At 58.9% G+C, this 56491-nt stretch carries 58 protein-coding genes and 1 pseudogene (1 of these 59 cut by a window edge); 47 read left to right on the top strand and 12 right to left on the bottom strand.

All coding sequences use genetic code 11. From position 1 onward, the window contains the following. From fliH to flhB, 15 genes are all read left to right on the top strand, one after another. Positions 1–572, top strand: the 3' portion of a protein-coding gene (gene fliH, locus CJF39_RS04185) for a flagellar assembly protein FliH (protein WP_094992287.1). 202 nt of this gene lie to the left of the window's left edge; only the last 572 of its 774 coding nucleotides appear in the window; its start codon lies off the left edge, out of view; it ends in the stop codon at positions 570–572. Continuing rightward, a complete protein-coding gene (fliI, locus tag CJF39_RS04180; protein ID WP_094992286.1) occupies positions 562–1920 on the top strand; it encodes a flagellar protein export ATPase FliI in 1359 nt (452 codons plus the stop codon). Before fliH ends, fliI begins: the two co-directional genes overlap by 11 nt. A 6-nt stretch (positions 1921–1926) precedes the next feature. Beyond that, positions 1927–2379 (top strand): flagellar export protein FliJ, encoded by a 453-nt coding sequence (gene fliJ / locus CJF39_RS04175; protein WP_094992285.1) that lies wholly within the window; start codon positions 1927–1929, stop codon positions 2377–2379. An 86-nt stretch (positions 2380–2465) separates the two neighbouring features. Then, a complete protein-coding gene (locus CJF39_RS04170; protein WP_094992284.1) occupies positions 2466–2771 on the top strand; it encodes an STAS domain-containing protein in 306 nt (101 codons plus the stop codon). After that, positions 2768–4483, top strand: a complete 1716-nt coding sequence (locus CJF39_RS04165; protein WP_094992283.1) for an ATP-binding SpoIIE family protein phosphatase — start codon at positions 2768–2770, stop codon at positions 4481–4483. The genes CJF39_RS04170 and CJF39_RS04165 overlap by 4 nt, the downstream gene beginning before the upstream one ends. 30 nt (positions 4484–4513) lie before the next feature. Then, a complete protein-coding gene (locus tag CJF39_RS04160; protein ID WP_094992282.1) occupies positions 4514–4876 on the top strand; it encodes an Hpt domain-containing protein in 363 nt (120 codons plus the stop codon). Positions 4877–4953: 77 nt separating this feature from the next. After that, on the top strand, positions 4954–6297 hold the full coding sequence (locus tag CJF39_RS04155; protein WP_094992281.1) for a flagellar hook-length control protein FliK: 1344 nt from the start codon (positions 4954–4956) through the stop codon (positions 6295–6297). Between the two features lie 198 nt (positions 6298–6495). Further along, positions 6496–6987, top strand: coding sequence for a flagellar basal body-associated protein FliL (fliL, locus tag CJF39_RS04150; RefSeq protein WP_094992280.1), 492 nt, complete (start codon positions 6496–6498; stop codon positions 6985–6987). A 9-nt stretch (positions 6988–6996) separates the two neighbouring features. Beyond that, entirely contained in the window at positions 6997–7965 is a 969-nt protein-coding gene (gene fliM / locus CJF39_RS04145) for a flagellar motor switch protein FliM (RefSeq protein WP_047275940.1), read from the top strand. 56 nt (positions 7966–8021) lie between these two features. Then, positions 8022–8489: a flagellar motor switch protein FliN gene (gene fliN / locus CJF39_RS04140; protein ID WP_094992279.1), complete on the top strand. Its 468-nt coding sequence runs from the start codon at positions 8022–8024 to the stop codon at positions 8487–8489. After that, positions 8490–8930 carry a flagellar biosynthetic protein FliO gene (gene fliO, locus CJF39_RS04135; RefSeq protein WP_094992278.1) on the top strand — a complete coding sequence of 147 codons (441 nt, stop codon included), beginning with the start codon at positions 8490–8492 and terminating at the stop codon, positions 8928–8930. It abuts the gene before it with no gap. Continuing rightward, complete coding sequence (fliP, locus tag CJF39_RS04130; protein ID WP_094992277.1) at positions 8930–9673, top strand: flagellar type III secretion system pore protein FliP; 744 nt, start codon at positions 8930–8932, stop codon at positions 9671–9673. The genes fliO and fliP overlap by 1 nt, the downstream gene beginning before the upstream one ends. Positions 9674–9697: 24 nt before the next feature. Then, positions 9698–9967 (top strand): flagellar biosynthesis protein FliQ, encoded by a 270-nt coding sequence (gene fliQ / locus CJF39_RS04125; protein ID WP_094992276.1) that lies wholly within the window; start codon positions 9698–9700, stop codon positions 9965–9967. Further along, positions 9968–10750, top strand: a complete 783-nt coding sequence (fliR, locus tag CJF39_RS04120; protein WP_094992275.1) for a flagellar biosynthetic protein FliR — start codon at positions 9968–9970, stop codon at positions 10748–10750. Positions 10751–10752: 2 nt separating this feature from the next. Next, the gene (gene flhB, locus CJF39_RS04115) at positions 10753–11889 is read left to right on the top strand and encodes a flagellar biosynthesis protein FlhB (protein ID WP_094992274.1); all 1137 of its coding nucleotides are present in this window, start codon (positions 10753–10755) and stop codon (positions 11887–11889) included. Between the two features lie 17 nt (positions 11890–11906). Here the strand turns inward: flhB and CJF39_RS04110 are convergent, their stop codons facing one another. Continuing rightward, a complete protein-coding gene (locus tag CJF39_RS04110; RefSeq protein ID WP_094992273.1) occupies positions 11907–13049 on the bottom strand; it encodes an RHS repeat-associated core domain-containing protein in 1143 nt (380 codons plus the stop codon). 178 nt (positions 13050–13227) lie between these two features. Here CJF39_RS04110 and CJF39_RS04105 point away from each other — a divergent pair, with 178 nt between their 5' ends. The 16 genes from CJF39_RS04105 (at position 13228) to CJF39_RS04030 (ending at position 29003) form a co-directional block, all read left to right on the top strand. After that, complete coding sequence (locus tag CJF39_RS04105) at positions 13228–13797, top strand: hypothetical protein (RefSeq protein WP_094992272.1); 570 nt, start codon at positions 13228–13230, stop codon at positions 13795–13797. Between the two features lie 363 nt (positions 13798–14160). Then, positions 14161–14430 carry a short-chain dehydrogenase gene (locus CJF39_RS04100; protein WP_094992271.1) on the top strand — a complete coding sequence of 90 codons (270 nt, stop codon included), beginning with the start codon at positions 14161–14163 and terminating at the stop codon, positions 14428–14430. Between the two features lie 221 nt (positions 14431–14651). Further along, positions 14652–16781 carry a flagellar biosynthesis protein FlhA gene (flhA, locus tag CJF39_RS04095; RefSeq protein WP_094992387.1) on the top strand — a complete coding sequence of 710 codons (2130 nt, stop codon included), beginning with the start codon at positions 14652–14654 and terminating at the stop codon, positions 16779–16781. 10 nt (positions 16782–16791) lie between these two features. Next, positions 16792–18105, top strand: coding sequence for a flagellar biosynthesis protein FlhF (gene flhF, locus CJF39_RS04090; RefSeq protein WP_094992270.1), 1314 nt, complete (start codon positions 16792–16794; stop codon positions 18103–18105). 119 nt (positions 18106–18224) lie between these two features. After that, positions 18225–19058 carry a flagellar synthesis regulator FleN gene (gene fleN / locus CJF39_RS04085; RefSeq protein WP_094992269.1) on the top strand — a complete coding sequence of 278 codons (834 nt, stop codon included), beginning with the start codon at positions 18225–18227 and terminating at the stop codon, positions 19056–19058. Further along, positions 19055–19795 carry an RNA polymerase sigma factor FliA gene (gene fliA / locus CJF39_RS04080; RefSeq protein ID WP_048366258.1) on the top strand — a complete coding sequence of 247 codons (741 nt, stop codon included), beginning with the start codon at positions 19055–19057 and terminating at the stop codon, positions 19793–19795. The genes fleN and fliA overlap by 4 nt, the downstream gene beginning before the upstream one ends. A 207-nt stretch (positions 19796–20002) precedes the next feature. After that, positions 20003–20374 carry a chemotaxis response regulator CheY gene (locus CJF39_RS04075; RefSeq protein WP_162199707.1) on the top strand — a complete coding sequence of 124 codons (372 nt, stop codon included), beginning with the start codon at positions 20003–20005 and terminating at the stop codon, positions 20372–20374. Positions 20375–20395: 21 nt separating this feature from the next. Beyond that, positions 20396–21184, top strand: a complete 789-nt coding sequence (locus CJF39_RS04070) for a protein phosphatase CheZ (RefSeq protein ID WP_094992268.1) — start codon at positions 20396–20398, stop codon at positions 21182–21184. A gap of 11 nt (positions 21185–21195) precedes the next feature. Continuing rightward, entirely contained in the window at positions 21196–23442 is a 2247-nt protein-coding gene (locus tag CJF39_RS04065) for a chemotaxis protein CheA (RefSeq protein WP_094992267.1), read from the top strand. Positions 23443–23491: 49 nt separating this feature from the next. Continuing rightward, positions 23492–24631 (top strand): protein-glutamate methylesterase/protein-glutamine glutaminase, encoded by a 1140-nt coding sequence (locus CJF39_RS04060; RefSeq protein ID WP_094992266.1) that lies wholly within the window; start codon positions 23492–23494, stop codon positions 24629–24631. Next, positions 24631–25371: a flagellar motor protein gene (locus tag CJF39_RS04055; protein ID WP_094992265.1), complete on the top strand. Its 741-nt coding sequence runs from the start codon at positions 24631–24633 to the stop codon at positions 25369–25371. Before CJF39_RS04060 ends, CJF39_RS04055 begins: the two co-directional genes overlap by 1 nt. 15 nt (positions 25372–25386) lie before the next feature. Then, positions 25387–26277 (top strand): flagellar motor protein MotD, encoded by an 891-nt coding sequence (motD, locus tag CJF39_RS04050; RefSeq protein ID WP_094992264.1) that lies wholly within the window; start codon positions 25387–25389, stop codon positions 26275–26277. 51 nt (positions 26278–26328) lie between these two features. Then, the gene (locus CJF39_RS04045; protein ID WP_094992263.1) at positions 26329–27117 is read left to right on the top strand and encodes a ParA family protein; all 789 of its coding nucleotides are present in this window, start codon (positions 26329–26331) and stop codon (positions 27115–27117) included. Positions 27118–27201: 84 nt separating this feature from the next. Continuing rightward, a complete protein-coding gene (locus CJF39_RS04040; RefSeq protein ID WP_094992262.1) occupies positions 27202–28047 on the top strand; it encodes a CheW domain-containing protein in 846 nt (281 codons plus the stop codon). Positions 28048–28127: 80 nt separating this feature from the next. Next, positions 28128–28610, top strand: coding sequence for a chemotaxis protein CheW (locus tag CJF39_RS04035; RefSeq protein ID WP_094992261.1), 483 nt, complete (start codon positions 28128–28130; stop codon positions 28608–28610). After that, the gene (locus CJF39_RS04030) at positions 28611–29003 is read left to right on the top strand and encodes a DUF2802 domain-containing protein (protein ID WP_094992260.1); all 393 of its coding nucleotides are present in this window, start codon (positions 28611–28613) and stop codon (positions 29001–29003) included. It begins immediately after the preceding gene. Between the two features lie 52 nt (positions 29004–29055). Here CJF39_RS04030 and CJF39_RS04025 read toward each other — a convergent pair whose 3' ends face one another. Together CJF39_RS04025 and CJF39_RS04020 are read right to left on the bottom strand one after the other, a co-directional pair. Continuing rightward, positions 29056–29373: an EscU/YscU/HrcU family type III secretion system export apparatus switch protein gene (locus tag CJF39_RS04025; protein ID WP_094992259.1), complete on the bottom strand. Its 318-nt coding sequence runs from the start codon at positions 29371–29373 to the stop codon at positions 29056–29058. After that, a complete protein-coding gene (locus CJF39_RS04020; RefSeq protein WP_094992258.1) occupies positions 29370–30941 on the bottom strand; it encodes a flagellar hook-length control protein FliK in 1572 nt (523 codons plus the stop codon). Before CJF39_RS04020 ends, CJF39_RS04025 begins: the two co-directional genes overlap by 4 nt. A gap of 245 nt (positions 30942–31186) precedes the next feature. On the opposite strand from CJF39_RS04020, the gene ccmA reads away from it, so the two are divergent. The 10 genes from ccmA (at position 31187) to CJF39_RS03970 (ending at position 38577) form a co-directional block, all read left to right on the top strand. Then, positions 31187–31768, top strand: a complete 582-nt coding sequence (ccmA, locus tag CJF39_RS04015) for a cytochrome c biogenesis heme-transporting ATPase CcmA (protein WP_249275317.1) — start codon at positions 31187–31189, stop codon at positions 31766–31768. Next, complete coding sequence (gene ccmB, locus CJF39_RS04010; protein WP_094992257.1) at positions 31765–32433, top strand: heme exporter protein CcmB; 669 nt, start codon at positions 31765–31767, stop codon at positions 32431–32433. Before ccmA ends, ccmB begins: the two co-directional genes overlap by 4 nt. 85 nt (positions 32434–32518) lie before the next feature. Beyond that, on the top strand, positions 32519–33277 hold the full coding sequence (locus tag CJF39_RS04005) for a heme ABC transporter permease (RefSeq protein ID WP_169963493.1): 759 nt from the start codon (positions 32519–32521) through the stop codon (positions 33275–33277). Continuing rightward, entirely contained in the window at positions 33274–33450 is a 177-nt protein-coding gene (ccmD, locus tag CJF39_RS04000; RefSeq protein ID WP_094992255.1) for a heme exporter protein CcmD, read from the top strand. Before CJF39_RS04005 ends, ccmD begins: the two co-directional genes overlap by 4 nt. Further along, positions 33447–33905 carry a cytochrome c maturation protein CcmE gene (gene ccmE, locus CJF39_RS03995; RefSeq protein WP_094992254.1) on the top strand — a complete coding sequence of 153 codons (459 nt, stop codon included), beginning with the start codon at positions 33447–33449 and terminating at the stop codon, positions 33903–33905. Before ccmD ends, ccmE begins: the two co-directional genes overlap by 4 nt. Beyond that, entirely contained in the window at positions 33905–35893 is a 1989-nt protein-coding gene (locus tag CJF39_RS03990; protein ID WP_094992253.1) for a heme lyase CcmF/NrfE family subunit, read from the top strand. Before ccmE ends, CJF39_RS03990 begins: the two co-directional genes overlap by 1 nt. Further along, positions 35890–36426, top strand: coding sequence for a DsbE family thiol:disulfide interchange protein (locus CJF39_RS03985; protein ID WP_094992252.1), 537 nt, complete (start codon positions 35890–35892; stop codon positions 36424–36426). Before CJF39_RS03990 ends, CJF39_RS03985 begins: the two co-directional genes overlap by 4 nt. Further along, a complete protein-coding gene (locus CJF39_RS03980; protein ID WP_094992251.1) occupies positions 36423–36896 on the top strand; it encodes a cytochrome c-type biogenesis protein in 474 nt (157 codons plus the stop codon). The genes CJF39_RS03985 and CJF39_RS03980 overlap by 4 nt, the downstream gene beginning before the upstream one ends. Further along, positions 36889–38091 (top strand): c-type cytochrome biogenesis protein CcmI, encoded by a 1203-nt coding sequence (gene ccmI / locus CJF39_RS03975; RefSeq protein ID WP_094992250.1) that lies wholly within the window; start codon positions 36889–36891, stop codon positions 38089–38091. Before CJF39_RS03980 ends, ccmI begins: the two co-directional genes overlap by 8 nt. 87 nt (positions 38092–38178) lie before the next feature. After that, entirely contained in the window at positions 38179–38577 is a 399-nt protein-coding gene (locus CJF39_RS03970) for a hypothetical protein (protein ID WP_094992249.1), read from the top strand. Positions 38578–38622: 45 nt separating this feature from the next. Here the strand turns inward: CJF39_RS03970 and CJF39_RS03965 are convergent, their stop codons facing one another. After that, positions 38623–39345, bottom strand: a complete 723-nt coding sequence (locus CJF39_RS03965) for an SDR family oxidoreductase (protein ID WP_094992248.1) — start codon at positions 39343–39345, stop codon at positions 38623–38625. A gap of 133 nt (positions 39346–39478) precedes the next feature. On the opposite strand from CJF39_RS03965, the gene CJF39_RS03960 reads away from it, so the two are divergent. Next, positions 39479–40321 carry a PhzF family phenazine biosynthesis protein gene (locus CJF39_RS03960; RefSeq protein WP_094992247.1) on the top strand — a complete coding sequence of 281 codons (843 nt, stop codon included), beginning with the start codon at positions 39479–39481 and terminating at the stop codon, positions 40319–40321. Between the two features lie 28 nt (positions 40322–40349). Here CJF39_RS03960 and CJF39_RS03955 read toward each other — a convergent pair whose 3' ends face one another. From CJF39_RS03955 to gcl, 7 genes are all read right to left on the bottom strand, one after another. Continuing rightward, positions 40350–42287 carry a DNA topoisomerase III gene (locus CJF39_RS03955; protein WP_094992246.1) on the bottom strand — a complete coding sequence of 646 codons (1938 nt, stop codon included), beginning with the start codon at positions 42285–42287 and terminating at the stop codon, positions 40350–40352. A gap of 186 nt (positions 42288–42473) precedes the next feature. Beyond that, positions 42474–43475, bottom strand: coding sequence for a sulfate ABC transporter substrate-binding protein (locus CJF39_RS03950; protein WP_094992245.1), 1002 nt, complete (start codon positions 43473–43475; stop codon positions 42474–42476). An 83-nt stretch (positions 43476–43558) separates the two neighbouring features. Next, positions 43559–44380, bottom strand: coding sequence for an ion transporter (locus tag CJF39_RS03945; protein WP_094992244.1), 822 nt, complete (start codon positions 44378–44380; stop codon positions 43559–43561). Between the two features lie 39 nt (positions 44381–44419). Further along, positions 44420–45319 carry an urea transporter gene (locus tag CJF39_RS03940; RefSeq protein ID WP_094992243.1) on the bottom strand — a complete coding sequence of 300 codons (900 nt, stop codon included), beginning with the start codon at positions 45317–45319 and terminating at the stop codon, positions 44420–44422. A 74-nt stretch (positions 45320–45393) separates the two neighbouring features. Further along, entirely contained in the window at positions 45394–46284 is an 891-nt protein-coding gene (locus CJF39_RS03935; RefSeq protein ID WP_094992242.1) for a 2-hydroxy-3-oxopropionate reductase, read from the bottom strand. A 90-nt stretch (positions 46285–46374) separates the two neighbouring features. Then, positions 46375–47157 (bottom strand): hydroxypyruvate isomerase, encoded by a 783-nt coding sequence (hyi, locus tag CJF39_RS03930; RefSeq protein WP_094992241.1) that lies wholly within the window; start codon positions 47155–47157, stop codon positions 46375–46377. 59 nt (positions 47158–47216) lie between these two features. Beyond that, positions 47217–48992, bottom strand: coding sequence for a glyoxylate carboligase (gene gcl, locus CJF39_RS03925; RefSeq protein ID WP_094992240.1), 1776 nt, complete (start codon positions 48990–48992; stop codon positions 47217–47219). Between the two features lie 267 nt (positions 48993–49259). On the opposite strand from gcl, the gene CJF39_RS03920 reads away from it, so the two are divergent. Continuing rightward, complete coding sequence (locus tag CJF39_RS03920; RefSeq protein ID WP_094992239.1) at positions 49260–49700, top strand: GlcG/HbpS family heme-binding protein; 441 nt, start codon at positions 49260–49262, stop codon at positions 49698–49700. 56 nt (positions 49701–49756) lie between these two features. Here the strand turns inward: CJF39_RS03920 and CJF39_RS03915 are convergent, their stop codons facing one another. Continuing rightward, the gene (locus CJF39_RS03915; RefSeq protein ID WP_094992238.1) at positions 49757–50362 is read right to left on the bottom strand and encodes a TetR/AcrR family transcriptional regulator; all 606 of its coding nucleotides are present in this window, start codon (positions 50360–50362) and stop codon (positions 49757–49759) included. A 131-nt stretch (positions 50363–50493) separates the two neighbouring features. Here CJF39_RS03915 and CJF39_RS03910 point away from each other — a divergent pair. The 4 genes and pseudogenes from CJF39_RS03910 to CJF39_RS03895 form a co-directional block, all read left to right on the top strand. Continuing rightward, positions 50494–50952 (top strand): annotated as a pseudogene (locus CJF39_RS03910) (DUF808 family protein); the annotation flags it as partial. Between the two features lie 539 nt (positions 50953–51491). Further along, positions 51492–52595, top strand: coding sequence for a tyrosine-type recombinase/integrase (locus CJF39_RS03905; RefSeq protein ID WP_094992237.1), 1104 nt, complete (start codon positions 51492–51494; stop codon positions 52593–52595). Between the two features lie 2 nt (positions 52596–52597). After that, positions 52598–54415, top strand: coding sequence for a site-specific integrase (locus CJF39_RS03900; protein ID WP_094992236.1), 1818 nt, complete (start codon positions 52598–52600; stop codon positions 54413–54415). After that, positions 54402–56285, top strand: coding sequence for a hypothetical protein (locus CJF39_RS03895; RefSeq protein ID WP_094992235.1), 1884 nt, complete (start codon positions 54402–54404; stop codon positions 56283–56285). The genes CJF39_RS03900 and CJF39_RS03895 overlap by 14 nt, the downstream gene beginning before the upstream one ends. Positions 56286–56491 lie beyond the last annotated feature (206 nt).

Raw genomic sequence — 56491 nt, 5'->3', positions numbered from 1 at the left:
GTATCCGTCAGGAGGCCTACAACGAGGGCTTCGCCACGGGCGAAAAAGAAGGGTTTCACAGCACGCAGCTCAAGGTCCGCCAGGAAGCCGAAGTGGCTTTGAATGCCAAGGTTTCAAGCCTTGAGCGTCTGATGGCCAGCCTGTTTGCGCCGCTGGCCGAGCAGGACGTGCAACTTGAAAAGGCCATGGTGGGGCTAGTCGAGCACATGACGCGTCTGGTGATCCAGCGCGAGCTGAAAACCGACTCCAGCCAGATTGAGCAGGTCCTGCGCGAAAGCCTCAAATTGTTGCCAATGGGGGCTGACAACATTCGCCTGTTCATCAACCCGCAGGATTTTGACCAGGTCAAAGCACTGCGCGAGCGGCATGACGCCGCGTGGCGGATCCTCGAAGACGACACCTTGCAGCCGGGCGGTTGCCGCGTCGAAACTGAACACAGCCGGATCGATGCCAGCATCGAAACCCGTATCAAACAGGCCATGAGCCAGTTGTTTGATCAATTGCACGAACAGGCGCTGCACCCGTCTGCGCCGGACATTGACGTCGACCTGGACGCGCCTGATGCACCTTAAACGCACCAGTTTTGCCAAGCGCCTGAGCACGTATTCGCCGGCCATCACCTTGCCCGGCCAGCCGATTGTCGAAGGCCGCTTGCTGCGCATGGTCGGCCTGACCCTTGAGGCCGAAGGCTTGCGCGCCGCCATGGGCAGTCGTTGCCTGGTCATCAACGACGACAGCTTTCATCCGGTGGAAGTCGAAGCCGAAGTGATGGGCTTCTCGGGCAGCAAAATTTTCCTTATGCCGGTGGGCAGCGTTGCGGGCATTGCGCCGGGTGCCCGGGTGGTGCCACTGGCAGACACCGGGCGTTTGCCCATGGGCATGAGCATGCTCGGCCGCGTGCTGGATGGCGCCGGGCGGGCGCTGGACGGCAAAGGCGGGATGAAAGCCGAAGACTGGGTGCCAATGGACGGCCCCACCATCAACCCGCTCAAACGCAACCCGATCAGCGTGCCGCTGGACGTGGGCATCCGCAGCATCAACGGTTTATTGACGGTCGGCCGTGGCCAGCGCCTGGGCCTGTTCGCCGGTACGGGCGTGGGCAAGAGTGTGCTGCTGGGCATGATGACCCGCTTTACCGAGGCCGACATCGTGGTGGTGGGGCTGATCGGGGAGCGGGGCCGCGAAGTAAAGGAGTTCATTGAGCACATCCTCGGTGAAGAAGGCCTCAAGCGCTCGGTGGTGGTTGCATCCCCGGCGGATGACGCGCCCTTGATGCGGATGCGCGCCGCCATGTATTGCACGCGGATTGCCGAATACTTTCGCGACAAAGGTAAAAACGTCCTCTTACTGATGGATTCGCTGACCCGTTTCGCCCAGGCGCAACGGGAAATCGCCTTGGCGATCGGCGAGCCGCCCGCGACCAAGGGCTATCCGCCTTCGGTGTTCGCCAAACTTCCAAAGCTGGTGGAACGGGCGGGTAACGCCGAAGCGGGCGGCGGGTCGATCACTGCGTTCTACACGGTGCTGTCCGAGGGGGATGACCAGCAAGACCCGATTGCCGACTCGGCGCGGGGTGTGCTCGACGGCCACATCGTATTGTCCCGGCGGCTGGCCGAAGAGGGCCATTACCCGGCCATCGATATTGAGGCGTCCATCAGCCGGGTCATGCCTTCGGTGGTCAGTGAAGAACACATGCGCCGTGCGCAGCAATTCAAGCAGCTGTGGTCGCGCTTCCAGCAGGCGCGGGACTTGATCAGCGTTGGCGCCTACGTGCCGGGCGGTGATCGCGAAACCGACACCGCGATTGCCCTGCAACCGGCGATGGTGGCGTACCTGCGCCAGGGGTTGAACGACAACATCAGCCTGGGCGAAAGCAGTGGCCATCTGGGGACCATTTTTGCCCCGGCGCCGGGCGGCTAATCCCCTATGGCCAGCGGTGGAAGAGCGGCGCGTCTGGCGCCAGTGGTGGACATGGCCGAAAGCGCTGAAAAAGCCGCGGCGCAGCGCCTCGGTCATTTTCAGGGGCAGGTGAACCTGGCCAACAGCAAGTTGGGCGACTTGGAAAACTTCCGCGCCGAATACCAGTCGCAATGGGTCGACCGTGGCAGTCAGGGTGTTTCGGGCCAATGGCTGCGCAGTTACCAATACTTTCTCAACCAGCTTGAAACCGCCGTTTCCCAGCAGCGCCAGAGTTTGGTCTGGCACGAAAACAACCTCAATAAAGCCCGCGAAACCTGGCAGCAGGCCTACGCGCGGGTCGAAGGTTTGCGCAAACTGGTGCAGCGCTACGCCGACGAAGCGCGGCAGCTGGAAGACAAGCGCGAACAAAAGCTGATGGACGAACTGTCCCAGCGCCTGCCGCGCCGCGACACGCTTTAAGCCCGCCGGATTCCCGTCAGGGGATGTGAAATTGTCATCGACGTCTATAGTTCTGGGCACTTGACCTCAGATAAGGATGCGTGCGCATGGCTGTGACAGCTGAACTCACTCCGGATGGTAAAAAACTGACGTTAGCGATCAAGGGTCGTTTTGATTTCGGCAGGCATCATGATTTCAGGGATGCCTACGAACGGCTGGAGCACACGCCTGATCAGTACGTGGTTGACCTCAAAGACACGACTTACGTCGACAGTTCCGCGCTGGGCATGCTGTTGCTGTTGCGTGACCATGCGGGGGGCGATGAGTCGGATGTGCGTATCGTCAATTGCAATCCTGACGTGCGCAAAATTTTCGCCATCTCCAACTTTGACAAGCTGTTTGATATCAGTTGAAAGGGCCAGAATCTGATCTCCAGCCGCTCACCCTGCTGATCGCAGAAGACAGTGCGGTCGACCGGTTGCTGCTTTCGCGCATTGTCGGCAAACAGGGGCATCGCGTGCTGCTGGCAGCCAATGGCGCCGAAGCCGTGACGCTGTTTGCCGAGCAGCGCCCGCAAATGGTGCTGATGGACGCGCTGATGCCGGTCATGGACGGCTTTGAAGCCACCCGGCAGATTAAGGCGCTAGCGGGTGAGACGCTGGTACCGATCATTTTCCTGACCTCGCTTGAGCACACCGACGCGTTGACCCGGGCGCTGGAAGCGGGGGGCGACGATGTGCTGATCAAGCCTTATAACCCGCAGGTGCTGGCCGCCAAAATCATCGTCATGGACCGTATGCGGCGTTTGCAGGACACCGTGTTGCAGCAACGCAACCTGATCGCTCGGCACAACACATACCTGCTCAACGAACAGCGGGTGGCCAAGGCGGTGTTTGATCGGGTGGCGCACTCTGGCTGTTTAAAGGCACCGAACATTCAGTATTTGCAGTCGCCGTATGCCTTGTTCAACGGCGATTTATTACTTGCAGCCTACACCCCGACCGGCGATATCCACGTGTTGCTGGGCGACTTCACTGGCCACGGGTTGCCTGCCGCAATCGGCGCCATGCCGCTGGCGGAGGTGTTCTACAGCATGACGGCCAAAGGCTATGGCCTGGCGGAAATCCTGCGCGAGATGAATGCCAAGCTCAAACGCATCCTGCCCGTGGACATGTTCTGCTGCGCCACACTGGCCTGCGTGAGTGCCCAGCGGCGCATTGTCGAACTCTGGAATGGCGGCATGCCGGACGGTTATCTGCAGGTCCGGGCGACCGGCGAACGCACCCCGTTGCCCTCCCGGCATTTGCCGCTGGGCGTGCTCACGTCCGACGCCTTTGATGACGCCACCGATGTGCTGCCCATGGCGCCGGGCGACCAGCTGTTTTTACTCTCGGACGGCGTTATCGACACCCCGGGGCCTGATGATCAACTGTTTGGCGTGCAAGGGCTGGAGCGCGTGTTTGCCCGTAATCAGGACCCGGCGCGGTTGATCGATGAGGTGGTACAGGCGCTGCGCGATTTTCAGGGGCACAAGCGCGATGACGTGAGCCTGGTGCACATCACGTCGCAACTGCCGCAACCCTGGAACATACCGCCGATTCTCTATGCCGACAGCGGACGTTGCAGCCCGCTGGACTGGTCGGCCAGCTTTGAGTTTAGGGCCCAATCCCTGCAACAGTTCAACCCGTTGCCCTACCTGCTGCAGTTGCTGATGGAGGTCCATGGGCTGCGTGTGCAGGGGGCAGTGATCCATGCGGTTCTGGCCGAACTGTACGCCAATGCCCTGGAGCATGGCGTTTTGGGCCTTGACTCTCGAATCAAGCGCAACGCCGCCGGGTTCGCGCAGTATTACCTGAGCCGGGAAGCGCGGCTGGAAGCGCTCAAGGAAGGATTTGTCCGGCTGCATCTGCGGGTTGAGCCTATGCTCAATGGTGGACGTTTAGTGATACAGGTTGAAGACAGCGGAAAAGGATTCGATGTCAGCAAGGTATTGGCGCGTCCACTGGACAAAGGGCGCCTGTCAGGGCGCGGCGTGAGTCTGGTGCGTCAATTGTGCCCCGCGGCGCGTTGGTCAGACGATGGTCGCAGCGCGTACGTGGAGTTTTCGTGGGAGGCTCTGGCATAATCCGCCCATTCTTGATCAAGGAGTGAACAAGTGTCTGACTTACATATGGACCCAGCCGTAGTGAACGCGTTACGCGACGTGATGGAGGGTGGGTTTGCCGACCTGCTGGACACCTTTATCGCTGACTCGGACGAACGTCTGCAACACTTGCATCTGGCGCGCGGTCCTACAGAGCTGATGGGGGTTGCCCACAGCTTCAAAGGTAGCAGCTGCAACATGGGTGCCATTCGTTTGGCGCGGTTGTGCGGCGAACTTGAAGCCCGGGTGCAAAAAATGCCTTTGGTCGGCATCGAAGAGCTGGTGCTGAAAATCGACCATGAATATCAAACCGTGCGCCGGCTGTATTGCGCCGAACGCAAGCGCTGCGGGGCTGTGCACGTGGTTTCCCACTGATGCTGGCAAAGCTGGCCCGAACCTTGCTCTGAATCTCTCACCTGTACCTACGCCAGCCCGTACAGTGGAGACCTGACATGCCGCTTGCCGCCAACCCGCTTCTTCAGACACCTGCCGCCGCTGCGTCCAAAGCCGCGGCGGGCAATGCGTCCCAGACTGCCGTTGAGCCCAATAAAAACGGGGCTCAGCCCTTCTCGAAGGTGTACGCCAAGGCGTCGCAAGGCACGGCCTTCAATGCAGCCGATAAAGTGGCAAAACCGACCCGGGACAACCCTGCGCACGCGCCTGCCAAGCCAGACCTGCGCACTGACAAAGATGGCGTAAAACCTGCGAACGTTGCCGATAGCGGCAAACCCTTGCCTGGCGGCAAGCGCACGGACAACGCCGCTGCTGATCAGGACGACAGCGTGGCGAAACCGGTCGACGACGCGGCATCGACCGATCCCTCAGCACTGACGCCGGTCGCGCCGACGTTGCCCGTTACGCCGCCGGTGGTAGACATGCCGGTTGAAACAGTGCCGCAACAGCCACCAGCCGATGCGTCGCAACTGGCAGCGGCCGCCACTGCGGCGGCTGCGGTTCAGCCTCAACCGGTGGCCGATGACAATTTCGACCCCGAGGCTGATCCCCTCGACGACCTGCCTGCTGTGCGCCTGGCCATGGAGCAGGGCGGGCACGTGTCCGCCAGCAGTCAGGCACCCGCCAAAAGTGCTCCCGCCGAGAACACCGTCCCGACTGCCCAAACCCAGGGGCAGGCCAGCGGCACTGCCATGCTGATCGAGCCGAAGACCGATTCACACACCTCGGGCGAGGGCGGCGAAAAAGCCTTCAAGGGGTTGGTGGACGATGGCCTCAAAGACCTGAAAAGCGCTTCCAGCGACACCCGTGTCGATGACTTCGCCAATCGGCTGGCGGCATTGACCCAAGCGGCGGTGCCTAAAACGGCCAATGCCTTGCCGGTCAACCAGCCCTTGGCCATGCACCAGAACGGCTGGTCTGAAGAAGTGGTCAACCGGGTGATGTACCTGTCCAGCGCCAACCTCAAATCGGCTGACATTCAACTGGAGCCCGCCGAGCTTGGGCGACTGGACATTCGCGTCAACATTGCCGCCGACCAGCCGGCGCAGGTCAACTTCATGAGCGGTCACGCGGGCGTGCGTGAGGCGCTGGAGGGGCAAATGCACCGTTTGCGTGAGATGTTTGCCCAACAGGGCATGGGCCAAGTTGACGTTAACGTGTCGGATCAATCGCGTAATTGGCAGGGACAAGGTCAGGAGCAGCAGGGCCAGAACCGCGCCAACGGCACTGCCAACGGTGGGCGAGCGGACGGCGTTGAGCAGGACGAGCTGTCCGTGGCGGGCGTTGAAGCGGCTGCGCCCAGTGTGATTCTGGGCTCCAGTGCGGTGGATTATTACGCCTGATAACCAGGTTCGCAGCCTTGAGCGATGGCGACAGGTAAACGCGGTCGTCGCTGTCGCCCACAGCGCGGTTATCGCCGCGTTATCGCCCTCCAGCACCGCTGAAGCTAAACAATGCCCGTCCGACCCTCACTTCTGGCATAACACTTGCTCTTGCCTAGCCATGCACCTGTGAAAACCGAATAGTGACGGATTATTGGCATGGCGAAGAGCGACGCAGTGAAAGACCCCGCCCAGAAAGGCAAACTCAAGCTGATTATCCTGATCGTCGTGGCGTTGCTGCTGGCGATTGGTCTGTCGGTAGGCGCTACCTGGTATTTCATGCACAGCGCCCAGAGCACGCCTGAAGCAGTGGTCGACCCGAACGTTAAAGTCGCGGCGATCTACGAGCCGATGGCGCCTGCGTTCGTGCTCAACTACAACGCCAATGGTCGCCAGCGCTATATGCAAGTGAGCATGACCCTGCAAGCCCGTAACCAGGCCGACCTGGACGCGCTCAAGGTGCACATGCCCATGATCCGCAACAACCTTGTGATGCTGTTTTCCGGGGAAACCTTCGACAGCATCGCCACGCCGGTGGGTCAGGAAATGTTGCGTCAGAAAGCCACTGCCAGTGTGCAGGCCGTTGCGCAAAAAGAGCTCGGCAAAGTGGTGATCGATCAGGTGCTCTTTACTAACTTCGTATTGCAGTAGGATCACGACATGGCCGTGCAAGACCTGCTGTCCCAGGATGAGATCGATGCGCTGTTGCATGGCGTCGATGACGGTCTGGTACAGACCGAAATGGCTGCCGAACCCGGCAGCGTCAAAAGTTACGACCTGACCAGTCAGGACCGTATCGTTCGCGGGCGCATGCCGACCCTCGAAATGATCAACGAGCGTTTCGCGCGCTATACCCGCATCAGCATGTTCAACATGCTGCGTCGCTCTGCCGACGTGGCAGTGGGCGGGGTGCAGGTGATGAAGTTCGGTGAGTACGTGCATTCGCTGTACGTGCCGACCAGCTTGAACCTGGTCAAGATCAAGCCGCTGCGCGGCACGGCGCTGTTCATCCTGGATGCCAAGTTGGTGTTCAAGCTGGTGGACAACTTCTTCGGCGGTGACGGACGTCACGCCAAGATCGAAGGCCGTGAGTTCACGCCGACCGAGTTGCGCGTGGTGCGCATGGTGCTGGAGCAGGCCTTCATCGACTTGAAAGAAGCCTGGCAGGCGATCATGGAAGTCAATTTCGAGTACATCAACTCGGAAGTGAACCCGGCCATGGCCAACATCGTCGGCCCGAGCGAGGCGATTGTGGTCTCCACCTTCCACATCGAGCTGGACGGCGGTGGCGGCGATCTGCACGTGACCATGCCGTACTCGATGATCGAACCGGTGCGCGAGATGCTCGACGCCGGTTTCCAGTCCGACCTCGACGATCAGGACGAGCGCTGGAGCAAGGCGCTGCGTGAAGACGTGCTCGACGTCAGTGTGCCCCTCAGCGCCACGGTGGCCCGTCGTCAGTTGCGTCTGCGGGACATTCTGCACATGCAGCCCGGCGACGTGATCCCCATCGAGCTGCAGGACGAACTGGTCATGCGTGCCAATGGCGTGCCGTCGTTCAAGGTCAAACTGGGTTCGCACAAGGGCAATCTCGCCCTGCAAGTGGTTGAACCCATCGACCGGCGCTAAGCGCCGGTTTCAAGAATTCGCTCTGTAACTGATTGACTGCCCGCCGAGGACAAATGATGGCTGACGAACACGAAATGACTTCCGCCGAAGATCAGGCTCTGGCCGATGAATGGGCGGCTGCGCTGGAAGAAACCGGCGATGTGGGCCAACACGACATTGACGCGTTGCTGGCGGCCGATGCGGCCAAGGCCCCGTCGTCCAACCGCGTGCCCATGGAAGAATTCGGCAGCGTGCCGCGCAACAATGAGCCGGTTACGCTGGACGGCCCCAACCTGGACGTGATTCTGGACATTCCGGTGTCGATCTCCATGGAAGTGGGCAGCACCGACATCAACATCCGTAACTTGCTGCAACTCAACCAGGGGTCGGTGATCGAGCTGGACCGTCTGGCGGGTGAGCCGCTGGACGTGCTGGTCAATGGCACGCTGATTGCGCACGGCGAAGTGGTGGTGGTGAACGAAAAGTTCGGCATTCGCCTCACGGACGTGATCAGCCCAAGCGAACGCATCAAGAAGCTGCGCTAAGTGAAGCGGCTACTCGGCGGTTTACTGGCGTTACCGTTCAGCGTGCTGGCGGCCGAGCCGCTGGCCACTGCGACTGCGGCGGCTGCGCCAGTGGTCGGTAGCGGCATTGGCGGTCAATTGACCCAACTGGTGCTGGGCCTGCTGCTGGTGCTAGGCCTGATTTTCGGCCTGGCCTGGCTGTTGCGTCGGGTTCAGCACGCCGGGCCGCGCCAGGGGCAGGTGATTGAACTCATCAGTTCGCGTGCGCTGGGTGCACGTGATCGCCTGGTGCTGGTGCAGGTGGGCAATGAGCAGATCCTGCTGGGCCTGACGCCCGGTCGCATCACGCCATTGCATGTGCTCAAGGAGCCGGTGACGTTGCCGCCCACCCCGCAACCCGCCACGCCGGAATTTGCCAAGCGCCTGATGGAACTGATGGGCAATCAGAAGGACAAGCCGTAATGCGTTTAGTCGTTGCGCTGTTGTTGGCGCTGGCCGCGCCGTTGGCGTTCGGTGCCGATCCGTTGTCGATCCCGGCCATCACGTTGGGCACGGGTGCCGACGGCCAGCAAGAGTATTCGGTCAGCCTGCAAATCCTGTTGATCATGACGGCGCTGAGCTTTATCCCGGCGTTCGTCATGCTGATGACCAGTTTCACGCGGATCATCATTGTGTTTTCCATCCTGCGTCAGGCGTTGGGGCTGCAACAAACCCCGTCCAACCAGATCCTGACCGGCATGGCGTTGTTTCTGACCCTGTTCATCATGGCGCCGGTGTTCGACAAAATTAACGAAAACGCCTTGCAGCCGTACCTTGCTGAAAAGCTTTCGGCGCAGGACGCGATTCTCAAGGCCGAAGGCCCGATCAAGGACTTCATGCTGGCGCAGACCCGCACCAGCGACCTTGAGCTGTTCATGCGCCTGTCCAAGCGGACCGACATCGCCACCCCGGATGCCGCACCGCTGACCATCCTGGTGCCTGCATTTGTTACCTCGGAACTGAAAACCGCGTTCCAGATCGGCTTCATGATCTTCATTCCGTTCCTGATCATCGACCTGGTGGTGGCCAGTGTGCTGATGGCCATGGGCATGATGATGCTGTCGCCGCTGATTATTTCGTTGCCGTTCAAAATCATGCTGTTTGTACTGGTGGATGGCTGGGCGCTGATTATCGGCACGCTGGCCAGCAGTTTTGGCGGTGTGTAACGCCATGTCCGGGAGTAAGGCGCAATGACCCCAGAAGTCGCGGTTGACCTGTTTCGCAGCGCGTTGTGGCTCACCACCATCATGGTGGCGGTGCTGGTGGTGCCCAGCTTGCTGGTGGGCCTGATGGTCGCCATGTTTCAGGCCGCTACGCAAATCAACGAACAGACCCTGAGCTTCCTGCCGCGCTTGCTGGTTATGCTCGTGACCCTGATCGTGGCCGGGCCGTGGCTGGTACAGACGTTTATGGAATACATCCTGTCGTTGTACGGCAGCATTCCGCAGTTGATCGGCTAAATGTCGCTGCTGGCCCTGACGGACGCGCAGATCAGTACCTGGGTCGCCAGCTTTATGCTGCCGCTGTTCCGGGTTGGCGCGCTGTTGACCACCATGCCGATCATTGGCACGACGCTGGTGCCCAAGCGCATCAAGCTGTTTTTGTCGCTTGCCATTACGTTGGCCATCATGCCCAGCCTGCCGCCGTTGCCCACCGTCAACCCGCTGGACCTGAGCGGGCTGATGCTGATTGCCGAGCAAATCATCATCGGCGCGTTAATGGGTTTTTCGTTGCAGCTGTTTTTTCAGGCGTTCGTGGTGGCCGGGCAGATCGTCGCCATCCAGATGGGCATGGGCTTTGCGTCCATGGTCGACCCGGCCAACGGGGTCAATGTGGCGGTGATCGGGCAGTTTTTCACCATGCTGGTGACGTTGCTGTTCCTGTCCATGAACGGGCATCTGGTGGTGTTCGAAGTGCTCACCGAAAGCTTTACCACGTTGCCGGTCGGTGGCGGTTTATTGACCCTGCATTTTTGGGAAGTGGTCGGCAAACTGGGCTGGGTGTTGGGCGCCGCCCTGATGCTGGTGCTGCCGGCGATTACCGCGCTGCTGGTGGTCAACATTGCCTTTGGCGTCATGACCCGGGCGGCACCGCAGTTGAACATCTTCGCCATCGGCTTTCCGCTGACGCTGGTGCTGGGCATGGTGATCCTGTGGATCAGCCTGGCGGACATTCTCAATCAGTATCAACCGCTGGCCAGCGAGGCCTTGCAGTTCTTACGTGATCTGGCACAGGCGAAATAGCCATGGCCGAAAGCGAGAGTGGCGCCGACAAAACAGAAGACCCCACGGAGAAACGAAAAAAGGACTCCAGGGAAAAGGGCGAAATCGCACGCTCCAAAGAGCTGAATACGCTGGCCATCATGCTCGCCGGTTCAATCGGTCTGATCATCTTTGGTGGCGCGCTGGCGCAGGACATGATGGAAATCATGCGCTACAACTTCAGCATCAGCCGCGAAGTGTTGCTCAACCCGGACTCCATGGGCGCCTTCCTGCTGCATTCGGGCAAGATCGCGCTGATTGCGCTGCAACCTGTGCTTATCACCCTGCTGATTGCCGCGCTGGTGGGGCCGATTGCGCTGGGGGGCTGGTTATTCGCGGCGGGCAGCCTGGCGCCCAAATTCAGCCGTATGAACCCCGCAGCGGGGATCAAACGCATGTTCTCGGCCAAGGCGCTGGTTGAACTGCTCAAAGCGCTGGCCAAATTCTTCATCATTCTGATCGTGGCCTTGTTGGTGCTTAAGGCCGACATCGACGACTTGCAGCGCATCGCCCATGAACCGCTGGAACTGGCGGTGATCCACAGCCTGCAAGTGGTGGCGTGGAGTGCGTTGTGGATGGCCTGCGGGTTAATCCTGATTGCCGCCGTGGACGTGCCCGTGCAGCTGTGGGAAAGCCACAAAAAATTGCTCATGACCAAGCAGGAAGTGCGCGACGAACACAAGGACCAGGAAGGGCGCCCGGAAGTCAAACAACGGATCCGCCAGACCCAGCGCGAGATGAGCCAGCGGCGCATGATGAGCGCCATCCCGGATGCGGATGTGATCATCACCAACCCGACCCACTTCGCCGTTGCCCTCAAATACGACCCCGAGAAAGGCGCTGCGCCGATGCTATTGGCCAAAGGCAGCGACTTTCTGGCGCTAAAAATCCGTGAAATCGGCGCCAAGCACGACATTCTGCTGCTCGAGTCCCCGGCGCTGGCGCGTTCGATCTACTACTCCACCGAGCTGGACCAGGAAATCCCCGCCGGCTTGTACCTGGCCGTGGCCCAAGTGCTGGCGTACGTCTACCAGATCCGCCAGCATCAGGCGGGCAAGGGCAAGCGGCCTGATCCGCTCAACGACCTGCCCATCCCGCCGGATTTACGGCGCGATGAGTGACGTGTTTTTCTGCGGGTCTAGAGTTGAGTCTCTCTAATCCTCGCGCCGGTCTCCGCAACTTCCGTGTATCTATGGACTTCAGGTAAGTTATTTATTCTGACTGTCACTTTTCGAGGTGTTGTCACTTCCTGTGCCTGGCTGATGGGGGTGTACTCAGGGACTTTGCCACGAGGCCCGCGCTGTATTTCAAGCGGCAAACTCTCAAACGTAGGAAGCGATGATTGTCGACTGTGTTGGGACGAAAATTGAAAGCCAGGGCGGGGGGGTAGATAGGGCGGAGAAGGTTCGAAATTGCGGTTAGGTATAAATCTGCTTGAATCATTTAAGGCCCCTTCCATTTCGTCCAGTGAGCTGAGTGAGGCCCGACTTGACAGCCCACGAAAACCTTGGCGGCTCGCACGTGCACCCGTCGTCATGGAGATAGCACCGAGCGTCGCGCTGGTGCCAGCCATGATTGCGCCAAATCGTGTTCCCGGCAATCTGGCTGCAACGCCGCCATACAGCACCCCAAGCGCCCCGCTAAAATAAGCGGCCAGCGCTGGGCCGCTTGTGCGGGCAGGGCTACTGAGAGCAAGGGCTATGCCTCCCATCGATGAAGAAATACCCTGGACAGCCAAGAGGGTATTCCCGGAGGCAATAAAGTGCCCTGACGGGTCTCGATAGTTGATCGGATTATTCAAGCAGTAGCTGTAGCAATTGATCCCGCCCTTACCAAACGGACTCCAACTGTCGGGGCTGTTAAAGCGCATCAACACGGGATTAAACGCCCGATACCCGTTGCCCAATAAATAATTCCCGGTCACAGGGTCTGCGCATTCACCGTTAAATGCCAATAGATGCTCATTGGCGCCTGCTGTTGGATGGTGACCATAGGGTGAATAAGCCATTGCCCGTTGTTCTGAACTGCCCACCGTATGCAGCACGGAGTGCTGCGTGTCGGTGGCGAGCAGGGTGCTGGCGGTTGATGTTGAATCACTGCGCTGTTGCGCAAGCAACTGGTCGCCGTGCTGCAGGATGGCGTGCCGCACGTCGCCCTGGATCTGCGTGGCGAGCCGGTTTTGCCGATAAAAGCGTTGGCGTGTCGCCTGTGGATGGGGCAGTAGCCCCGTCAGCCGATCAAGCGGGTCGTAGTGATAACTGCACAGCAGTGACTTTTTCATTGAAGTGCTCGCGCGCGTTGAGGAATGCTTGATGATGAGCGCGAGCAGGCGTCACGGGTACTGGCAGTTCTATCAGGTGGTCACCCTGTCAATGTTGCCAGTAGTCGGTTTGCCCAAACCTGCTTAACTAGGGATAGAGCGCGCCCTGGCGTTTGTTGACCGGCAATGGAGATGCGCGATGCCTATTGAGTTAACCCTGATTCCTGATGCGTCTGTCAAAACCTATGCGTTGAGTGATGCCCACGGTTTGGCCATGGCCGAGCTGGAGGGGTTGTTTCCGGCGTTCCCCGCGCTGGAGGGCACGTTTGCGATTTTTTGGCTGGATCAGGCGCTCGATCAACATGTGGTGGGGTTCAGCACCGAGGGCGCCAACCTGCTGGCGGTGATTTCGCTGCCGACCGTGCCGCAGGGTTGTGGCCACGAGGCGTATTACGCCGCCGTGCTGGAGCGGTGCGAGAAAGAGCGCGAAACGATTTTGCGATTTTTGCGCAAGTCATTGAGTTCGGAAGGGATCAATGGGATCTGTGCACGCAGTTTTATCCTGTGCAACCTGGTGCGCCCGTTGAAGCTCGACAGTGTGCCGGTGTGGAAGGATCGGCCGCACACGCGGGACGGGCGCTGCGGGGATATTCTGATTGGCGGGCGCGGGTCGGAGCGCTATCAGCCCAACCGCAAGATTGATGTGGTGTTCGGGGCCAGCAGCAGTGCGTGCCTGGTTATTGATTTGGGGGAGTGGCGCTGGAATTGAACCCTGCGTGAGTGTGCGGGGTCGGGTGTCTGGCGTGTGCATGCGGTCGCGTCGGCCCGCAGCATTATCAGCCCCTTCAGACAGGTTTGCTGCTTGCCGCGCCTCTGCGCAGGCGCTTATAGTCCGCGCTCGCCCACATGGCGACCGGGTTTGGCGACTCGGAACTTAACCGTAGATGCAGAAGCGTCATGAGTCTTTGCGCGTACAATCCGTGCCCTGTAGGACTTTATGGCGGTTGTGCGTGGGAGACTTTCGAGTCTGCCGGGTTTCTATGGTTAACCGGTTCGCCAACCCGCGCACAGCTGCCACCCCTTTGTTTGGCGACGAAAGGTGGCTTATGCATCTAACCATTGGACTTTCCTCATGCCGAACGCTCCCTATATCCCGCTGACTGCCATCGATTGCACCATCCCCGCCTTACTGATTGACCGCAATGCTCCGCTGGACGTGCTTCATGCCAACGCCGCTGCACGCGTATTGGCCGTCACGCAGTTGATGGAAACCTTCGCCGCTCGCGATGTGGAAAACGCAGACGCGGTGGATCTCAAGCACCTGGCCACCACGGCCATGCTATTGCTGCGCGATGGGTGTGACCTGCTGGATGTGCTGGGGTGGCGGCTCAGGCCGGCGTAACGGCCCACCCCAGGCCCATGCGCGGGTGAGCGGCTATTTCACCCGCGCACGCCCGGTGCCTGCACCGGTCGTCAGTGGATCAGGGAGCAAGCGCGGGCGCTGGAATTCAGGGCTTTTTCATTCTGATGTGGCCATTTGCCAAAGTTGGAAGGGTTCTTGCAAAGGCAGGCTCCACGGCGCACATGGCGTCAAAAGTTTGCTAAAGGTTTCCCGCAATGTCATTGGATCGCTCTCAGTTAATCAACACCGCACGCAACGGTCTGACCGGTTTGGGTCAGGGGCAATTGGGCGTGCCGTTGTTGTTGCTGGTGATGCTGGCCATGATGATGTTGCCTATTCCGGCATTCCTGCTGGATGTGTTCTTTACCTTCAACATTGCCCTGTCGATTGTGGTGCTGCTGGTCTGTGTGTACGCCTTGCGTCCGCTGGATTTCGCGGTATTCCCGACCATTCTGCTGGTGGCGACACTGATGCGCCTGGCGCTCAACGTGGCGTCGACCCGGGTGGTGATGCTCCACGGTCAAGAGGGGCACGGCGCCGCCGGTAAGGTGATTCAGGCCTTCGGTGAAGTGGTGATCGGCGGCAATTACGTGGTCGGTATCGTGGTGTTCGCGATTTTGATGATCATCAACTTCGTGGTGGTCACCAAGGGCGCCGGGCGTATCTCGGAGGTCAGCGCACGTTTTACCCTCGATGCCATGCCCGGTAAGCAAATGGCCATTGACGCCGACCTCAACGCCGGTTTGATCGATCAGAACCAGGCCAAGGCCCGCCGTCAGGAAGTCGCGCAAGAGGCTGAGTTTTACGGCTCGATGGACGGTGCCAGCAAATTCGTACGCGGCGACGCCATCGCCGGTCTGTTGATTCTGTTCATCAACTTGATCGGTGGCATGGCCGTCGGCATGTTCCAGCACGGCATGTCGTTTGGCGAGGCCGGTAAGGTCTATGCGCTGTTGACCATCGGTGACGGTTTGGTGGCGCAACTGCCTTCGCTGTTGCTGTCCACGGCCGCCGCGATCATGGTGACCCGTGCGTCGGGCTCCGAAGAGATGGGCAAGCAGATCAGCCGCCAGATGTTCGCCTCGCCCAAGGCGCTGGCGGTGTCCGCCGGGTTGATGGCCGTGATGGGCGCCGTGCCCGGCATGCCGCACTTCGCGTTCTTGAGCCTGGCCGCCGTCTCCGGTGGCGTGGCGTATTTGATGTGGAAGAAGCAAAACGTGGTCAAGGCTCAGGCGCTGCAAGAAGTTCAGCGCCAACAGGAACTGCTGCCGTCGCCTGCCCGTGCGCAAGACACCAAAGAGCTGGGCTGGGATGACGTAACCCCCATCGACATGATCGGTCTGGAAGTGGGCTACCGCTTGATCCCGCTGGTGGACCGCAACCAGGGTGGCCAATTGCTGGCGCGGATCAAGGGCGTGCGCAAGAAGCTGTCCCAGGATCTGGGCTTTCTGATGCCGACCGTGCACATCCGCGACAACCTCGACCTGGCGCCCAGCGCCTACCGCTTGACCCTGATGGGGGTGATTCTGGCCGAGGCTGAGATCTACCCCGACCGCGAGCTCGCGATCAACCCCGGTCAGGTGTTCGGCACGTTGAACGGCATTACTGCCAAAGACCCGGCCTTTGGGCTCGAAGCGGTGTGGATCGAAGTCAGCCAGCGCAGTCAGGCGCAATCGCTGGGCTACACCGTGGTGGACGCTAGCACCGTGGTGGCCACGCATTTGAACCAGATCCTCTACAAGCACTCTCATGAGCTGATTGGCCATGAAGAAGTGCAGCAGTTGATGCAGTTGCTGGCCAAAGCCTCGCCTAAACTGGCTGAAGAGTTGGTGCCGGGTGTGCTGAGCCTGTCGCAGCTGCTCAAAGTGTTGCAGGCGCTGTTGGCCGAACAGGTGCCGGTGCGCGACATTCGTAGCATTGCCGAAGCCGTCGCGAACAATGCGCACAAGAGTCAAGATACCGCCGCTTTGGTCGCGGCCGTGCGCGTTGGTTTGTCCCGCGCCATCGTCCAAAGCATTGTAGGCGTTGAGTCTGAGCTGCCAGTTATCACGCTGGAGCCAAGGTTGGAACAAATATTGCTCAATAGTCTGCAGAAGGCAGGGCAAGGTCAGGAAGAGGGCGTTCTGCTGGAGCCGAGCATGGCTGAAAAACTGCAGCGTTCGTTGATCGACGCCGCACAACGCCAAGAGATGCAAGGCAATCCGGTGATCCTGCTGGTGGCCGGCCCGGTCCGCGCGATGCTGTCGCGGTTTGGCCGTTTGGCCGTGCCGAACCTGCATGTGCTGGCGTACCAGGAAATCCCTGACAACAAGCAAGTCACCATCGTTGCGACAGTAGGCCCGAACGGCTGAGGTTTGGTTTATGCAAGTGAAGCGTTTTTTCGCCGCCGATATGCGTCAGGCCATGAAACTGGTTCGTGATGAGCTGGGGGCTGATGCCGCCATTATTGGTAACCGCCGCATTGCCGGCGGTGTCGAGTTGACCGCTGCGCTGGACTACAAATTGTCTGCGCTGGCGCCCCGTGTGCCGAATGTCGAACTTGAAGAAGAGCTGCGCAAGACCCAGTCGCGCATCGTGTCGGCCCAGGCCGAGTTGAGCATGCGTGCCGAGGGCGAGTCGGATGTCAGTCGGCAGTTGTTTGCCGGTCTGCCCCTGACCGCTGCTGAGCCGCTGATTGAGCCGACCTTCGAAGAGCCGCCGCGTCCCGCAGCCCCGGCCGCGCCGAGCATGGATCAACGCGCCTTCGACACCATGCGCTTTGAGCTCAATGGGTTGCGCGAGTTGCTGGAAGTGCAGTTGGGCTCGTTGGCCTGGAATCAGTTGCAAGGCAGCAAACCGGCGCAAGCCAATTTGTGGCGCCGTTTGCAACGCATTGGCTTGTCCGGCCCGCTGGCCCGTGACTTGCTGGAGCAAGTGACCGAAATTGAAGAGCCGCGTCAGGCCTGGCGCATGCTGTTGGCGCATTTGGCCCGCATGATCGCGACCCCTGAAGTCGAGCCGCTCGAAGACGGTGGTGTGATCGCCATGGTCGGCCCGGCCGGCATGGGCAAGACCACCACGCTGGCCAAGCTGGCGGCGCGTTATGTACTCAAGTACGGCGCGCAAAACATCGCGTTGGTGAGCATGGACAGCTACCGGATCGGCGCGCAGGAGCAACTTAAAACCCTGGGCCGGATCCTCAATGTGCCGGTCACGCACTTGGCGCCCGGCCAATCGTTGGGGCAAACCCTGGAGCCGCTGGTGCGCAAGCGCGTGGTGCTGGTGGACACCGCGGGCCTGCAAGCCAGTGACCCGGCGCTGCGCTTGCAGCTCGAAAGCCTGGCGGGGCGCGGCATTAAATCCAAAAACTATCTGGTATTGGCCACCACCAGTCAGAAACAAGTGCTGGCGGCGGCGTACCACAGTTATAAACGTTGCGGGCTGGCCGGTTGCATCCTGACCAAACTGGATGAAACGGCGAGCCTTGGTGAAGTATTGAGTCTGGCCATCAGCCACGAGCTGCCAGTGGCCTATCTCACGGACGGTCCGCGTATCCCGGACGATCTCCATTTGCCGCGTCGTCACCAGTTGGTGAGCCGTGCGGTGAGTGTGCAAATGCAGGAAGAACCCAGCGAAGAGGCCATGGCCGACATGTTCGCTGATATCTACCACAGCCCTTCCAAACGGGTCGGCTGAGGCAGTGATGATTACGTTGGAATGTACCTACATTGATGGTCTGCACATCCTGTTCCCGTTGAGGAACCCGCAGCCAACCTGTGTAGCCGCGTCTAAGTAAGACAAGGTAAAGAAAGATCATGGGCAGCATGCATCCCGTACAGGTGATCGCAGTGACCGGCGGCAAGGGTGGCGTCGGTAAAACTAACGTTTCAGTCAACTTGTCGCTGGCTCTTGCCGAGCTGGGCAGACGAGTGATGTTGCTGGATGCTGACCTGGGGTTGGCAAACGTCGACGTACTGCTGGGGCTGACCCCCAAATACACCCTGGCCGATGTGGTCGAGGGCCGTTGCGAGCTACGCGATGTGCTGCTGCCTGGCCCTGGCGGGATTCGTATCGTGCCGGCGGCGTCGGGCACTCAAAGTATGGTTCACCTGAGTCCGGCCCAGCATGCGGGGCTGATTCAGGCCTTCAGCGAGATCGGTGACAACCTGGACGTGCTGGTGATCGACACGGCCGCCGGGATTGGCGATTCAGTGGTCAGCTTTGTGCGCGCTGCGCAGGAAGTGCTGTTGGTGGTCTGCGACGAACCGACCTCGATCACTGACGCCTATGCGTTGATCAAACTGCTCAACCGGGACTACGGCATGAACCGCTTCCGCGTGCTGGCCAACATGGCGCAGAGCCCGCAGGAAGGGCGCAACCTGTTCGCCAAGCTGACCAAAGTCACCGACCGCTTTCTGGACGTAGCCCTGCAATACGTGGGCGCCGTGCCGTACGACGAAAGTGTGCGCAAGGCTGTGCAAAAGCAGCGCGCTGTGTACGAAGCGTTCCCGCGCTCTAAATGCTCGCTGGCGTTCAAGGCCATTGCGCAGAAAGTTGACACTTGGCCATTGCCTGCCAATCCCCGTGGGCACCTGGAGTTCTTTGTTGAGCGCCTGGTGCAGCAAACCAATGTAGGTACGTCTCCATGACAGCAAGCGGCTATCGCATGTACAGCAAGTCATCGCGCGACAGTCAGTACGAGCTGATCGAACGCTACGCCCCTTTGGTCAAGCGCATTGCCTACCACCTGCTGGCGCGTCTGCCGGCCAGTGTGCAAGTTGAAGATTTGATTCAGGCCGGCATGATCGGCCTGCTCGAAGTCTCGACCAAATACGACGCCAGCAAAGGTGCAAGTTTCGAAACCTACGCGGGTATTCGCATCCGTGGCGCGATGCTTGATGAAGTGCGAAAGGGTGACTGGGCTCCCCGCTCGGTCCACCGCAACACACGCATGGTCAGCGACGCAATTCGGGCAATTGAAGCAAAAACCGGCTGTGACGCTAAAGATCACGAAGTTGCGGCCGAACTCAATTTAAGCCTTGATGATTATTACGCCATTTTGAATGACACCTTGGGCAGCCGCCTGTTCAGCTTCGACGACCTGTTGCAGGACGGCGAGCATGAAGGGCTGCACGAGGACGGCGCCAGTGCGCACCTTGAGCCGTCGCGGGACCTGGAAGACGAGCGTTTCCAGGCTGCGTTGGCCGAAGCGATCGCCAACTTGCCGGAGCGCGAGCGGCTGGTGCTGGCGCTGTACTACGACGAAGAACTCAACCTCAAGGAAATCGGTGAGGTGCTGGGCGTGAGCGAGTCGCGTGTCAGCCAGTTGCACAGCCAGTGTGCCGCGCGTTTGCGCGGGCGCCTGGCGGAATGGCGAGCGCGCTGATACGCCGCCGTCCACACGATTTACCCCCTGTAGCCGCTGCCGCAGGCTGCGATAAGGCCGCAAGACCTTCTGTCACAGACGGTCGCTGCATCCGCGTCGCGGTCGGCGGTGGCGGCTACAGGGTTAAGGTTTACTGAATTGATTGAATGGCGCGCCCAGGTGCTGGGCGCGTTTTAAGACTGCTTGGAGGTCGAATTGGACAAGAATATGAAAATCCTCATCGTTGATGATTTTTCGACGATGCGGCGGATCATTAAAAACCTGCTGCGTGACCTGGGGTTCACCAATACCGTCGAGGCCGATGATGGCACCACGGCGATACCGATCCTCAATCAAGGTCATATCGACTTTCTGGTAACGGACTGGAACATGCCGGGCATGACCGGCATTGATCTGCTGCGCCACGTGCGCGCGGATGAAAAACTCAAGCACATGCCCGTGCTGATGGTGACTGCCGAAGCCAAGCGCGAGCAAATCATCGAAGCGGCGCAAGCCGGTGTTAACGGCTATGTCGTCAAGCCGTTCACTGCCTTGGCACTCAAAGAGAAGATCGAAAAGATCTTCGAACGCATCGGTTGATCGACTCGCCACGGGGGCGTTATGGAGCATAAAGAGGCTAGCCAGGGCGATTTTGAATCGACCTTGAAAAAACATGCTCGCGAGTTGGTCGACAGCCTTGAAAAAGGCCAGTTTGGCGACGCTGTGCAGCTGATTCACGAATTGAACCAGACCCGCGACCGGGGCCTGTACCGCGAAGTCGGCAAGCTGACGCGCGAGCTGCACAGTGCAATCGTCAACTTCCACATTGACCCGCACATGCCGCAAGCCGAAGAAGTGTCGCAGATCACGGATGCCACGGAACGTTTGTCGTATGTTGTGCGTTTAACGGAAGCGGCGGCCAACCGCACCATGGACCTGGTGGAGAACAGCACGCCCGTGGTCAACAGCCTGGGCGCCGAAGCCAAAACCTTGAGTGCGGAGTGGGGGCGCTTCATGCGTCGCGAGCTCAGTGCCGAGGAATTTCGGGATCTGGCGCGCCGGGTTGACGGTTTTCTGACGCGTAGCGAAGAAGAAAGCCACGTGGTCTCCGCCAACCTGAACGATATTTTGTTGGCTCAGGATTACCAGGACCTCACCGGTCAAGTGATCAAACGGGTCACGCAGCTGGTAACCGAAGTTGAAAGCAATCTGCTCAAACTGGTGCTGATGGCCAGTCAGGTTGACCGTTTCGCAGGGATCGAGCATGACCGCGAAGCACTGCGGGCTGAAAATAATCCGCAAAAAAACCTGGCGCAGGGTGAAGGTCCGCAGATTCATGCCGATAAGCGTGATGACGTCGTGTCCGGTCAGGACGATGTAGACGATTTGCTTTCAAGTCTTGGATTCTAAGGAGCACGTACATGAGCTTCGGCGCCGATGAAGAAATCCTTCAGGATTTCCTGGTTGAAGCCGGCGAAATTCTAGAGCAGTTGTCCGAACAACTGGTCGAGCTGGAAAGCCGACCGGATGATGCCGACCTGCTCAATGCAATTTTTCGCGGTTTTCACACTGTAAAAGGGGGCGCCGGCTTCCTCCAGCTCAACGAGCTGGTGGAGTGCTGCCACATCGCCGAGAACGTGTTCGACATCCTGCGCAAGGGTGAACGGCACGTCGATTCGGAGCTGATGGACGTGATCCTGGAAGCGCTGGACGCGGTCAACGGCATGTTCAGTGAAGTGCGCGAACGCGCACCGATCACGGCCGCGACGCCGGAGTTGCTGGCTGCCCTGGCGCGTTTGGCCGAGCCTGCGGCGGCACAAGCTGCCCCGGTGGTTGAGCCAGCCGCCGTGGCGCCTGCGCCGCAACCGGTGGCCGAAGACAGCGGTGACATCACCGATAACGAATTCGAGCTGTTGCTGGACTCGCTGAATGCGGTCAAAGCTGAAGCAGCGGCTGGCGGGTCTGCGGTTGCTGCGGCGCCCGTTACCGCGCCTGGACAGTCGGCTTCATCTGCCCCTGCCAGCGACGAAATTTCTGACGCCGAGTTTGAGTCGTTGCTGGACCAGTTGCACGGCAAAGGTCAGTTTGCACCAGACGCCGTGGCTGCCACGCCTGCGGCTCAACCCGCAGAACCGGCCGCGACTGCCAGTAACGAAATCACCGACGACGAATTCGAAGCGTTGCTCGATCAGTTGCACGGTAAAGGCTCGTTCAGTGCCGATGCGCTGGATGCCTCGGCCTCCGTGGCGCCTGAGGCACCGGCGGCTGCCGCACCGGCCAACCCGGACCACATCACCGATCACGAATTTGAATCGTTGCTCGACGAGTTGCACGGCAAGGGCAAGTTCACCGAAGTCCCCGCCCAGCCTGTCGCGGCCAAACCCGCTGCGGCGCCTGCGGCAGCGGCCGCTGTGGCCAGCAAGCCTGAACCGGCAGCACGCCCGGTCGCCCCGGCCCGCGCGGCAGCGGCCCACCCGGACAAACCGGCCGCCTCGGAAGCGGAAACTACAGTGCGGGTCGACACGGCGCGCCTGGACGACATCATGAACATGGTCGGTGAGTTGGTGCTGGTGCGTAACCGTTTGGTGCGCCTGGGCCTCAACAGCAATGACGAAGCCATGTCCAAGGCGGTCTCCAACCTCGACGTGGTGACCGCAGACCTGCAAACCGCGGTGATGAAGACCCGGATGCAGCCCATCAAGAAAGTGTTCGGTCGCTTCCCGCGACTGGTTCGCGATCTGGCCCGTCAGCTCAAGAAAGAAATCACCCTTGAGCTGGTGGGCGAAGAAACCGACCTGGACAAGAACCTGGTAGAAGCCCTGGCCGACCCGCTGGTTCACTTGGTGCGCAACGCGGTCGACCACGGCTGCGAAACCCCGGAAGAGCGCGAAGCGGCAGGCAAGTCTCGCTGCGGCAAGGTAATCCTTTCGGCCGAACAGGAAGGCGACCACATCCTGCTGTCCATCTCCGATGACGGCAAAGGCATGGACGCCAATATTCTGCGCGGCATTGCCGTGAAGAAAGGCCTGATGGACAAGGACGCCGCCGATCGCCTGAGCGAGTCCGACTGTTACAACCTGATTTTTGCGCCGGGGTTCTCGACCAAAACCGAGATTTCCGACGTGTCGGGCCGTGGCGTGGGCATGGACGTGGTGAAAACCAAAATCGCCCAGCTTAACGGCTCGCTGAACATCTATTCGACCCTGGGCCAGGGTTCGAAGATTGTGATCAAGGTGCCGCTGACCCTGGCGATCATGCCGACCCTGATGGTGATGCTGGGCAATCAGGCCTTCGCCTTCCCGCTGGTCAACGTGAACGAGATTTTCCACCTCGACCTGTCGCGCACCAATGTGGTGGACGGCCAGGAAGTGGTGATTGTGCGCGACAAGGCGCTGCCATTGTTCTACCTCAAGCGCTGGCTGGTGGCGTCGGCTGCCCACGAAGAGCAGCGCGAAGGGCATGTGGTGATTCTGTCGGTGGGCACCCAGCGCATCGGCTTTGTGGTCGATCAGTTGGTCGGTCAGGAAGAAGTGGTCATCAAACCGTTGGGCAAAATGCTCCAGGGCACGCCTGGCATGTCGGGCGCCACCATTACCGGTGATGGCCGTATTGCCTTGATTCTGGATGTTCCGAGCATGCTCAAACGCTACGCCGCACGGCGTATTTGATTCTGGTGGAGCGGGGCGGTTGCGTCCCGCGCCGCCTAACGGAGTGTTTATGGTAGTCAAGGTCCTGGTGGTGGATGATTCCGGTTTTTTCCGCCGCCGTGTCTCGGAGATTCTGTCCGCTGACCCGACGATTCAAGTGATCGGCACCGCCACCAATGGCAAAGAGGCGATTGATCAGGCGCTGGCGCTCAAGCCGGACGTGATCACCATGGACTACGAGATGCCGATGATGGACGGCATCACGGCCGTGCGTCACATCATGCAGAAGTGTCCGACCCCGGTGTTGATGTTCTCTTCCCTGACCCATGAAGGTGCCCGCGTTACGCTGGATGCACTGGACGCCGGGGCAGTGGATTTCCTGCCGAAAAATTTCGAAGACATCTCGCGCAACCCCGAGAAGGTCAAGCAATTGCTGTGCGAGAAGGTGCACACCATCTCGCGCAGCAATCGCCGGTTTTCCGGCTATGGCGCTTCGCAGCCGCCAGCGCCGTCGCCTGCACCACGTCCGGCGGTCAGCGGTTTCGCGCCTGCGGCCACGCCTGCGTCCCCGGCACCGACCCGCACCACGCCGATTGCCAGCCGCAGTGCACCGGCGGCAACCCCGACTTCGCCAGCGCCCAAGCGCAAAGCCTACAAACTGGTAGCGATTGGCACCTCCACGGGTGGGCCTGTGGCCTTGCAACGGGTCCTGACCCAACTACCGGGCAACTTCCCGGCGCCCATCGTGCTGGTGCAACACATGCCTGCAGCGTTCACCAAGGCGTTTGCCGAGCGGCTGGACAAGCTGTGTCGTATCAGTGTGAAAGAAGCCGAAGACGGCGATATGTTGCGTCCGGGCCTTGCGCTACTGGCGCCGGGCGGCAAGCAGATGATGATCGACGGCCGTGGCGCGGTACGCATCCTGCCGGGCGATGAGCGTCTGAATTACAAGCCGTGTGTGGACATCACCTTCGGTTCAGCGGCCAAGTCCTACGGCGACAAAGTGCTGGCAGTGGTGTTGACCGGCATGGGGGCCGACGGCCGTGAAGGCGCGCGCTTGCTCAAGCAGGGCGGCAGCAATGTCTGGGCGCAGGACGAGGCCAGTTGTGTGATTTACGGCATGCCCATGGCCATCGTCAAAGCCAACCTGGCGGATGCGGTGTACAGCCTGGATGACATCGGCAAGCACTTGGTCGAGGCGTGTCACTGATGGATGTACTGAGCCTGATCGGCATCATCATGGCCTTCGTGGCCATCATCGGTGGTAACTACCTCGAAGGCGGCCATCTGGGCGCGCTGGCCAATGGCCCGGCGGCCCTGATTGTGCTGGGTGGCACCATCGGCGCCGCGTTGTTGCAGTCGCCGCTGAGCGCGTTCAAGCGCGCCATGCAAACCGTGGTCTGGATTTTCTTCCCGCCGCACATCGATCTGGCTGGCGGCGTGGACCGCGTCGTCAACTGGAGCCTCACGGCGCGTAAAGAAGGCCTGTTGGGGCTGGAAGGCGTGGCAGATGCCGAACCCGACGATTATTCGCGCAAAGGCTTGCAATTGCTGGTTGATGGCGCTGAGCCCGAAGCCATCCGCAGCATTCTGGAAGTCGATTTCATGACCCAGGAGAGCCGCGATATCGAAGCCGCCAAGGTGTTCGAAAGCATGGGCGGCTATGCGCCGACCATCGGCATCATCGGTGCGGTGATGGGCTTGATCCACGTGATGGGCAATCTGGCCGACCCGACGCAGTTGGGCAGCGGTATCGCCGTGGCCTTCGTTGCCACTATCTATGGCGTGGCCAGTGCCAACCTGATTCTGTTGCCCATTGCCAGCAAGCTGAAGTCGATTGCCATGCGCCAGTCGCGTTACCGCGAAATGTTGCTCGAAGGCATTCTGTCGATCGCTGAAGGCGAGAACCCGCGTTCCATTGAGTTGAAGCTTCAGGGCTTCATGGATTAATGGAGAGTTTGCGCTATGTCCCGTCGCCGTCGGCAGCCTGAAGAACACGTCAATCACGAGCGCTGGCTGGTGTCCTATGCGGACTTCATCACCTTGCTGTTCGCGTTTTTCGTGGTCATGTATTCGATCTCTTCGATCAATGAAGGCAAATACAAAATCATCTCCCAGGCACTGGTGGGGGTGTTCAACGATGCCGAACGCACGATGAAGCCGATCCCGATTGGTGAGGAGCGGCCATTGACCACCCAGCCCGCCAAGCCTCTGGTCAAAGACAGCGAGCAGACGGATGCCGGCATCGGGCAGATCACCAGCGACCCGCTGAAAACCATTGCCGATGACATCACCAACGCGTTTGGCGACTTGATTGCGTCCAACCAGTTGACCGTGCGCGGCAATGAGTTGTGGGTCGAGATCGAGCTCAATTCCAGCTTGCTGTTTGGCAGCGGCGATGCGATGCCCAGCGATGTGGCGTTCAGCATCATCGACAAGGTGGCGGCGATCCTCAAACCGTTCGATAACCCGATCCACGTCGAAGGGTTTACGGACGACTTGCCGATCCGTACGGCGCAGTACCCCACCAACTGGGAACTGTCGTCAGCCCGTTCAGCGAGCATCGTGCGCATGCTCGCCATGCAAGGGGTCAACCCGGCCCGCATGGCGTCGGTGGGCTATGGCGAGTTTCAGCCAGTGGCCAATAACGCCACGCCAGAAGGCCGTGCACTGAACCGGCGGGTGGTGCTGGTGGTCTCGCGCAACCTGGATGTGCGCCGCAGCCTGACCGGCACCGGGAGCGCCCATGCCACGCCGGATGCAGCCTTGAAGCGGGCTGGCACACAAACTGCACCGCCGGTATCAACGCCGCCGGTTCGCGGGAATGCCGTCAATTCTCCGTCGCCGGCCCTTTAACTGAATGCCAATTCTCGGCCAGGGTTTTTTGCCGCCGGGAGGAACACGCTAATGAGAGTCTGGGCAGTAGCCAATCAAAAAGGTGGCGTCGGTAAGACCACCACATCCATTGCTCTGGCCGGTTTGCTGGCCGAGGCGGGCAAGCGCGTGGTGGTGGTCGACCTGGACCCCCACGGCTCGATGACCAGTTACTTCGGTTACGACCCCGATGCCCTTGAGCACAGTAATTACGACCTGTTCCTGCACAAGGGGCAGGTGCCGGAAGGCTTGCCGGGGCAACTGTTGCTGCCGACCAGCCATGACCATATTTCGATACTGCCTTCGAGTACGGCGCTGGCTACGCTGGAGCGCCAGTCGCCGGGCCAGAGCGGTCTGGGGCTGGTGATTGCGCGCGCGCTGGCGCAGCTTTGGCAAGACTACGATTACGCGATCATCGACAGCCCGCCGTTGCTGGGGGTGTTGATGGTGAATGCGCTGGCGGCCAGCCAGCAATTGGTGATTCCGGTGCAGACCGAACATTTGGCGGTCAAGGGCCTGGAGCGCATGGTCAATACGCTGGCAATGATTAACCGCTCGCGCAAGCAGGCGCTTCCGTTCAGCATCGTTCCGACCTTGTTCGACCGACGCACCCAGGCATCCATGAGCACCTTGCGGGTGCTGCGCGATTTGTACCCCGACACCATCTGGCAAGGTTACATCCCGGTGGACACGCGCTTGCGCGATGCCAGCCGGGCGGGCCTGGCACCCTCGCAATTTGACCCCAAGAGCCGTGGCGTGGTTGCGTATCGCGCCTTGCTCAAGCATTTGCTCAGCCGCCAGCTTTCACCGCAGGTGGCCTGAGGTGCCCATGCATTCAAGTAACAAAGTGATGCGGCCGATAACCTTCAAAGGTCACGCAAGCGCGTACGGGATGTGGGTCACGTTATGAAGCAACCTGTAATGATTCCTACGCGTCCGCAATTGGCGTTGCAGTCTTACCTCGACGGTTTGTTGCAAGAGGCCACTGAAGAGCTGTTGCTGGTCGAGCTTGAACCGATCATGCCGGTGCCGGTGCCGGTGCCGGTGCCGGTGCCGGTGCCGTTGGCAGAGCCGGTTGAGCGCGATGATTTTGCCGCCGCCGTGCTCGAAGAGCAGGTGCGCGATGCGGTGCCGTTGCGCACGCCTGAGGTTGTGCCTGCCGAGATTGCGCAGGTGGTCGACACGCAAGGCGCTGTGGCCCAGCCGCTGGTCGAGGTGCACCTGCCCGCCACGCCGGGCGGTAACGCGCCGCTGCGCAGCGACGGACGCCCGGCCTGGGCTGCCGAGCCTTTTGAATGCCTGTTGTTCGATGTGGCAGGGCTGACACTGGCCGTGCCGCTGGTGTGCCTGGGGTCGATTTATTCACTGGCCGGTCGTGAGTTGACGCCATTATTCGGCCAGCCTGAATGGTTTCTCGGCATTCTGCCGAGCCAGAGTGGCAACCTCAAAGTGCTCGACACCGCGCGCTGGGTGATGCCCGACCGCTACCGCGACGATTTCCGCGAAGGTTTGCAGTATGTGATTTCGGTTCAGGGTTACGAATGGGGGCTGGCGGTGCATCAGGTCAGCCGTTCGTTGCGCCTGGACCCCAATGAAATTAAATGGCGCACCCAGCGTGGCCAGCGGCCATGGTTGGCGGGCACCGTGATTGAGCACATGTGCGCGCTGCTGGATGTGTCCGAACTGGCCGAGCTGATCGCCAGCGGCGCGGTCAAGCACATGAGCAAAGCGGCGCCCGTGCCACACACATAACACAACATTAACGACCGGGTCTCGGCGCGGTCAGACAGCACACTCGCCGCTTAAGCGGTATTTAGTCAGGGGTTTGGGGTATGAATCAGTCAAGTGCAAAGGCGTCGTCCGAAGATCCGATCCTGCAATGGGTTACCTTCAAGCTGGACAACGAGACCTACGGCATCAACGTGATGCAGGTCCAGGAAGTGTTGCGCTACACCGAAATCGCACCCGTGCCGGGTGCGCCTTCCTACGTGTTGGGCATCATCAACCTGCGCGGCAACGTGGTGACGGTGATTGACACCCGCCAGCGTTTTGGACTGTTGAACGCCGAGATTACTGACAACACGCGCATCGTGATCATTGAAGCCGACAAGCAAGTGGTCGGGATTCTGGTCGACAGCGTGGCGGAAGTGGTTTACCTGCGCCAGTCTGAGATTGAAACAGCGCCGAACGTGGGCAACGAAGAATCCGCCAAGTTTATCCAGGGCGTGTGCAACAAAAACAACGAACTGTTGATTTTGGTTGAGCTGGACAAAATGATGAGCGAAGAAGAATGGTCGGACCTGGAGAACATCTGATTGATGCTTGAGGGAGCGGTACTCGTCCTGGGCTTGTTGTGGTTGCTGACGGTGTGGATGTTCGTGTCCTACGTTCGCGGCCAGCGCCTGATCGCGGCACAACAGGCCGCAGGGGATGCGCTGCGCGATCAGCGCATCAAGGAACTGGGGCGGCGGCTGGACACTTACCAGAACGGCAGCGTGCAAATGGGCGAAGAATTGCATGAACTGCGCGCCGTGGTGGCACCGTTGCCTGAGAAGTTGACCCAGCTGGAACAGCGCGACCCGACCAGCCTGTCGTTTTCCCAGGCGGCGCGTCTGGTGGGCATGGGTGCCAGCATCGACGAACTGACCGAGTCCTGTGGCTTGACCCAGGCAGAGGCTGAGTTGATGAGCAAGATGCACAAAGGCTAGGCGTTCTGGATCTGGCACAGGTTTGCCCCGCGCTCTGCGGGGCAGGCGTGGGTCATTCGGGGGTGATGTCGCGCTCTTGCATGGGCGGGTTCGAATCAAAGCCAGTCGGAAATTTCCCTTTAAGCTGCCAGGCAAAGGCGATGATTTCAGCCAGTGTGCGGTACAACTCTTGCGGGATGCTGTCCCCCAGCTCCATGCGCGCCAGCAGTTTCACCAGCTCGGCATTCTCGTAAATCGGGACTTCATACTCGCGGGCGAGTTTGAGAATGGCTTCGGCCAGTTCGTCGTCGCCCTTGGCGGTGAGGGTCGGTGCCTGTTTGCCGTCATATTTGAGGGCAATCGCCTGACGCGGCGGGTTCGGTGTGCTCATGCGGTTTCGTCCACCCAGCGTTGTTCCAGTGGCCTGTGGTTGCCCTGAGGCGGTGTGCCCTGATGGCAGTCGAGGTCGGTCACGCTCAGGCCAGCGTCGTTCAGGCGCTGGCGCAAGAGGCCGAGTTGGCTTTCGATCAGGTCTGCGGTGAAGGCGTGTTGCGCCCAGAGTTGCCCCGACAGGTTGCCGCGCAACAGTTGCGCCTGCACGTGCAGCGGCCCGAGCGGGGCGAGGTCGAAGGCGAGTTCCACGCGCCACAGCGCGTCTTTGATTTCGCGGGTTTCACGCTTGTCTTCCGGGGCTTGTTCGGGCGGGTCTTCGCGCTGGAATTTCACTTGCAGTGGCACGATGTCGTGGGCGTTGCGCATGGGGATTTCCAGCTGCCAGGTGGTGAGGACGCCGCCGTCCGGGGTGCGACCGCTTTGTTCCAGACTGGAGAGTTGGTGGCTTTGCAGGCGGGAAATGGCGGCCGCCGCCAGTTTTAACAGGCTTTCGAGGCTGTCTTCACCTTCTGCGCTTTGCAGGGTACGGCCAGGCAGCGGGAAGCCGCCCGGTTGGGGCTTGGCACTGACCTGACCGAGCATGCCCAGGGCGTTGCGCACAAAGGTGGGCATGGCTTGGGCCTGTGCGCTGGCGGCCATGCCGGGGTTGAACGCACTGCTGGACGGAATGCCCGGTGCGATCTGGGCAATCAGGCGCAGCAAGGTGGCTTTGAGGTCGGGGGCCAGGCTTTGCGCTTGGCCGCCCAGCAGCTTGGCCTCAAGAAACCCTCCGCTGTTGAGCAAGGCGTCGCTCAGGCCTTTGCCAGTGCTTAATTGCGCGGGTGTGGGCAAGCTGGCGAGCAGTTTGTCGATGGACGCGCGCACGTCGGCGGGTAACGTGTCGCCGGGCGGCAGTTTTTGCAAGGCCGTCAGCAGCCCATCGAGCGAGCCCTGCGCGCGCTGTTGTGTGACCAGGTGTTGCGCAATCGCCAGTTGATCCTGTCGCCCGCTCAGGGGCACGAACGTGAGACTTTGCTCGCCTTGCACCCGGGCCGTCAGCAGGCTGCCGATGCGCAAGGGGTGCGGGCTGTCCAGTGCCAGGGTGGTGCCGCTCAGCGCGGTGTTGAGCAGGGTCACCAGTGAGCGGTAAAGGGCGGGCTGCCCCGTGGGTTGCGGCACGAGTTGAGTGGTCAGCACTTTGCCTTGCAGCAAGGTGCCTACCGGCAGTTGCCCGGTGTCGAGGCGGGTGAGGGTGGCGACACTGCTGCTCAGTGCCTGCTGCACGCTGATGGCCAGGCTGCCGGAGGTCGGTTGGGTGACAGCCAACTGCGTGCCTTGCGGCAAGGGAAACGGGCTGTTGGCTTGCACATGGGTTTGGCGCCCGCCCGCCAGTGTGAGTTTGAGCAACAGTTGAAACGCGAGGTTGTCCTGCTTGAGCGATAGCACTTCGGCCTGGGCGCTTTGGCCGGGGCCAATCAAGCCATCGAGGGGCTGCAACAATTTCAGCAGTTCACCGCCCACCACGCCTGCACGTGTACCGTTTGCCACGGCGGCTGGGAGCGGAGGAATATTCATGTCGCCTTTCATCGTTACAACCTGTCGAAATTGCCCTCTTTAGAGTAGGACATGGCATGTATAATGCCGCCCCGTCGTTCAGAGGGCAGCAAAACTTCAAAATTGTTTGATCCAGCTCTCTGAAACAGGCCGCAAATGCATTTATCCTGCATCACTTTAACGGCCGCGCCTGAGCCGACTTGAACCGTGAAGGCCTCAATTACGTGACCAGCCCTCTTCTAGAAGCCGTAGCGCTCGCCTGTGAGCGTGACTGGCGGATGTTGTTCGAAGACCTCGAATTGCGTCTGGCCAGCGGTGACATGTTGCAAATCAGCGGCCCCAACGGCAGCGGCAAAACCAGCCTGCTGCGCCTGTTGGCCGGATTGATGCAACCGACGGCGGGTGAAATTCGCCTCAATGGCCAGCCTTTGAGCGGCCAGCGCACTGAACTGGCCAGCAACCTGCTGTGGATCGGGCATGCGGCCGGGATCAAAGACCTGCTGACGGCCGAAGAGAACCTCAACTGGCTGTGTGCCTTGCATCGCCCGGCCTCGCGCGATGCCATTTGGGCCGCGCTGGCCGCCGTGGGCCTCAAAGGCTTCGAGGACGTGCCGTGCCACACCTTATCGGCCGGTCAGCAACGGCGTGTCGCGCTGGCCCGCTTGCACCTCGACAGCCCGCCGCTGTGGATCCTCGACGAACCCTTTACCGCGCTCGACAAACAAGGTGTCGCCCAGCTTGAAGAGCATCTGGCCCGTCACTGTGAGCAGGGCGGCATGGTGGTGCTCACCACGCACCACACCTTGAGCCGCCTGCCTGCCGGGTATCGCGACATAGATTTGGGGCGTTGGGCCGTATGAGTGTGTTTGCTGTGCTGGTGGCGCGCGAGGCGCGCCTGTTATTCCGTCGTCCGGCTGAACTGGCCAACCCGCTGGTGTTCTTCGCCATCGTGATTGCCATGTTCCCGTTGGCGGTCGGACCCGAGACTCAATTGTTGCAAACCTTGTCTCCGGGGCTGCTCTGGGTGGCTGCCCTTTTATCGGTCCTGCTCTCGCTGGACGGGCTTTTCCGCAGCGATTTCGAAGACGGATCGCTGGAGCAGTGGGTCCTTTCGTCGCACCCCCTTGCTCTACTGGTGTTGGCCAAAGTACTGGCACACTGGGCGTTTTCCGGATTGGCGCTGGTGATTCTCTCACCCGTGCTGGCCTTGATGCTGGGGTTGCCGGTGGCGTGTCTGCCGGTATTGCTGATGTCGTTGTTGCTTGGCACGCCGGTCCTGAGTTTGCTCGGTGCCGTCGGCGCTGCACTGACGGTGGGTCTCAAACGGGGCGGTCTGTTGCTCGCGTTGTTGATCCTGCCCCTCTATATCCCGGTGCTGATTCTGGGCAGTGGCGCTTTGCAGGCGGCACTCCAGGGGATGCCCGCGACCGGTTATCTGCTGTGGCTGGGCAGCCTGACGGCCCTGGCAGTAACCCTGACACCGTTTGCGATAGCGGCCGGCCTGAAAATCAGCGTCGGCGAATAATGAGGTCTGGCCATTCATTGGCCAGTAAAGACCCTGGCTGGGATGGCACTCAACCTGCCGTGACCGGCACCGTGATGGAAACAGCGTGATGAACTGGACTTGGTTTCACAAACTCGGCTCGCCCAAATGGTTCTATGCCATCAGCGCACGCCTGCTGCCGTGGTTGAGCATCGCCGCCGTGCTGCTGATCGTAAGTGGTGTGGTGTGGGGGCTGGCCTTCGCGCCACCGGACTACCAGCAAGGCAATAGCTTTCGCATCATCTACATCCATGTGCCCGCCGCGATGCTGGCCCAGTCCTGCTACGTGATGCTGGCGGTCTGCGGCGTGGTGGGCCTGGTATGGAAGATGAAAATCGCCGATGTCGCGTTGCAGGCCGCCGCCCCGGTGGGCGCCTGGATGACCGCGGTGGCGCTGGTGACTGGCGCGGTCTGGGGCAAGCCGACCTGGGGCTCTTGGTGGGTGTGGGATGCGCGCCTGACCTCAATGCTGATCCTGCTGTTTCTGTATTTCGGCCTGATTGCCCTGGGCAATGCCATCACCAATCGTGACAGCGCAGCCAAGGCCTGCGCCGTGCTGGCGATTGTCGGCGTGATCAATATCCCGATCATCAAATACTCGGTGGAGTGGTGGAACACCCTGCACCAGGGGGCGACGTTCACCCTCACCGAAAAACCGGCGATGCCCATGGAAATGTGGCTGCCACTGCTACTGACCGTGGTGGGGTTTTATTGTTTCTTTGGCGCCGTGGTGCTGCTGCGCATGCGTCTGGACGTGCTCAAGCGCGAAGCCCGCACCCATTGGGCCAAAGCTGAAGTGTTGAAAGCGCTGGAGGGTGCGCGATGAGTTTTGCTTCTTTTGGCGACTTTATCGCCATGGGCCATCACGGTGTGTATGTCTGGACCTCTTATGGCATTTGCCTGGCGGTACTGGCGCTGAACGTGGCGTTGCCGATCATGGCGCGTCGGCGTTATCTGCAACAAGAGGCGCGTCGTCTGCGCCGGGAGAACACGAAGTGAATCCGCTGCGTAAAAAACGTTTGATCATCATTCTGGCGATTCTGGTCGGTGTCGGCGCTGCCGTGGCCTTGGCCTTGAGCGCCTTGCAGCAGAACATCAACCTGTTTTATACCCCGACCCAGATTGCCAATGGCGAAGCACCGCTGGACACGCGCATCCGTGCGGGTGGCATGGTGCAGGACGGCTCGCTGAAACGCTCCGGCGATTCGCTGGACGTCGAATTCGTGGTGACCGATTTCAACAAGTCAGTGACCATTCAATACCGCGGCATCCTGCCGGATCTGTTCCGTGAAGGGCAGGGCATCGTGGCGCTGGGCAAGCTCAACGCCCAGGGCGTGGTGGTGGCGGATGAAGTGCTGGCCAAACACGATGAAAAATACATGCCGCCTGAAGTGACCAAGGCGTTGAACGAAAGCGGTCAATCCGCGCCTGCACCGGCCAACGAGGTTAAGTGATGACGTTCGGACTGTTTATTCCGGAATTGGGCCAGTTGGCCATGATTCTGGCACTGTGCATTGCCATCGTGCAGGCCATCGTGCCGCTGCTCGGGGCGTGGCGTGGTGACAAGTTGTGGATGAGTCTGGCGCAGCCAGCGGCCTGGGGCCAGTTCGCCTTTTTGCTGTTTGCCTTTGGCTGCCTGACCTGGTCGTTCATGGCCGATGATTTCTCGGTGGCGTACGTGGCCAGCAACTCCAACAGCGCGCTGCCGTGGTACTACAAATTCAGCGCGGTGTGGGGCGCCCACGAGGGTTCGCTGCTGTTGTGGGCGATGATTCTCGGTGGCTGGACCTTCGCCGTGTCGATCTTCTCGCGCCAGTTGCCGCACGTGATGCTGGCGCGGGTGCTGTCGATCATGGGCATGATCAGCGTCGGTTTCCTGCTGTTTCTGATCCTGACCTCCAACCCGTTCACCCGCCTGCTGCCGCAAATGCCGGCCAACGGCAATGACCTCAACCCGTTGTTGCAAGACATCGGCCTGATCGTGCACCCGCCGATGTTGTACATGGGCTACGTGGGCTTTTCGGTGGCCTTTGCATTTGCTATTGCTGCCTTGCTGGGCGGGCGACTGGATGCAGCCTGGGCGCGCTGGTCGCGGCCGTGGACCATTGTGGCGTGGGCGTTCCTGGGCATCGGCATCACCTTGGGCTCGTGGTGGGCTTATTACGAGCTTGGCTGGGGTGGCTGGTGGTTCTGGGACCCGGTGGAAAACGCCTCGTTCATGCCTTGGCTGGTTGGCACGGCACTGATTCACTCGTTGGCCGTGACTGAAAAACGCGGCGTATTCAAAAGCTGGACCGTGTTGCTGGCCATTGCTGCATTCTCCTTGAGCTTGCTGGGCACGTTCCTGGTGCGTTCGGGTGTGCTGACGTCGGTTCACGCGTTCGCCTCGGACCCTGAGCGCGGGGTATTCATCCTGATCTTCCTGCTGTTTGTGGTGGGCGGCTCGTTGACGCTGTTTGCATTGCGCGCGCCGGTGGTCAAGAGCCAGGTCGGCTTCAACCTGTGGTCCCGTGAAACGCTGTTACTGGGCAACAACCTGATTCTGGTGGTGGCAGCGTCGATGATTCTGTTGGGTACGCTGTACCCGATGGTGCTCGATGCCCTGACTGGCGCCAAGATGTCGGTCGGCCCGCCGTATTTCGATGCGCTGTTTATCCCGTTGATGGCGGTGTTGATGGTGGTGATGGCGGTGGGCGTGCTGGTGCGCTGGAAAGACACGCCGGTCAAGTGGCTGCTGGGCATGCTGACCCCGGTGCTGCTGGGCAGTGCGGCGTTGTCAGCGATTGCCGGTGTGGCGTATGGCGATTTCAACTGGGCAGTCATGACCACCTTTATGCTGGCCTCGTGGGTACTGTTGGCCGGGGTGCGCGACATTGGCGACAAAACCCGCCACAAAGGGCTGTTCAAAGGCCTGCGCAGCCTGACCCGCAGTTATTGGGGCATGCAGATTGCGCACCTGGGCATTGCTGTATGTGCCATTGGCGTGGTGTTGTCGAGCCAGAACAGTGCCGAGCGCGACCTGCGTTTGGCGCCGGGCGAGTCCATGGAGCTGGGCGGTTATCACTTCATTTTTGAAGGTGCCCAGCATTATCAGGGCCCGAACTTCACTTCGGACAAAGGCACCGTGCGCGTGGTGCGCAATGGCAAGGAAGTCAGCGTATTGCACCCGGAAAAACGCCTGTACACCGTGCAGTCGTCGATGATGACTGAGGCCGGTATCGATGCCGGTTTCACCCGCGACCTGTATGTGGCGCTGGGTGAACCCTTGGGTGATGGCGCGTGGGCTGTGCGGGTTCATGTCAAACCGTTTGTGCGCTGGATCTGGCTGGGTGGCTTGCTCACCGGGTTTGGCGGGTTGCTGGCGGCGTTGGATCGCCGTTATCGGGTCAAGGTGAAAAGCCGCGTGCGAGAAGCGCTGGGCATGACAGGAGCCACCGCATGAGACGCTGGTTGATGCTGATTCCGCTGGCCATTTTTCTGGCCATGGCGGGTTTCCTCTATAAAGGGTTGTACTTGGACCCGACCGAGTTGCCGTCAACCCTGATCGGCAAGCCGTTTCCGGCGTTCAGTCTGCCCTCGGTCGAGGGTGACAAAACCCTCACCGAAGCCGACCTCAAAGGCAAGCCGGCACTGGTCAACGTCTGGGCCACGTGGTGCATTTCATGCCGTGTCGAGCACCCGGTGCTGACCAAACTGGCCGCCCAGGGTGTGGTGATCCATGGGGTTAACTACAAGGACGTCAACGCCGATGCGCAAAAGTGGCTCAAGGAATTCCACAACCCGTATCAACTGGACATCAATGACGAAGCCGGTTCGCTAGGTCTGAATTTGGGCGTGTACGGCGCCCCGGAAACGTTCCTGATCGACAGCCAGGGCATCATTCGTCACAAGTTCGTCGGCGTGATCGACGAAACCGTGTGGCGTGAACAACTGGCGGGCAAATACCAGGCGCTGGTCGACGAGGCTAAACCATGAAGCGCTGGTTTGCGGCCCTGGTCTTTGGCCTGACCCTGACAGGGGTGGCCCAGGCGGCCATCGACACCTATGAGTTCAAGAACGACGCCGAGCGCGACCGTTTTCGCGAGTTGACCAAAGAGCTGCGTTGCCCCAAGTGCCAGAATCAGGACATTGCCGATTCGAACGCACCCATTGCCACCGACTTGCGGCGCGAGATTTTCCGCATGCTGGGCGAGGGCAAGGACAACCAGCAAATCATCGACTTCATGGTCGACCGCTACGGCGATTTCGTGCGTTACAAACCGGCGCTGACCGGCAAGACCGCGATCCTGTGGTTCGGGCCGCTGGTCTTGCTGCTGGGCGGGTTTGTGGTCATCGGCGTGATCGTAGGGCGCCGTCGCACCCGCCGCGCCACCCGCACGGACACCCTTTCTGCCGAGGAGCGTCAGCGCCTCGACACTTTGCTGGATAAAACCAAAGATGATTGATTTCTGGCTTGCAGCCGGTTTGCTGCTACTGATCGCCCTCAGCTTTATCTTGATCCCCGTCTTGCGCGCTCGCCGCGCCCAGCGTGAAGAAGACCGCACTGCACTCAACGTCGCGCTGTATCAGGAGCGTGTGGCCGAGTTGCAGGCGCAACGCGATGACGGCGTGTTGACCGACGCGCAATTGGAGGCAGGCCGGGCGGAAGCTGCGCGTGAACTGTTGGCCGACACGGAAGGTGCTGCTCCGGCGCGGGTGTCCAGCCTCGGTAAATTGGTGCCCCTGCTGGCTGCCTTCATGGTGCCGGTGCTGGGCGTGGCGCTGTACATGCATTATGGCGCGAGCGACAAGGTCGAGCTGACCCGTGAGTTTGCCCAGCCGCCGCAGTCCCTTGACGAAATGGTGGCCCGCCTGGAGCGTGCTGCGGTCGCGCAGCCCGAATCGGCCGAAGGCCTGTACTTCCTCGGTCGTGCTTACATGGCGCAAAACCGTCCGGCCGATGCCGCCAAGGTGTTTGAGCGCACCGTAGCGGTGGCCGGTCGCCAGCCTGAACTGCTGGGGCAGTGGGCACAGGCGCAGTACTTTGCCGACAACAAGCAGTGGAGCGACAAGACCCAGGCATTGACCGATGAAGCGCTGAAGGCGGACCCCAAGGAAGTCACCAGCCTTGGGCTGCTGGGCATCGCGGCGTTTGAAGCCAGGCGCTATCAGGAGGCCATTGGCTACTGGCAGCGGCTGATGAACGAACTGCCTGAAGGCGATGCATCCCGCGCCGCCCTGGAAGGCGGCATTCAGAAAGCCCGCGAGCAGTTGCAGGCCAGTGGCGAGAAGGTTGAAGCGGCACCTGTTGCCAAGGCCGAAGTGTCGATCAACGTCAGCGTGGACTTGGCCGACGCGGTGAAAGCCCGTGTGCTGCCCACCGACAGCGTGTTCATTTTCGCCCGTGCCGTGACCGGACCGCCCGCGCCATTGGCGGTCAAGCGGGTGACGGTTGCTGATTTGCCGATCACCGTGGCGCTGGGTGACAGCGACGCGATGATGCCGCAATTGAAACTGTCGAACTTTCCTGAAGTCCAACTGGTTGCGCGCGTCTCTCGTGCTGGCCAACCGACAGCAGGCGAATGGGCCGGGCGCAGCAAACCGCTGTCCAGCAGCACCACTGCGCTGCAACAGCTGATCATCGACAGCCCGGACCAGTAGCCGGTCCACATTGTCCCCGCGGGCACGCGCGCGCATCGCGAAGCACCTGCGCGCCGGCGGGGACAATTAACGACAAGAGAACACCGTATGAGACCGCTTGCCCGCATCACCCTGCTCAGTTTCGCCTTAGGCCTGAGCGCCTGTGCGGTTCATCAGCCTTCGGATCAGCAGGCTCCAACCGCGCCTGCGCGCGTGCCGCAGCCGTCATCGCCCGCGGCAAAGCCGTTGCCCGACATGCCGATTCCCAAGCCGCCAAAACCGCTGCCGCGGACGTCGGCCACTTTTGCTCCGCCACCGGGCGGGCCAAGCCATTGGGATGCGCGTTTGGGGGTGTATGTCTTGGATGCTCAGCCGAACACGTTCTATCGCCAGCGCACGTACTACCGCTGGAGCAACGGCTGGAGCCGTTCTGTCAGCCCGAACGGGCCGTGGGAAGAGACCGACATCAGCGGCGTGCCGCCGGGGTTGAGCCGGCAGTTCAAGTAAGTTGAACGGCGACCTGCACAGGTCGCCGTTTTTTATGGCGCGTCGTTAAAACGCGGCTTTGCCCACCGATGCACCGCCGTCAACGAACAGGGTTTGGCCCGTGATATAGCCACTGTTTTCAGACAGCAAAAACGCAATCGCAGAGGCAATCTCGTGGGGTTGGCCCAGGCGCGCCATGGGTACGCCTGCCAGATAACGGGCTTCGCCTTCGGACCCCGGCGGGTTGTTGGCGCGGAACAGCTCGGTTTCGGTCGGGCCGGGTGCTACGGCGTTGACGGTGATCCCGGTTTGCGCCAGTTCCAGCGACCACGAGCGGGTGAAACTGACCAGCGCGGCCTTGGCTGCCGCATAGGCCGTGCGCTGCGTGATGCCCAGCACGGTCAAGCTGGAAATGTTCACGATACGTCCCCAACCCCGGGTGCGCATGCCTGGCAGCAGGGCTTGAGTGGCTTGTAAAGCCGAATGCAGGTTGACCCGCATGACGTCGTCGAAGGCTTCCAGATCAATCTCGCCCAACGCCTGCGGGCACACCAGCCCGACGTTGTTAACCAGCCCGTCAAATGCAAAGCGTTCGCTCAGTTCGGCCAGGACCTGCGCACTGCGCGCACGGTCCGCCAAGTCCAGCGCCACCAGCGTGCCGGGGAAGGAAGGGTCGTCGGCATGGCGCGCAATGCCGACGACGGTGTGGCCTGCTTCTGACAGATAAATCGCCAGCGCGCGTCCGATTCCTTTACTGGCGGCGGTGATGAGAAAGGTACGTGCGGTCATGCTGAACTCCAGAGTGAAAACTGGCGGGGATAATACCTTGTCACGTGGGGCGCGAGATTCTATGTTGCGGGCTACCCGACCCAGCACCCGTGCGGGCACTGCCATGGGGGTGCGTATTTGACAGGAGTTGCGTGTGAATCAATTCGAATTCAAGCAAGTGGATGTGTTCAGCAGCAGTGCGCTCAAGGGCAACCCCGTGGCCGTGGTGTTAAACGCCGACGGCCTGAGTGATGCACAGATGGCGGACTTTGCCCGCTGGACCAACCTCAGTGAAACCACCTTCGTACTCAAACCGCGCAACCCATTGGCCGATTATCGCTTGCGCATCTTCACCACCCTGCGCGAATTACCCTTTGCCGGGCACCCGACGTTGGGCAGTTGCCATGCCTGGCTTGAAGCCGGGGGGCAGCCCAAGGCACAAGAGATTGTCCAGGAATGCAGCGCCGGCCTGATCGGCATTCGGCGCGAGGCTGGACAACTGGCCTTCAAGGCGCCGCCCTTGTTGCGCAGCGGGCCGGTGGATGAGGCTCTGATGCAGCGCATCTGCTCGGGTTTGCGGATTGAACCGCAGGCGGTGGTGCGCGCGAATTGGGTCGACAATGGGCCGGAATGGGTGGCCATCATGCTGCGCGACCGGGCGCAGGTGCTGGCTTTGGAGCCGGACTACCCGCAACTGTTGGGGCTGGCTTTGGGGGTGATTGCGCCGTGGGACAGCGAGAAGGACGGCGATGACGCTCATTTTGAAGTGCGTGCCTTTATCGCCGGGGACGGTATGCAGGAAGACCCGGTCACCGGCAGCCTGAACGCCGGTCTGGCGCAGTGGCTGATGGCCGAAGGGCTGGCGCCGGAGCGTTATGTGGTGAGCCAGGGCACCGCGATGGCCCGGGCGGGCCGTGTCGCTATTGAGCGCGTCGGTGCAGATATTTGGGTGGGCGGCGCTGCCGTGACGTGCATCTCGGGCCGCCTGGCGCTTTAAGCACAAGGCTTGCAGCACAGGTGCCCGATCAGGCGCCTGTGGCCTTAACGGCACGTTTGGCCTTGGGTTTGCCTGCGGCTGCCTTGCGTTTTTTCTTCCACGGGGGGGCGCCCCCCGCCGGGCTGGCCGGGCCGCGCAGGGTCATTTGCAGGCCGCTGCAACGTTCGATGTGTTTGCTCATCCATGCCGCCTGTTTGGCGACGAAGATGTCGAGGCTCATTTCGCCGCTTTGCACCATGTCTAGCGCTTGTTCCCAGATCGCCGTGGTGCCGGGGTCTGCGATGGCGCGTGGCACGGCGTCGATCAGGCTGAAGGCCGCTGGCGTGGCCGCCAACGCCTTGCCGTTTTTGTTCAGATACCCGCGGTCCAGCAAGCCCTGAATGATCCCGGCGCGGGTGGCTTCGGTGCCGATGCCGGTGGTGTCCTTGAGTTTTTGCTTGAGCAGCGGGTCCTGGACCCACTTGGCGACGTTTTTCATGGCCTTGATCAAGTCGCCTTCGGTGAACGGCTTGGGCGGCTGGGTCCACAGGTCTTTGAGCAGTACGTTCGCCACAGCGCAATCGAGGCCCTCGTTCAGGCGCGGCAACGGCTGAGGTGCCGGGGCTTCGCGGCCCTTGGCAGGGGCGAGGGCTTCAGGCAGGGCGCGCTTCCAGCCCGGTTCGACAATTTGCTTGCCCACCGCTCGCAGCGCATGCCCCGCGCAGTCGAAATCCGCCTGAGTGCGATCGTACTCATGGTTGGGCAGGAATTGCGCCAGATAGCGCGCGCGAATCAATGTGTAGACGGCCCGCTGCTTACCGCTCAGGCGTTCGAGGTTTTTTGCGGCGGCCGTGGGGATGATCCCGTGGTGAGCGCTGACCTTGGCGTCGTTCCATGCCCGAGAACGGCGTTGCGGGTCCAGAAATCCTGCCAGCGGCTGCAAGGCTGGATCGGCCTGCTGCAACGCCCCGAGGATTGAAGCGGCTTCCGCGTGCTGGCTTTGTGGCAGGTAGCCGCAGTCGCTGCGCGGGTAGGTGATGACTTTGTAGGTTTCATACAGTGACTGGGCGATGTCGAGGGTTTCTTGCGCGCCCAGCCCCAATTTCTTGGAACATACTTCTTGCAACGTGCCGAGGTCGAACGGCAGCGGCGCGACTTCACGCATGCGCTCGGTGCGCAGTGAGATCACCCGTGCGGTGCTGGCGTTTTGCATTGCCATGGCGGCTTGCTGCGCGTGGGCCTGATTCAGGCAGCGGTCCTGATCGTCGCAGGTGTCAGGGGCGGCGCGCCATTGCGCGATAAACAGGTGCCCGTCATGGTTGAGTTGCACATCAATGGCCCAGTAGGCGACGGGGATGAAGTCGTTGATGCTGCGGTCGCGGTCCACCACCAGGCGCAAGGTCGGGGTTTGTACGCGGCCAACAGGGAGCACACCCTGGTAGCCCGACTGACGCCCGAGCAGGGTAAACAGGCGGCTCATGTTCATGCCGATCAGCCAATCGGCCCGGGAGCGCCCCAAGGCCGCGTGATACAGGTTGAAGGTCTCGGCGCCGGGCTTGAGCGCGGCCAGTGCCTTGCGGATCGAGGCGTCGTCCAGTGCCGACAGCCACAGACGCTGGATCGGCCCGCGATAGCGGCAGTGTTCGATCAGCTCGCGGGCGATCATTTCGCCTTCACGGTCGGCGTCGGTGGCGATTACCAGCTCCCGGGCTTCGCCCAGCAGGCGCTTGACGGCCTTGAACTGGCTGGCGGTTTTGGGTTTGACGCGCATCTTCCACTGCTGCGGCACGATGGGCAGGTCGGCCAGCACCCAGCGTTTGTAGCGCTCGTCGTAGGCGTCGGGCGGAGCGGTTTCGAGTAAATGACCGATGCACCAGGTGACGGTGGCATTGGGGCCCACCCAGCAGCCGTCACCGCGACGGCTGGCGCCGAGCACGGCCGCAATATCTTTGGCCTGGGAAGGTTTTTCACACAAAAACAGCCGCATCGTTTCACTCGTTCATGCTGCGCAGAAGGTGCACAGCATGGCAGAGATTGAAATCGGGGCAACTGTTTTTACTGTATTTATGTACAGCTCAAGGTGCAGGTGCTGTCGTCGCTGATGAGGCGCGAGGTGTCGATCAATGTCGAAGCCTCGCGTCACCTGACAGCCGTTGCGGCCGTGTCGCATGGGTTAATTGGGCGAGTAGACCTGATCGAACACGCCGCCGTCATTGAAGTAGGTTTTTTGCACCTCGCGCCAGTCGCCGAAGGTTTTCTCCACAGAGAGAAAGTCGACTTTCGGGAAGCGATCGCTGTACTTGGCCAGAATCTCCGGGTTACGTGGGCGCAGGTAGTTTTTAGCTGCGATTTCCTGACCTTCAGGCGACCACAAATACTTCAAATAGGCTTCAGCCACCTCACGCGTGCCTTTTTTGTCGACCACTTTGTCGACCACAGTCACTGGCGGTTCAGCTTCGGCCGAAACGCTGGGGTAAATCACTTCGAACTGGTCGCGGCCAAATTCACGGGCGATCATTTCCGCTTCGTTTTCAAAGGTCACCAGCACGTCGCCGATCTGGTTGGTCATGAAGGTGGTTGTCGCTGCACGGCCGCCGGTGTCCAGAACGGGCACTTGTTTGAACATCTTGCCGAGGAAGGCTCTGGCTTTTGCTTCATCCCCGCCGTTTTTCAGGACATAGCCCCAGGCGGACAGGAAGGTGTAACGGCCATTGCCCGAGGTTTTTGGGTTCGGCACGATCACTTGCACGCCATCCTTGACCAGGTCCGGCCAGTCTTTCAGGGCTTTGGGGTTACCTTTGCGCACAATAAACACGGTGGCCGAGGTGAACGGTGCACTGTTGTTCGGCAAGCGGGTGACCCAATTCTCAGGCACCAGTTTGCCGTTATCGGCCAGAGCATTGATGTCGGTGGCCATGTTCATGGTGATGACGTCAGCGGGCAGCCCGTCGATCACCGAGCGTGCTTGTTTGCTGGAGCCGCCGAACGACATTTGCACCAATTGCTTCCCGTCGTGTTGCGCCTCCCAGTGTTTTTGGAACGCCGGGTTATAGTCTTTGTAGAAATCGCGCATGACGTCGTATGACACGTTCAGCAGCGGCTTGGGAGCGGCTTGGGCGATGCCCATAAACGCCAGGCTGGCGGCGAGCACAGAGGCGCTAAAAAGGTTTTTCACTGCTCATTCCTTGTTGTCGGTGCAAATTGCCAGCAACTATAGCCGCTGACGTTTAGTGCTTAAAAGATTAAAAAAATCAGTGCTTATGCATTTTTGGTAAAAAGTGCATTGCCGCAGCGCGAACAAAAAGACGCCGATTGTTCATGGCGTTCTTTTTTGCAGGTGGGGCAGTTGTGTTTGAGCTGTTCGCCGCGCATGGCGTTGGCCAATTCGGCGGTGAAAATCCCGGTGGGCACAGCGATGATCGAGTAACCGGTGATCATCACCATGGCCGAGATAATTTGCCCGAACGGGGTCTTCGGCACGATATCGCCGAAGCCCACCGTGGTCAGGGTGACGATGGCCCAATAGATGCTGACCGGGATGCTGGTAAAACCGTTTTCAGGCCCCTCCACCACGTACATCAGGGTGCCGAATACTGTGACCAGCGTGGAAACGCTGACCAGAAACACGATGATTTTCTGTTTGCTGCCGCGCAGGGCCGAGAGTAGGTAATTGGCCTGACTCAAGTAGGGCACCAGCTTGAGTACCCGAAAGATTCGCAGCATGCGGATGATGCGAATAATCAACAGATACTGCGCATCGCTGTAATAGATCGCCAGAATTCCCGGCACGATGGCCAGCAAATCCACCAGCCCGTAAAAGCTGAACGCGTAGCGCAGGGGTTTGGGTGAGCAATACAGACGCAGGCCGTATTCCACGGCAAAGACAAACGTAAAACCCCACTCGATGTAGGCCAGCAGGTTGGCGTAATCGCGGTGGATGCTGTCGATACTGTCAAGGATCACCACCACCAGGCTGCACAAAATAATCAGCAGTAATGTGGTGTCGAAACGGCGTCCGGCGGGGGTGTCGGCTTGAAAAACCATCACGTAGAGCCGCTGGCGCCAGTCGTTGTTATTCATGTACGAAGCTCGAATCTCAAAGGTAAGAAGATTCGGGGATTAGCGCTCAATGCGCAACCGTGATTGCTCATTTGCCGGTTTTAAAAGGCGCACGCTGGCGTGTACCAGCCAGCAACTGAGAATAAATGGCGCGGTCAGCGCAGGCAGCCCGAGCGCGGCAAAACCGGGCGTGAGCAGTACGGCAAGCAGGATGCCAGCCAACGGTCGCCAGGGCTGACGCGTGTGCTGGCTCAACGCCAACGCTGCCAGCGCCGGGTTATAGCCCGCCAGTCCGCTTAATGCAGGGGCCGGGTCGTGCTGTAGCAGATGCAACCCCATCCCCGCGAAAGCGCCTGCCAGCGCCCACAGGGCAGCGCGGCGGCTGCTCAGCCACAGCCCGGTCACTATCAACAGGCCAGCGATGGGGGATTGCAGCAGCATGACTTGGCCGATGCCACTCAACAGCCCTTGCGTGAGCGTGAGCCCGCTCAGTTCTGCTACGGGGAGGGTCGCCGTTACGGATGCTGGATTGACGCTGAGCAGCAGCCACCCAAGACCGACGAAAGGCGCCGTATACGCCATGAGGCGATTACCGTCAGGCGCCCGTTTGAGCCATTGATGGACCAGCATGGCGCTCAGTCCGGCACTGGCAATGATTAGCAAGGGCAGCATGGGCGACCACGGCAGTTGATGGCTCAGGAGCAACCCCAGCAACACGCCGTTGTAACTGTAGAGCCCGGCCTGCCGCTCGGGTTTGGGGTAACCGCGCCGTTGTGCGGTCAACAGACCGCTGATCCCGCCCAGCAGCGCGCCACCCAACAGCGCAGGCGCGCCGACCACAATGGCCAGCAAACAGAGCACGCCGCAGAGCGGGTGGCGTTGCAGGAAAATCTGGCTGAAGCCGTTGCACAGGGCCGTCGCCCAATCCGGACACGGCTGGCTGAATGAAGGGGCGTGCATGGTGATGACACACTTCAGAGGGGAAAGAGGTGTGCAGCCGCCGCAGGGGGTGGGCGGCGGCTACAGGGGTGGCGTTACTGCTCGCGGATCGAGAAGTTGGCCATGTGTTCCAGGCCTTTGATCAGCGCCGAGTGATCCCAGTTGCTGCCACCGATGGCAGCGCAGGTGCTGAACACTTGCTGTGCGTTGGCCGTGTTGGGCAAGTTGATCCCCAGTTCGCGGGCGCCTGCCAGGGCCAGGTTCAGGTCCTTCTGGTGCAGGCTGATGCGGAAGCCAGGATCGAAGGTGCCTTTGATCATGCGTTCGCCGTGTACTTCAAGGATTTTGGAAGACGCAAAGCCGCCCATCAGTGCCTCACGGACCTTGGCCGGGTCTGCACCGTTTTTGGCGGCAAACACCAGCGCTTCAGCGACGGCCTGAATGTTCAGGGCCACGATGATCTGGTTGGCCACTTTGGCGGTCTGGCCGTCGCCATTGCCACCCACCAGGGTGATGTTTTTGCCCATGTTTTGCAGCAGGGGCAGGGCGCGCTGGAAGATCTGCTCCTGACCGCCGACCATGATGCTCAGGGTGCCCGCTTTGGCCCCGACTTCACCGCCAGAGACGGGTGCGTCCAGGTAGTACGCGCCTTTGGCAGTGATTTTTTCAGCGAACGCTTTGGTCGCGGTGGGCGAGATCGAACTCATGTCGATCACCACTTTATTCGGGCTCAGGCCTGCCGCGATCCCGTCTTCGCGGAACAGTACGTCTTCCACCTGTGGGGTGTCCGGCACCATGACGATGATGAATTCGGCTTCCTGGGCCACTTCTTTCGGGCTGGCCAGGGCGATGGCGCCTGCAGCCACCAGGTCGGCGGGGGCCGCGCCGTGGTGGGTCGACAGGAACAGGCTGTGGCCAGCCTTTTGCAGGTTGCTGGCCATGGGCGAACCCATGATGCCGGTGCCGATAAATCCGATTTTAGCCATGACAAATCCTCTTGTTTTTATTGGATAAACAGCCGTAGTCGCTGCTGTGGGCTGCCAAGGGGTGTGCAGCAGCCCGTGATACCGAAAGCCTTACACCGCGTTATGCGTCTTGAGCCAGCCCAGCCCGGCTTCGGTGCTGGTTAACGGCTTGTATTCGCAGCCAACCCAGCCTTGATAGCCGATGCGGTCAAGGTGTTCGAACAGGAAGCGGTAGTTGATTTCGCCGGTGCCCGGTTCGTGGCGGCCCGGGTTATCGGCCAATTGGATGTGGTTGATCTGCGGCAGGTGCGTTTGCAGGGTGCGCGCCAAATCACCTTCCATGATTTGCATGTGGTAGATGTCGTATTGCAGGAACAGGTTGGCGCTGCCGACCTTCTCCTGAATGGCCAGCGCCTGACGCGTGTTGTTGAGGTAGAAGCCGGGGATGTCGCGGGTGTTGATGGCTTCCATCACCAGTTTGATGCCCACCGCGTGCAGTTTTTCGGCGGCGTATTTGAGGTTGCTGACGAAGGTTTTTTCAATCAGTGCCTCGTCTATGCCCTGTGGGCGAATGCCTGCCAGGCAGTTGATTTGGTCGTTACCCAGTACTTGGGCGTAGGCGATGGCCAGATCGACCCCGGCGCGAAATTCTTCGACACGGTCCGGCAGGCAGGCAATCCCGCGCTCGCCTTTGGCCCAGTCGCCCGCGGGCAGGTTGAACAGCACCTGGGTCAGTTTGTTGGCATCCAGTTGGGCCTTGATTTCGGCAGAGCTGTAGTCGTACGGAAACAGGTATTCAACGCCGTGGAAACCAGCGTTGGCAGCCGCTTGAAAACGGACAAGAAAATCCTGTTCGGTGAACAGCATGGACAGGTTGGCGGCAAAACGCGGCATGGTGGACTCCTGCAATTTTGGTGTCCCCTCTCCCCGTGGGAGAGGGGCAAGGCTTAACGTTAATCGAGCATCGAAATAGCGGTCGGGGCGTCGTTGCCCACCAGTGCCAGGTCTTCGAACTCGTTCACGGCGTTGATTTCGGTGCCCATGGAAATGTTGGTCACGCGCTCGAGAATAATCTCAACCACCACCGGTACGCGGAACTCTTTGATCATTTCTTGCGCCTGGCGCAGCGCCGGCTGGATCTGGCCCGGCTCGAACACACGCAGCGCCTTGCAGCCCAAACCTTCGGCCACGGCCACATGGTCAACGCCATAACCGTTCAGTTCCGGTGCATTGAGGTTGTCGAACGACAGCTGCACGCAGTAATCCATTTCAAAGCCGCGCTGTGCCTGACGGATCAAGCCCAGGTACGAGTTGTTCACGACTACGTGGATGTAAGGCAGGTTGAACTGCGCGCCCACGGCCAGCTCTTCGATCATGAACTGGAAGTCATAGTCGCCGGAGAGCGCCACGACGTTGCGGTTCGGGTCAGCCTTGACCACGCCCAGCGCAGCCGGAATGGTCCAGCCGAGCGGGCCAGCCTGACCGCAGTTGATCCAGTGGCGCGGCTTGTAGACGTGCAGGAATTGCGCACCGGCAATCTGCGACAAACCGATGGTGCTGACGTAGCAAGTGTCTTTGCCAAATACCTGGTTCATCTCTTCATACACGCGCTGCGGCTTGACCGGCACGTTGTCGAAGTGGGTCTTGCGGTGCAGGGTGGCTTTGCGTTGCTGGCAGTCTTGCAGCCATGCGCTGCGGTTTTTCAGTTTGCCGGCGGCTTTCCACTCGCGGGCTACTTCAAGGAACACGTTGAGGGCTAAACCGGCGTCGGAAACAATGCCCAGATCCGGGGTAAAGACGCGCCCGATTTGCGTCGGCTCGATGTCCACGTGAATGAAGCGGCGGCCTTCGGTGTAGACCTCGACCGAACCGGTGTGGCGGTTGGCCCAACGGTTACCGATGCCCAGCACCACGTCGGATTTGAGCAGGGTCGCGTTGCCGTAGCGGTGCGAGGTTTGCAAGCCGACCATGCCCATCATCAGCGGGTGATCGTCAGCAATCGAGCCCCAGCCCATCAGGGTCGGAATGACCGGAATGCCGGTCAGCTCAGCGAATTCCACCAGCAGTGCGCTGGCGTCGGCATTGATGACGCCGCCGCCGCTGACCAACAGCGGGCGCTCGGCCTGATCGAGCATGGCCAACGCCTTTTCGACCTGCACGCGGGTAGCGCTCGGCTTGGCCAGTGGCAGCGGTTCGTAGGCGTCGATGTCGAACTCGATCTCGGCCATTTGTACATCAAATGGCAGGTCGATCAGCACCGGGCCGGGGCGCCCGGAGCGCATTTCGTAAAAGGCTTTCTGGAAGGCATATGGCACCTGGCCCGGTTCCAGCACGGTGGTTGCCCACTTGGTCACGGGTTTGACGATGCTGGTGATGTCGACCGCCTGGAAATCTTCTTTGTGCATACGGGCGCGGGGGGCCTGACCGGTGATGCACAAAATCGGGATCGAATCGGCCGAGGCGCTGTACAGACCGGTGACCATGTCAGTGCCCGCAGGGCCTGATGTGCCGATGCACACGCCGATATTGCCGGCCTTGGTACGGGTGTAACCCTCGGCCATGTGCGAGGCGCCTTCCACGTGGCGAGCAAGTACGTGATCGATGCCGCCGACCTTTTGCAGGGCCGAGTACAGCGGATTGATGGCGGCGCCCGGGATACCGAATGCGGTATCGACACCTTCGCGACGCATCACCAGAACGGCGGCTTCGATTGCTCTCATTTTGCTCATTGCTTTGTGCCTCTTACGTTTTGTAATTGTATACAAGTGGCTGTGGGCTGAGTGTATTCATCCGCCCCGGTGCAGGTCAATGGCTTTTGTTCAATCAATTGTTGATAGACCGACACCCTTGTATTAGGCAGGTTTAGAGATTTTTAAGGGGAAAGCCGCCAAATAATTGTATACAAGATGAATATTTATTGTGTTCTATTGGTGTTGTCGAGACGTCTTCCAAGACGCCCTAAAGGCTTTCCAATAACAAGACGAAGGACGGCAACCATGAGTGCGTTAACTTTGAAACTGGCGTTAAACCTGGCCACCCAGGCCCTTGCGGCCGGGCGTCAGATCGCGGCTGCGCCGCTGGCGGTGGCGGTGCTTGATGGCGGTGGACATCTGGTGGCGTTGCAACGTGAAGACGGCGCGAGCCTGCTTCGCCCCAGTATTGCCATTGGCAAAGCTTGGGGCGCAATCGCCCTGGGCAAAGGTTCGCGCCTGTTGGCGCTGGATGCGCAGCAGCGGCCAGCGTTTTTTGCGGCACTCAATGGCATGGGCAAAAGTGATGTTGTGCCCGCGCCGGGTGGCGTGTTGATACGCGACGAGCACGGGCAGGTAATTGGCGCGATGGGGATCAGCGGCGATACATCGGACATTGATGAGCAATGCGCGATCAGCGCCATCGAGGCGCAAGGCTTGCGGGCAGATGCAGGGGTGGTGGTCTGACCGGCGTTGTGTAATGGCTGGCGCAGCCTGCGCCAGCCATTAAGGACTGAGCGGTATTAGTCGGGCGTACAGCCTTTGAGCACCAAGCGAATGATGGTCCGGGTCGCCGCCTCGTAGTCGCCGTCGTCGAGTTTGGCTTTGCCGGTGATGGCGGAAATCTGCCAGTCGAAGTCAGCGTAAGTCTGGGTGGCGGCCCATATGCTGAACATCAGGTGGTGCGGGTCGATGGGGGCGATCTGGCCCCGGTCGATCCAGATCTGGATGCATTCGATGTTGTGTTTGGCCTGGGCATTGAGCAACTCGACCTGTTTTTCACTCAGGTGCGGAGCGCCGTGCATGATTTCGCTGGCGAACACCTTGGAGGCAAACGGCAGGTCGCGCGAGATCATGATCTTCGAGCGGATGTAATTGCTCAGGACTTCGTTCGGTTCACCGTCGGCATTGAACGGGGTCGAGGCCCGCAGAATAGGGTCGATGATGCTTTCGAGGACCTCGCGGTAGAGGTTTTCTTTGGATTTGAAGTAGTAATACACATTGGGCTTGGGCACGCCTGCCTTGGCCGCGATGTCGCTGGTTTTGCTGGCGGCGAAACCCTTGTCAGCGAATTCTTCGCTGGCGGCGCGCAAAATCAGCTCTTTATTACGTTCGCGGATGCTGCTCATAAACCCGTATTTCCTTGCCTGCTGGGGCGGTCGGGCATGGTAGCACCGGGCTTGCAAGCGGCTCAAGATTGCCGCTTGAGGGGTGCCACGCGTTATGCTTGACGTCATTCAATTCACAAGGGACTGACACCATGGCAGGCAGCAGTTTGCTGATGTTGCTCGACGACATCGCCGCCGTACTCGATGACGTTGCGCTGATGACAAAAATGGCCGCCAAAAAGACCGCCGGGGTGCTGGGCGATGACCTGGCATTGAACGCGCAGCAAGTCTCCGGCGTGCGGGCTGAACGGGAATTGCCGGTGGTGTGGGCAGTCGCCAAGGGCTCGTTTCGCAACAAGCTGATTCTGGTGCCCGCTGCGCTGGCGATCAGCGCGTTTGCGCCGTGGGCCGTGACGCCGTTGTTGATGGTCGGCGGCGCCTATTTGTGCTTTGAAGGCTTTGAAAAACTGGCGCACAAGTTCTTGCACAGCAAGGGCGCCGATCATCAAGCACGTGCGGCCTTGTCTGACGCTGTGGCCAACCCCGATATCGACTTGGCGGCGTTCGAGAAAGACAAAATCAAAGGCGCGATACGCACCGACTTCATCCTTTTTGACCACCGCCCCCAAATGCACAATACGGCTCTCGCTACTACCTTCTAGCCCCCGCGTTCATTCCTCTGTATCCCACCTCGTTCTCATTACACGTCGCAAAAGAATCGAACACTGCCAGAAATAAGATCCGGTGCCGGAACCGCTTTGGTAGGACACCAAGGTACGTATATGGTATGCCGACTTATTCCAAGCCCAGATCGCAGCCAGCGATACTCATCACCCACTGCCGCTTGGCTCTTTCCCTTCTGCCTCAGGGGATGTGTGATGTGGGGGTTACCACTAATGCGTCATGCGAGTCTCAATACTCCATTCGACTGGATAGTTTCAGGGCCATTCCAACTTATACGGTTAAAAAACCTGCTTTGTTCACCATCGTTTCGGCATGGTGTTGTGAGGTGATCGCGTTTGGCAATATATAGTTAATTAATTAAGTTAAAATTGCTGGTTATATCTGTTGGTCGAAGTTCTAGAAATTGGTCTAAAGCGAAGCGGTTTTTTTCTTGCGATTGTGCGGATCAGTATTTATCGTTCGCGGCATGAATGTTGTAAATGTCAGAACGAAAAGGAAGTTAAAGTTATGTCCGGTGCTATTTTCAAAAGATGGAGATCTTGCAGAGTTGCCAAGTGCGTACTTAAAAGCTAAGTCTGAAACTAATAAGCATGCTCTCCCAGTAATTTTATTGTATGCTGATCACTTAAAAAGTTTTTGTAATTACTTGAAAAGTTTAGATCTTTATCTAGGTTATTCCATAGATGATATTTTATGTGGTATTTCTCGCTCGGTCATAAGTACATATTTAGTCTTGCTCAAAGGGCAGGGGTACGAAACCTCTTATGTAAGGTTGCGAGAAACTATTATAAGCGGAATGTTTGGCTGGCTAGCCTCGTCCGAAGGTGGTCGTGTCAGAAAAAGTAGCGGCTTCGAGAATAAGAAACTAGATACCCCGAAGCCGAAACGGAAAAGACCTAGGTATGTCACTCATGAGCAAGTTTGTAAATTGCTTGGGGGTATGTACTGGGAGTCGCAACGATGCGCTGTTCATACATTGTACGACTTGGGGCTGCGTGTGTCCGAGTTGGTTCGGGTTACTAAGGATGACATAGATGAGCTGGAAAATTTACCAGCTGAGTTAGCGTACCTTCCCCTGACGGTACGAGGAAGTAAAGGGAAGGCGGGAGAAATTAAAGAGCGGACGGTGATAATCACGCGCGCTGTTTACGCAAGGATTAAAAAATACCATAGCTCCGCCCGATACAGATTTGCTGCTTATAAAGGTGTTAAACCTGCTTTTTTGAATACTTTCGGCAAGCCGATGACTATCAAAGGTGTCCAGAAGCTGATAGCGGATGCTGCCAGAAGAGTTGGCTTTAAATCAAAAACAGTAAGCCCGCACCGGTTGAGGCATGGTACAGCTCTCACCTTTTTAACAGGTGAGCTAGGTGACGATCATATCCAAAAGCTTATACTTATCAAAGAGCAGTTTGGTCATGAGCAATTGTCAACAACTAATGTTTATGCCGGGGTCTCTCCGGCGCTATTTGTAGATGAGCTAGGAGTAAGGTATGTAAAGCCGAGATATCTTGAAGCTAAGAAGATTTATGAGTCTACCTACTTGTCGCGTAGTAAAGAGAAGGAATAATTGTGCGCTATTCAGTATTTGAGCATAGTTTGCCTTTGGCGACTTCAGAGGCACCTCTAGCTGAAGTTGCTGCAATTTTTGATGCAAGCATTGCTAGGTATAATGTTCTAGCTACGATATCGACATATAGGGGGGCGAAGGGCCTGGTGATGAACTTTATTGCTTCTGATCCCAGGTTTGCAGGGAAAATAATACGTGTCGGCCATGAGTTTGATCAATATTTTTTGGTTCATCTCAAAAACCATATGGACTTTCAGCCCTATTCTTCATCCTATCGGGCTACAGTGTTGTCTGCTGTACGCGGGGTGCTCTCTTATGCAGTGGTGAATTCGTTTTACGGTTATCGAGGTTTTCTGGATGTGGTTCTTGATCCCACCTTCAGGGAAACTGCCATGCGAAGCTCGTTTTCGGATAATGAGTTTCAGCAATTTGATAAGGCACTTGATGATGAGATCGCCTTTGTTGAAAGCAATTTAATGGCAGGGTACGTTCCGTCAGGCAAAGGAGTGCCACCTGAATTTATCGGTACTCGTTTTGCGCCTGGCTGGAGCGATGATGAGGATAACTTGAAGTGGTGGTTTGAGAATAAGCTAGGCTGTAAAGCATTCGTCCATTCTAAAACAATGAGCAATGCTCAAAAGAAATTTTATTTCGCTGCAAAAAAGCACGGCGGTATAAGAGTTTTATTCCTTCGGTGGGGAGTGATTTTGGGAATTGATGCCTTTGTCATTATACCATTCATGTTCAAGCTAGTTACGTGGACAGGGCTGAATGCAACTCCTGCCCAATCGCTCAAGACAAATGATTACATTAAGTCTCATCCACTGACCGGTAAGCCGTGCATTTATTATTGGAAGCAGAGAGGTCAAGGTGATACTGACCTTCACGAGGGACTCCTGACAGCGCATTTGGAGAAGGTTAGTGCGGAAACAAAAGATGTTATGCCTCTGGAAGAAAAGCAGTCTAGTAATATTGAAAAAATATGGATCCGAGTTCTCGACATCACAAGACCGATCCGGTCTGAGCTGACGGAAAGCGAAGAGGATTACCTCTTCATCTATATGCCCACATACGGGCGTGCAGCGGGGCAAGTCAGAAATTTACTGCAGCCAAATAAATGTATGCACGACTGGTGTCGATACATGGTTGAAAAGTATGACTTGCGAGATGATCGCGGAGACTTGCTAGAGATTAATATATCTCGGCTGCGCCCATCATTGGTGTCGAAGCTTATGAGTGCTGGTGTCGATATCTCTGTGATTCAAGCGATTCTTGGCCACAGTGATGTCATTACAACCATGCGATATATTGATAAGCATAATTTTGCTCCAAAAGCGAGGCGCGAAATTCATAAGTGTCTTTCCAATATTCGAAAGAATAGGGAAGATCAAGTAAGGCAGCCTAAACAAATTGCGGTGGGAAAGACCAATGATCCATCAATCATTTTTACCACCGCGACAGCGTTGTGCCTAGATGTATATAACCCACCAGCTCGAGTAAAGAAGGCAACAGGGTGGATAGAGGGGCAGGCGTGCACAAATTTCAATATGTGCTTGAGATGTTCAAAGGTAGTAATACTGGAGGAGCATCTGCCGAGGCTGCTTGCGATGCGACGTGGGTACAAATTCTCACTTGAGAATGGTGCGGGGGCTACAACGCATCGCGCCGTCCTTATCCAGAATCTGAGTGTTCTTGACGGTATTTTAGGTGAGAACAGTGATTTCTCGCATTCGGTTCTAAGTAAGGCGAATCAGCAGTCTCGAAATCTTGAGGTCTACGTGGATCCTTTTCTGGTAAGAGGCAAATATGAACAAGTCTGAAATTGAATTTTTACTCGAAGAGGCTAGGAAAGGTGGTTGTTGTGAGCTAGCTGCAAAGATTAGGATTTCGTCTGTTTCATTGGTGGGGGAATCTGTCTGGAGTTTTCTAGCGGATGTCAAGGTGCGAGCACGCTCTATTGATCCGACTCGACTGAGGATAAATTGGGCTGAGCGTAAAGTCAGTCCTAGGATTGTTAGCGAATTGCAGACGATCTTTCTTTATTACACGAAGATTCCTACTTGGTTTGGTAGCAAAAAAAATCTCAAGGCGCAAACTATTGTTCCTAGAGCAAAAGTTATTCTCAGGTTATTGGAGAAGCTGTTAGCGGTTACTGATATTTTTGCACTGGATATTTCTTTGGGTGATATCACCGAGGCGGATATTGAAGCTGCCCTCAGAAATTATGCTGGAAATCGGCATGAGCTCAAACCAATTTTGAATTTGGTGTTCAGCGCTGCTGCGGGTCAAATTATTGGCCAAGATATGAAGTTTGATGCCAAAACAAACCTTTTTCTGAAAGGGCTTTTGTCAAAACCAAGGCAAGAACTCGTATCTGCGGATGTGGTAAAAGGGAAGGAGGTGCGATGGCTAACTGATGAGCAATTTGCCGAAGCTAGTTACTCATCGTTGGCGCGAGTGAAGGATTTTTTGCGTCGAATGGGATTGCCGATTTTAAATGAAGATGAGTATGAGTACGCGCCGAGTAACGCAATCGCGAATCACGATATGAAATACTTATTTTCGGAGTATGTAGCTTATCGGGTTGCTGGCGCGGGTGGTCGTCGAAAATCTCATGTCGAAAGAAGGTTGATGCGTAAGGGAGCGTCAATTGGTGAAATTGCGGATTATTTGAGCGAAGTTAATATGGCCTCTCAGTGTGTTGTTGGGCTGTATATTGGTGGCCGTTTTTCTGAGCTCGCTAGCTTGATGATAGGCTGCCGGAGCAAGGTTGATGGTTACAATGTCGTCACTGGTAAGGTGTTTAAAACGAAGTCGGCTGCGGACTTGAGTGATGAAATGTGGGTGGCTATTGATGCCGTTATGGATGCGGTTGAGGCATTAGAGGCACTAGCTCCGATCAAAGCTAGCAGTTATCTTTTCTCACAGAATAATTTGATGACAGGTACTGATATGGAAAATGGGGTGGATGGGAAGCAAGGGTACTCCTACTCCGGTTTTCATGTCGCTATGAAAAAATATTTTTGTAAGATCGATGGTAATGGAACCTTCAATGACTGGGTATTCAACTCACATCAATACAAACATTCTCTTACTCGACAAATGATCAAGGCGAAGCTGGGTATGCCGTATATCAGTTATCAGTTGAAGCATGTGTATGATCAGGCGCTAAATTTGCCTCCTGAGGCTACCATGGCTTATGGCAATAGTGCTGCGTTACTTCAGTCTGGGATGGCGGGCTTCTTTTTGTCGGAATTCAAGAAGGATAAGGTCGAGCAGATTTTTTCCCCTGACTCGGTTATCTCTGGTGGCGGCGCTCATGACTTTAATCAGAGAAGGCAGGATTATTTCGAGGGGATGATAGGCGCTGGTTATACCAAGTTGGAGATTATGGACGAGCTTGGCAGGTTGACCGATGCCGTCTTCGCCAATACCGCACTTGGCTACTGCACTGGCAGAAAATCTGACCCGGGCGGCGCTAAAGATATTCCATGTATCGGTCAACTGCGGTGCAACCCAAATCAATGCAGGAATGCTGTGATCACGGATGAACATATTCCTGGATGGAAAGCTGTGAGAGATCACAACATGGATATGCTTAATGATTCACGGTTCTTCTATGGTAAAGAGCAGTTTGAGAAGGCTATTGCAGAAGCTGATGGGGTGATCGCCTCTCTTAGGGTGAAGTAATTATTATGTCGGCTTTTGATGCAAAAAACTCAGAAGACTTTGAGTTAGTGACTGCGGCAATTATCGCTGCCCTAGCTCAGATCGACAAGAATATAAAGCTTCCTGCTACGCAATCTAGTTTAGCGAAGCTAGGCTCTGTACGTAAACCCAAGAAATACGATTTTCTGTAAAATACACCGCCATTAAAGCCAGGAGGCCAAGATGGC

The organism is Pseudomonas lundensis (assembly GCF_002269125.1).
Taxonomy (GTDB): Bacteria; Pseudomonadota; Gammaproteobacteria; order Pseudomonadales; family Pseudomonadaceae; genus Aquipseudomonas; species Aquipseudomonas lundensis_A.
The sequence above is the reverse complement of the archived record's forward strand: the minus strand, read 5'-3'. Positions and strand labels throughout refer to the sequence as shown.

Excerpts from the sequence above, each read along its gene's own strand:
- fliI (WP_094992286.1), top strand. The coding sequence starts at position 562 with ATGCACCTTAAACGCACCAGTTTTGCCAAGCGCCTGAGCACGTATTCG.
- fliJ (WP_094992285.1), top strand. The coding sequence starts at position 1,927 with ATGGCCAGCGGTGGAAGAGCGGCGCGTCTGGCGCCAGTGGTGGACATG.
- CJF39_RS04170 (WP_094992284.1), top strand. The coding sequence starts at position 2,466 with ATGGCTGTGACAGCTGAACTCACTCCGGATGGTAAAAAACTGACGTTA.
- CJF39_RS04155 (WP_094992281.1), top strand. The coding sequence starts at position 4,954 with ATGCCGCTTGCCGCCAACCCGCTTCTTCAGACACCTGCCGCCGCTGCG.
- fliL (WP_094992280.1), top strand. The coding sequence starts at position 6,496 with ATGGCGAAGAGCGACGCAGTGAAAGACCCCGCCCAGAAAGGCAAACTC.
- fliM (WP_047275940.1), top strand. The coding sequence starts at position 6,997 with ATGGCCGTGCAAGACCTGCTGTCCCAGGATGAGATCGATGCGCTGTTG.
- fliN (WP_094992279.1), top strand. The coding sequence starts at position 8,022 with ATGGCTGACGAACACGAAATGACTTCCGCCGAAGATCAGGCTCTGGCC.
- fliP (WP_094992277.1), top strand. The coding sequence starts at position 8,930 with ATGCGTTTAGTCGTTGCGCTGTTGTTGGCGCTGGCCGCGCCGTTGGCG.
- fliQ (WP_094992276.1), top strand. The coding sequence starts at position 9,698 with ATGACCCCAGAAGTCGCGGTTGACCTGTTTCGCAGCGCGTTGTGGCTC.
- fliR (WP_094992275.1), top strand. The coding sequence starts at position 9,968 with ATGTCGCTGCTGGCCCTGACGGACGCGCAGATCAGTACCTGGGTCGCC.
- flhB (WP_094992274.1), top strand. The coding sequence starts at position 10,753 with ATGGCCGAAAGCGAGAGTGGCGCCGACAAAACAGAAGACCCCACGGAG.
- CJF39_RS04110 (WP_094992273.1), bottom strand. The coding sequence starts at position 13,049 with ATGAAAAAGTCACTGCTGTGCAGTTATCACTACGACCCGCTTGATCGG.
- CJF39_RS04105 (WP_094992272.1), top strand. The coding sequence starts at position 13,228 with ATGCCTATTGAGTTAACCCTGATTCCTGATGCGTCTGTCAAAACCTAT.
- CJF39_RS04100 (WP_094992271.1), top strand. The coding sequence starts at position 14,161 with ATGCCGAACGCTCCCTATATCCCGCTGACTGCCATCGATTGCACCATC.
- flhF (WP_094992270.1), top strand. The coding sequence starts at position 16,792 with ATGCAAGTGAAGCGTTTTTTCGCCGCCGATATGCGTCAGGCCATGAAA.
- fleN (WP_094992269.1), top strand. The coding sequence starts at position 18,225 with ATGGGCAGCATGCATCCCGTACAGGTGATCGCAGTGACCGGCGGCAAG.
- fliA (WP_048366258.1), top strand. The coding sequence starts at position 19,055 with ATGACAGCAAGCGGCTATCGCATGTACAGCAAGTCATCGCGCGACAGT.
- CJF39_RS04075 (WP_162199707.1), top strand. The coding sequence starts at position 20,003 with ATGAAAATCCTCATCGTTGATGATTTTTCGACGATGCGGCGGATCATT.
- CJF39_RS04070 (WP_094992268.1), top strand. The coding sequence starts at position 20,396 with ATGGAGCATAAAGAGGCTAGCCAGGGCGATTTTGAATCGACCTTGAAA.
- CJF39_RS04065 (WP_094992267.1), top strand. The coding sequence starts at position 21,196 with ATGAGCTTCGGCGCCGATGAAGAAATCCTTCAGGATTTCCTGGTTGAA.
- CJF39_RS04060 (WP_094992266.1), top strand. The coding sequence starts at position 23,492 with ATGGTAGTCAAGGTCCTGGTGGTGGATGATTCCGGTTTTTTCCGCCGC.
- CJF39_RS04055 (WP_094992265.1), top strand. The coding sequence starts at position 24,631 with ATGGATGTACTGAGCCTGATCGGCATCATCATGGCCTTCGTGGCCATC.
- motD (WP_094992264.1), top strand. The coding sequence starts at position 25,387 with ATGTCCCGTCGCCGTCGGCAGCCTGAAGAACACGTCAATCACGAGCGC.
- CJF39_RS04045 (WP_094992263.1), top strand. The coding sequence starts at position 26,329 with ATGAGAGTCTGGGCAGTAGCCAATCAAAAAGGTGGCGTCGGTAAGACC.
- CJF39_RS04040 (WP_094992262.1), top strand. The coding sequence starts at position 27,202 with ATGAAGCAACCTGTAATGATTCCTACGCGTCCGCAATTGGCGTTGCAG.
- CJF39_RS04035 (WP_094992261.1), top strand. The coding sequence starts at position 28,128 with ATGAATCAGTCAAGTGCAAAGGCGTCGTCCGAAGATCCGATCCTGCAA.
- CJF39_RS04025 (WP_094992259.1), bottom strand. The coding sequence starts at position 29,373 with ATGAGCACACCGAACCCGCCGCGTCAGGCGATTGCCCTCAAATATGAC.
- CJF39_RS04020 (WP_094992258.1), bottom strand. The coding sequence starts at position 30,941 with ATGAAAGGCGACATGAATATTCCTCCGCTCCCAGCCGCCGTGGCAAAC.
- ccmA (WP_249275317.1), top strand. The coding sequence starts at position 31,187 with ATGTTGTTCGAAGACCTCGAATTGCGTCTGGCCAGCGGTGACATGTTG.
- ccmB (WP_094992257.1), top strand. The coding sequence starts at position 31,765 with ATGAGTGTGTTTGCTGTGCTGGTGGCGCGCGAGGCGCGCCTGTTATTC.
- ccmD (WP_094992255.1), top strand. The coding sequence starts at position 33,274 with ATGAGTTTTGCTTCTTTTGGCGACTTTATCGCCATGGGCCATCACGGT.
- CJF39_RS03990 (WP_094992253.1), top strand. The coding sequence starts at position 33,905 with ATGACGTTCGGACTGTTTATTCCGGAATTGGGCCAGTTGGCCATGATT.
- CJF39_RS03985 (WP_094992252.1), top strand. The coding sequence starts at position 35,890 with ATGAGACGCTGGTTGATGCTGATTCCGCTGGCCATTTTTCTGGCCATG.
- CJF39_RS03980 (WP_094992251.1), top strand. The coding sequence starts at position 36,423 with ATGAAGCGCTGGTTTGCGGCCCTGGTCTTTGGCCTGACCCTGACAGGG.
- ccmI (WP_094992250.1), top strand. The coding sequence starts at position 36,889 with ATGATTGATTTCTGGCTTGCAGCCGGTTTGCTGCTACTGATCGCCCTC.
- CJF39_RS03970 (WP_094992249.1), top strand. The coding sequence starts at position 38,179 with ATGAGACCGCTTGCCCGCATCACCCTGCTCAGTTTCGCCTTAGGCCTG.
- CJF39_RS03965 (WP_094992248.1), bottom strand. The coding sequence starts at position 39,345 with ATGACCGCACGTACCTTTCTCATCACCGCCGCCAGTAAAGGAATCGGA.
- CJF39_RS03955 (WP_094992246.1), bottom strand. The coding sequence starts at position 42,287 with ATGCGGCTGTTTTTGTGTGAAAAACCTTCCCAGGCCAAAGATATTGCG.
- CJF39_RS03945 (WP_094992244.1), bottom strand. The coding sequence starts at position 44,380 with ATGAATAACAACGACTGGCGCCAGCGGCTCTACGTGATGGTTTTTCAA.
- CJF39_RS03940 (WP_094992243.1), bottom strand. The coding sequence starts at position 45,319 with ATGCACGCCCCTTCATTCAGCCAGCCGTGTCCGGATTGGGCGACGGCC.
- CJF39_RS03935 (WP_094992242.1), bottom strand. The coding sequence starts at position 46,284 with ATGGCTAAAATCGGATTTATCGGCACCGGCATCATGGGTTCGCCCATG.
- hyi (WP_094992241.1), bottom strand. The coding sequence starts at position 47,157 with ATGCCGCGTTTTGCCGCCAACCTGTCCATGCTGTTCACCGAACAGGAT.
- gcl (WP_094992240.1), bottom strand. The coding sequence starts at position 48,992 with ATGAGCAAAATGAGAGCAATCGAAGCCGCCGTTCTGGTGATGCGTCGC.
- CJF39_RS03920 (WP_094992239.1), top strand. The coding sequence starts at position 49,260 with ATGAGTGCGTTAACTTTGAAACTGGCGTTAAACCTGGCCACCCAGGCC.
- CJF39_RS03915 (WP_094992238.1), bottom strand. The coding sequence starts at position 50,362 with ATGAGCAGCATCCGCGAACGTAATAAAGAGCTGATTTTGCGCGCCGCC.
- CJF39_RS03905 (WP_094992237.1), top strand. The coding sequence starts at position 51,492 with ATGAATGTTGTAAATGTCAGAACGAAAAGGAAGTTAAAGTTATGTCCG.
- CJF39_RS03895 (WP_094992235.1), top strand. The coding sequence starts at position 54,402 with ATGAACAAGTCTGAAATTGAATTTTTACTCGAAGAGGCTAGGAAAGGT.